Raw genomic sequence first — 57,671 nt, 5'->3', positions numbered from 1 at the left:
TCATGAAGACTGGGTTGTCAGCTAGCGAAAAAAATGAGGTAGTCAAAGCGGCCTATCGGCAAATCTTTGAGCGCGATATTACCCGTGCTTATAGCTTGTCGATATCTGATCTAGAATCCAAGGTGAAAAATGGCGACATCTCCATGAAGGAGTTTGTCCGTCGTCTAGCTAAATCTCCCCTTTACCAAAAACAGTTTTACCAGCCTTTTATTAACAGCCGAGTCATCGAACTAGCTTTCCGTCACATTTTAGGACGGGGACCAAGTAGCCGAGAAGAAGTACAAAAATACTTCTCGATTATTTCTAACGGTGGTCTACGAGCCTTAGTAGATGCCTTAGTAGATTCTGCTGAATACGGCGACTATTTTGGCGAAGAAACAGTACCCTACCTCCGGGGTCTGGGTCAAGAAGCCCAAGAATGTCGCAACTGGGGGCCGCAGCAAGACCTGTTTAACTACAGTGCGCCTTTCCGCAAGATACCTCAGTTCATAACTACATTTGCTGCTTACGAACAACCGCTACCAGACCAACATCCTTACGGTTCTGGTAATGACCCCTTGGAAATTCAATTTGGGGCGATTTTCCCGAAAGAAACTCGCAACCCCAGCACCCGTCCGGCTCCTTTTGGCAAGGATACCAAACGCATCCTGATTCACCAAGGGGCAGGGATTAATAACCAAAATAGTAATCCCAAAGCGCGGGGTGAAGCTCCTGGTACCCTTGGGCCCAAGGTGTTCAAGTTAGATCAGCTGCCTGGTACTAGAGGTAAAAAGGCTGCCAAAAATTCTAGCGTCAGATTCTCTGAAAGCTCTACGCAAGCAGTGATTAAAGCTGCTTACCTGCAAGTTTTCGGTCGCGATCTTTACGAAGGTCAGCGCCCGAAGGTATTGGAAATCAAGCTGGAAAACGGCGACATCTCTGTGCGAGAGTTTATCCGTGCTTTGGCTAAGTCGGATGTATTCCGCAATCTATACTGGTCATCGCTGTATGTCTGTAAAGCGATTGAGTATATTCACCGCCGCTTGTTGGGTCGTCCGACTTATGGTCGTCAAGAAATCAATAAGTACTTTGATATCGCTGCTAAACAGGGCTTTTACGCGGTGGTTGATGCCATTATTAACAGCGTAGAATACAGCGAAGCATTTGGTGAAGATACAATTCCTTACGAACGGTATTTGACTCCTGGTGGTGTATCAGGGCGACAATTGCGCGTTGGTAGCATTCGTGAAGATGTTGCCGCGAAAGTTCAGAAGGAAGTAACGCCGAGCTTTGTGACACTGGGTACAGTTACAGAAAAGCGGTCAGAGCCAGATATTCAGTTCCGCATTAACCAAGGTGTCAGCAAGCAACGCGAACAAACCAAAATCTTCAAACTGGTGGCCAATACCAGTGACAAAGTTGCTGTAAAAACTTTGATTAGCGCTGCCTATCGTCAGATTTTTGAGCGCGATATTGCACCTTATATCGCCAAAAATGAATTTACGGCGTGGGAAAGCAAGCTGGGAAATGGCGAAATTAGTGTGAAGGAATTTATTGAAGGTTTGGGTTACTCTAACCTTTACCTGAAGGAGTTCTACACACCCTACCCCAACACCAAAGTGATTGAGTTGGGAACCAAACACTTCTTAGGGCGTGCGCCACTAGATCAAGCAGAAATCCGCAAGTATAACCAGATTTTGGCTACTCAAGGTATTCGTGCTTTTATTGGTGCTTTGGTAGATAGTGTTGAATATAACCAGGTATTTGGTGAAGATACGGTGCCTTACCGTCGCTTCCCGACCCTACCTGCGGCAAACTTCCCGAATACCGAGAAGCTGTATAACCAGCTTACCAAGCAAAACGATGACGTAGTTGTACCGAGCTTTAAGCCAGTGCAAGCCCGCGTCGGAGCTAGCGATACGCCGCTTTTGGCACAAGCGATCGCAGATATAGCAGCGCAAACAAATGGTATAAACCAGAGCAAGCCTTCATTTGCTGAACTGGGTCGTTCCTACAACGATGGTAGCGGACAATCTGTGGAACTAAATGTGCGTAAACATGCACGCATTTACCGTCTGACAGAAAGTACCAACCAAGCCGAAAAACAACAAGCTATCAACGCCATTTACCGTCAAGTGCTCGATGTATTTAGCGGTGAAGTGCCTGATAATTTCCGCCGTACTGACCTAGAGGGCAAACTCCAGAATGGTGAAATTTCCGTCCGGGAGTTTGTGCGTGAACTAGCCAGTTCCCAAATCTATCGCCAGCGCTTCTTGTCACCTTATCCTCATGCCAAGGTGATTGAGTTCCTCTTCCGTCACCTGTTGGGGCGTACACCCGCAACTCAGGAAGAAATTCGCCAGTATAACAAGCTGCTAGCCGATAGCGGTTTGTCAACTGCTGTAGAAGCAATAGTCGAAAGTCCAGAATATAGCCGCTACTTCGGTGAAGATGTTGTGCCTTACAACCGCTTCCCATCTCTGCCAGCAGGTAACTACCTCGGCAGTGTTCAGGCGGTTGACTAGGGAGTAGGGAATAGGGAATAGGGTACAGATTGTTACCTGTAACCCTTCCCCTGTCCCCTTCGTAACCTTTCGTAATACCGCTCTCAGATTGCAGTTTGAACAGTAAATTCTGAAAAGCAATATTACAAAGTGTTAAGAGCAGTCATAAATGCTCAACAGAATGCCGGAAAATGTTTTGCGGAAGGTAGCTGAGTTTGAAAGCTTGTGTACTTATGTTGACTCAAGCAAACTCGTAATTTATTAGCCGTAGCAGTTATTAAACTGTTGTGTCTAAAAGAATGAGAAAACAAACTCAGTCAACCAAATTTAAAGTCGCACCAGTTTAATCAAATCCTGGTTTCATTCGTATTGGAGGAATCCATTAATGAGTATCGTCACGAAAGCTATCGTGAATGCAGATGCAGAAGCTCGCTATCTCAGCCCTGGTGAGTTAGATCGGATCAAATCCTTTGTTGCAAGTGGTGAGCGCCGTGTACGGATTGCTCAAGTTTTGACAGAAAATCGCGAACGCCTCGTTAAGCAAGCTGGCGATCAACTGTTCCAAAAGCGTCCTGATGTTGTGTCTCCTGGTGGGAACGCTTACGGTCAAGAACTGACTGCTACTTGTCTGCGTGACCTAGATTACTACCTCCGCCTCGTTACCTACGGTATCGTTGCTGGTGATGTTACCCCCATCGAAGAAATTGGTGTTATCGGTGCCCGTGAACTGTACAAGTCCTTGGGAACCCCTATCGATGGTGTTGCTGAAGGTATCCGTGGGCTAAAGAATGTAGCTAGTACATTACTCTCTGGTGATGACGCTGCTGAAGCTGGTGGCTACTTCGACTACTTAGTTGGCGCCCTGCTATAGGGTGATGCTGTTTCCCTGCCGAAACAGAAGTATTGCAATACGGTTGGAAATAAGGAATTAACAACATGGCTCAAGACGCAATTACCGCTGTCATTAACTCCGCAGACGTTCAAGGTAAATACCTAGACTCTTCTGCTTTAGAGAAGCTAAAAGGCTACTTCTCCACTGGCGAACTGCGGGTACGTGCTGCTAGCACCATCAGCGCTAACGCTGCTGCGATCGTCAAAGAAGCTGTAGCAAAATCTTTGCTGTACTCTGACATCACCCGTCCCGGCGGCAACATGTACACCACCCGCCGCTATGCTGCTTGCATCCGTGATTTAGACTACTACCTCCGCTATGCCACCTACGCTATGTTGGCTGGCGATCCTTCCATCCTTGATGAGCGTGTACTAAATGGCTTGAAAGAAACCTATAACTCTTTAGGTGTTCCCGTCGGTGCTACCGTACAAGCTATCCAAGCAATCAAGGAAGTAACCGCCAGTTTGGTAGGTTCTGACGCCGGTAAGGAAATGGGCGTTTACTTAGACTATATCTCCTCTGGCTTAAGCTAAGAACTAGTTTGCGCTTAAGAATTTAGGTGCGGCTTTATTAAGGTCTGGAAATCAATCGTGAGTGCTAGAACGTTATATTGCTTATCTTGGTAAATTATCATTGATGAGTGTTGGTGGTCTAGTATTGATGTTTGATTTCCAGCCTTTGAATGATTAAAAGATTTGCACTCAAGATTTTGAGATAAAAAAAGTTTTCACAAACTATACAGGAGATTTTCAAAACATGGCCCGTTTGTTTAAAATTACTGCTCTAGTTCCCAGCCAAACCCGAGTTCGTACTCAACGCGAGCTGCAAAATACTTACTTCACTAAGCTAGTTCCATACGAAAACTGGTTCCGCGAACAGCAACGTATTCAAAAAGCAGGCGGCAAAATTATCAAGGTGGAACTGGCAACTGGTAAGCAAGGTGCTAATGCTGGTTTGTCGTAATTCTGTAAATAGAAGATTATTTTAGGGAATTGGTAAGAGGTCAAAAAAGACCTCTTTTTTATGGCTTGGTTTTTTGCAAATCAAAAGTTAAACATATTTAAAAGGCGATAACCTCGAGTATAAAGTGGAACTGGAGCGTCAGCATTCTGCCTATTATTAGCCTGTTCAACAGTTTCATCAAACACAATTAGGGTTTCTTTACCAACCTTCAGCCAGTCTTCATAAGGCACACTCATATCTTCTTCAACACCACCAATATTAGGTGCTACCATTGCCCGGTAAGCTTCATTAAATTTCCTGCGGAACCGGAAATCTACTGAAATTCTCAGACCTTCAGCTTTCCTTCTTACTGTTTGGTGCAATCCACGGGCATCATTAAAGTACATTGTGCCGTGTTGTAGTTGTGCTTCCGTGTAGGAGACAACCATTGGAATATCCCGACCGTCGTCGAAGTCTGACATCACCCGCATAGCTTGTAGTTCCATCTCACGTGGCATTTCACCCGCTTCGATAGTTATATTATCGATGTCACCAAATAGTGGCAGAACTACTACAGTCGCATCAGCAGCAACACCTGCCCAGACATCGCTATGGCACTTTGAGCTAGCAAAGGGCAAACCCAACTTTATCGGGTCAGTCTTGCCGTAGACCATACGGAGATTTACTGGTAAATCCACTGCATCAATCAGGTCATTTGCTCCTAGTTGGTAGAAAGCCTCTGCGACGCTCTTTTGAAAAAGGTTAAATGCCAGAATGTGCTCTCGCTTGGGCATCAAAAGACCAGTGCCGGTGTAGTTAGGCAAAGTATTTCTTGCTTCCAGTAGTCGTTCAAGCATTTCAGCTTCCGAAAGAATGATGGGACTATTCAGACATGCTGAAATATAACCCGCAGCAGCAATGCGGATCTGCTGGAATAACTCAGGCTTTAATGTGTGTTCAAACAGTAGTCGGTACTGTCTCCTTGTAGCAATTTTATCCGCAAGCTCATCAAAGAGTCGATCGCCAATCTCAGAAAATGCGTTGGCGTAGCCCGTCGTAGACATCGCACGCTCATATTGCAAGCGATCGCACACCGATGATTCTGCTAACAGTTCTTCTAACATCATTTCTTCCAACGTTATTCTAAATTGGCCAAATAATTCATGTATCCAAAGCCATTTCGTTTTCAAAATGAATCTGGCTATTACAAATTAACAAGGTTATTCTCTTTACACTTCGTAAAATATACTGTTTTATTTCTCTTATCTATCTTGATTAAAATAGTTAATTTTAAGTTTATTGGTAAAGCATAGATGAAGTTGAATCTTAAAAATAAAACTAGCTATAGATGAAGTAGCTATTAACTAAGTAATATCAGAAATTCATGAAGCTAAATTATATTTTGCCGTTTATATTTGAAGAAACTAACAAGTTTATAATGTCAGGTTAATTATTACTTTGAAAAGATCGTTTTTAAAGACAAAATTACCAAGCAATGAAAATCAGTAGAATTAACATTATCAATAGAAATATTAATTGTTAAAACATATATATTATGTATTTTAGTGTTATTGGACTAAATTGATTAAAACAAAGATAACTCAAATATAGATTAATACTTAAAAATGTCAAATCTGAATCACATAAACTCAACTAAAAACTTATATAATCGCACAGCATCAGAGTGGATTAGAGGAGAACCTACTTCCCTATCAGACTTTACAGCACGCCCTTTTGTACTAGAGCTTTGTGAGCCTGTTACTGGGTTGCGAGTACTCGATATAGGTTGTGGAGAAGGTTATTGCAGTCGAGAATTACGCCGACGTGGCGCTGCACAGGTACATGGAATAGACCTTTCCCAAGGCATGATTGCAGCAGCAAACTTTCAAGAAGTCGAAGATGCGTTGGGTATTAGCTATGAAGTAGGATCTGCTACCAATCTCAAGCAGTTTGATGATGGCGAAATTGACCTAGTCGTTGCAGTGTTTTTATTTAACTATTTGACAATTGCTCAGACCCAGGAATGTATGGCAGAAGTTGCACGCATTCTTCGTCCGGGCGGTCGATTTGTATTCAGCGTTCCTCATCCATCTTTTCCATATATGCGGGAGGCAGCATATCCGTTTTATTTTCAAGTTGAGGGTGCAGGCTACTTCAGCAAGCGAGATCAGCAGTTTCCTGGTCGTATTTGGAAACGAGACGGCTCCTGGCTAAATGTGCAATTGATTCACAAAACTCTTGAGGATTACTTTAATGCTCTTAAAATTGCTGGCTTCAATACAATGCCAATCTTACAGGAATTGCATGTGACTCCAGAACATATAGCAATAGATGAATCATTTTTTAGCCCCTTACTTGACCAACCCCTCCATCTAGCCCTACAAATATCACGATGACACAGACATCTTCTTTAGTGAGAAATTCCTTCCGTGAAATAACGGTTAATCATCCTCTATGGAATCATGAGTTTCTCATCCGCTGTCGTACTGGAAATTTATTTTTACCAGATGTACAGGTACTAGCCGTCCAGATGTACAAATTCTCCAAAGAATTTAATCGTATCTTGGCTAGTATTTTGTCTTGCTGCCAAGATGAAAGTAGTCAGTTAGTCATCTTGGAAAACCTATTTGACGAGATGGGACAAGGAGATATAACTCAGTCCCACCCAGAATTGTTTCGTCAATTTACCCGCGCACTTGGTATCGATGACGAAACTCTGACAGCACTACCCACTGCACCTGAAACTCGCGCCCTTATTGAAACCTACTTGCGGATGCCACACAAGTACGGCTATTTAGCTGCACTGGGTGCTGTCTGTTATGCTTCTGAAGGGATTGTTAGTTCGCTGTACACGCAACTATACAAAGGAATTGTCGGTGCTGCTCCCTTACCCAAAGAATCGCTAATCTTTTTTGAAGTCCATATTGATGTGGATGATAGTCATGCAGCGAAGCTAGCAGCAGTGATTGAACCTCGAATCACCATGAATGAAGAGGATATCAAGATCAAGCTGGCTATTACAGAAGCTATGGATGCTCGTGTCCAATTTTTTAACGGAATTCAGCGTCAAATCTCTAAATATAGCTTGTATCCTGATTCATGGCTGCCTTCTGATTTATAGATGCAGTAGTTTGTCAAGTTAAAATTGATGGGTAAGTAAGTTCGTAGTGAGTCAGCGCGGTCTTTTCCAAACGCGAAGCAGCGTCTCCTAGAGAAGAGGCTGCGCCAACGAGTCTGCATAGCCCCACTCTTAAAGCTTGCTAGCAAGAGTGTTTCCGTTAGGAGAAGGGTAAGGACTTTAGTCTGACTACAAACCCTCAAAACTAGCTTGACAAAGTATTGGGTAAAAGGAATAAGTGAAAATACGGTTGTAACAAGGAGTATTTGTAGCATTAAAATGCAAACAGTTTTACCTATCTTTCGGTTTTTAAAGCTGTCATAAAACATTTCAAGGTTTGACTACAAAAAATTTTGTCATTTAAATAACCCTTTTAAGGAATTTAGTTCTCGAGTCTTGGGCAAATTCATAAAACAAAATTAGGTGCAGCAAGAGGAGCTTCCATGTACGGATTAGTGAATAAGGCGATTCAAGACATGGTGTGCAGTCGCTTTGGCGAAGAGACTTGGAAAGAAATTAAGCACAAAGCAGAGGTAGAGGTAGATGTTTTCCTCAGTATGGAAGGCTATCCCGATGACATCACCCACAAGCTGGTAAAAGCTGCTAGTGTCGTTCTGAGTTTATCTCCCTCAGAGATTATGCAAGCCTTTGGTGAATTCTGGGTTCAGTACACAGCTCAAGAAGGCTATGGCGAAATGATGGATATGAGTGGAGATGAACTCCCTGAGTTTTTAGAAAACCTCGACAATCTTCATGCTCGTGTGGGAGTTAGTTTTCCCAAACTTCAGCCCCCATCATTTGAATGTACTGATATGGAAGAAAATTCTCTGAGCTTACACTATCGTTCTGATAGAGAAGGGCTAACACCAATGATTCTTGGACTAGTCAAAGGATTAGGAACCAGGTTTGATACAGAAGTTCATATTACCCAAACCCAAAATCGAGATGAGGGTGCTGAACATGATGAATTTTTAGTGATTTATAAACCAAATTGAGTGCAGTAGCATGGCTCCTCCTCACCTTACGCTTTCGCCAGAGTTGCTGGCGAAAGCTTTTCCCTTCCACTTTGCCTTTAGCCGTAATCGGGAAATTGTACAAGCTGGTGATGTCTTAGGGCGCATTAGTCCTGAACCATTAGTCGGTAAATTGATTGAGCAGTATTTCAAGATCAATCGTCCAAAAATTTTGGTTGATTTTGATGCTATTAGTAAACAATCTCGTGCGCTGTTTATTTTAGAGTTTCTCCATAATGGAATGCAGCTCAAGGGTCAGATGATGTATCAACCAGAGCAGGAGGTGATATTTTTTTTAGGTTCTCCCTGGATTACAGATACAACTAGCCTGGCTCCTCTGGGTATCAAACTCAAAGACTTTGCGATTCACGACCCAATTGTTGATTTCCTATTTCTACTGCAAGCTCAGAATACTGCTTTGGCTGATGCCAAAAAGTTAACAAGTGAACTGAAACAGCAAAGGGCACAACTACGCAGTGCGCTACAAATTAAAGAGAATTTAGCGGAAATTGCTGAAGCTCAGGCTAAAAAATTGGAACAATCTCTCCGCGAACTACAGCAGACTCAAGCCCAATTAGTCCAAGCTGAGAAAATGTCCAGTTTGGGGCAGTTAGTTGCAGGAGTCGCTCACGAAATTAACAACCCGGTTAATTTTATTTACGGAAATTTGAAATATGCAAAAGATTATACGCAGTCTTTGCTAAAGCTTGTGTATCTTTACCAGCAATTTTATGCCAATCCTGTATCAGAAATTCAAGAATACATCAAGGAAATTGAGTTAGATTTTTTACTGGATGATTTGCCCAAAATTCTAACTTCGATGCAAGTAGGAGCCGAACGAATTTCGGAAATTGTGTTGTCTCTCCGGAACTTCTCTCGTCTTGATGAAGCTGAGATGAAAAAGGTTGATATTCATCAAGGACTGGATAGTACTTTGCTGATTTTACAGAATCGGTTTAAAAATAGCATTGAGCATCCTGGTGTTAGAGTAGTTAAAAATTATGGAAATTTGCCTTTAGTTGATTGCTACGCTGGTCAACTAAATCAAGTATTCATGAATATTATCAGTAATGCAATCGATGCGCTCGAAAACTATAACAGTAAGCGCGTGATCGCAGAAATTCATACTAATCCTAATACAATTACAATTACTACAGAAGTCATAAAAACAAACTGTGTTATCCGAATTGCTGATAATGGTTCAGGGATGACAGAAGTAGTTAAGGAACGATTGTTTAATCCATTTTTCACAACTAAGCCTGTAGGTAAGGGTACAGGATTAGGTTTATCAATTAGCTATCAGATTATAGTGGAAAAACATAGGGGAACACTGAGATGTATATCAGAACCTGGTCAAGGAACTGAGTTCTGGATTGAAATTCCCCTGTCTATAGACAAACAAGCAGTTAATTGCATTAAATCGTTGAGTTTTATTAATTGTTAGAATTCAGAAATGCTTGCAGTGGGGGATTAGGACTCAACACTTTCTTATTTTGACTCTCCGAATTTCTGAGCTAAGGAAGCCTGAGATCAGATTTCTCTCTAAATTATTTTTTAACCTCCCGATGTAGTGTATACAAAATACTTATATTTGTGCGTAAAAAGGCAATTTATCAGAAATACTGTATTAGGGGTGTATTAAAGTTTACAACTCTAAGATTTATGCTTGTAAAGCCTACTTATGAGTTATAAGTTATGATTTATGAGTTTTATTGCTAACTCCTAATTCCTAACTTTTTACCTGTACTGCTCGTGAATCTACGCCGCCTGATTCCAATTTTTGATAGTTCAGTGTCCAACTGGGCATTAGAAGCGCGGTTGTTGCGCTGGTTAACGTTGATTTGGCTGTTCGTCGGCTTGATTATGCTATTTTCAGCATCCTATCCTGTTGCTGACGCCCGTCATGATGATGGGTTGTACTACTTTAAGCGTCAACTGCTTTGGGTGTTAGTTTCCTTAATCGGATTCAATATTATTGTTAATTTACCATTGCAGAAAATTTTGGGGCTAGCCCATTGGTTTCTGTTGCTGTTTTTGGCGTTAATTTTCGTTACATTAGTCCCAGGATTGGGAAAAAAGGCTTTTGATGCAGCGCGTTGGATTGCGATCGGGCCGATTCCGATTCAACCTTCAGAATTAATTAAACCCTTTTTGGTGCTCCAAAGTGCGCGGCTTTTTGGTCAGTGGGAACGAATCAGTTGGCGAGTTCGCTTGGCTTGGTTGGGTATTTTTGGTCTGGTACTTTTAGGAATTCTTGCCCAGCCTAACTTGAGTACAACAGCACTTTGCGGCATGACTATCTGGCTAATAGCTTTAGCCGCTGGATTACCTTACAAGTACCTGGGAGGGACAGCAATTGGTGGAGTGATGTTGGCAGTACTCAGTATTAGTATTAAAGAGTATCAGCGTAAGCGGGTGATGTCATTCCTCAATCCTTGGGCGGACGCGACAGGAGATGGCTACCAGTTAGTGCAAAGTCTACTAGCCGTAGGTTCTGGTAGAACTTGGGGTTCTGGATTTGGGCTTTCTCAACAAAAGCTGTTTTATTTACCAATTCAGGACACCGATTTTATTTTTGCCGTGTTCGCCGAAGAGTTTGGCTTTGTTGGCAGTATGGTGTTGTTGGCACTTTTAGCGACATTCGCCACTCTTGGATTAATCGTGGCGCTGAAAGCTAAAAATACAGTACATCGATTGGTAGCGATCGGTGTGACGATTTTAATGGTAGGACAATCATTGCTTCACATTGGTGTTGCTACAGGTTCTCTACCAACTACTGGCTTACCTTTGCCTATGTTTAGTTATGGTGGTAATTCCATGATTGCTAGCTTAATAGCTGCTGGGTTGTTGATTCGGGTAGCACGCGAAAGTAGTGAAGCTGAGGTAGTCCCGTTGCGAAAACCCTTGTTTCAAAATGGACACAGACGCCGAGCTTTTCATAAAACCAGGAATTGATCTATCAAGAGACAGAACGGCAACTTTTTACGGTTTCCTTATACCATTTCCCAAAAGCACTTAATCGGAAATCTGTTTGGCGATCGAGGATATACTAGGACTTTTTAAAGAGTGTTGAGCAGGATCAAGTCTTAACCTGAGCATATTTATCGATAAGCTTGTGTAACAATTTAGGTACTGGATATTGACAAAAAAAAATCTTAAGGTAGTAGAATAATTTTAGATAAATCGTGCATAAATATTTTTTTTTGAATAAGGCAAAAGTGGCAATTAAAAAAACTTTTACCAACGAATTAACAATAGGCGAAATCGATTTATGCGGTAGAACTTTCACCGAGTTTAGAGGAATTAATTTTATTTTTAGTAGCTGATAAACAATATGGGCTGCTTGTAGCTTGCTAGAGTCGATGGGCGGTATTATCCGCCACACCTCTCTGTATTTATAAAATAGCCTTCGATAAACCTTACCTCAGAGGTAAAGGAGTCTTAAATGGGCTATTAGTAGGTGGAAGAGTAGGTGGAATTGGGTTAATGCTAGGTATAGGAGTAGGCTCTATTTTTTTGAGCACTGTGATTGCAAATCCTCTTTGCTGGGGTTGTTGTTTACCAGATATATCATTCACTAGCAGTCCGATTTGAGGCGGGAAGGCTTGATTGACTGGAAGCTTTATTGAGTCAACTGGTTTAACGTCATTGCCGTATGGCAGAAGTTTAACCTGAATATTTTCTCCTTCTACTCTCCAACTCAAAGTAGCAGATTCCCCTTCGTTGAGAACCAGATTTGGTTGCTCACTACCGTTGATTCTAAAAGAGACAATTTTAAATGGTTTCGGTAATATTCCAATTTTTGATTCAGTTTTTTTAGAACTAATTTTATTACTCCCATTGTTAGGAAAAGCTTTGATTTCAAATGCAAAGTTTCCGGCTTTAGTTGCTGATAGAGGAATATTTGTACATCGCAGTTGTTGATTTTGTTGTGCACATAACTTTTGAAGTTTAGGGTCTGCAAGATTACCTTGATTAAATTTATAAGTAATTGGTTCACTATATGATGTACCATCATCTGCACTGCCAGAAATCTGAACTTGTGCCAACAGTAATGGACGGGCGATTGTCCAGTTCAAAAGAATATTTTGACCTTTTGTATACTGTGGTTTATCTGCTTGGAAACTAACTACTTCAGCAATTTGTTTTTCAGCTATTTCTACTTGAGTTATTTGGCTGGTTACTTGGTTATTTGGAGAAAACAATTGTATACCATTACGATAAAAGGCTTGCAACTCAAAAGTGTAATTCCCTTTTGTTTTCACTCCAGTTTTAACATTGCTACAAATTAACTCTTGTTTTTCTTGCACTTGACAAGGAGGTATTTCATTAGCGCTTCCTTTGCCAAGTGTTTCAGGAATGCCATTGCTAAAGTCGTAGGTAATAGGCTGAATGGGTTGCGAACCTTTGGCTGTCAAAATCAGCTTTTGCAACTGTTGGTAATTGTGAATGTCCCACTTCAAAGCTACCTCATCCTCCTCTTCAGTAATTCGAGGGTTATTGGCACTAAAATTTTCTAATCTCAAAGGATCAGGATTTAAAATTCGCCAAATGATGAATCCTATACCTCCTAGTAAGCCCAAAACTGCCAAAATTAATAGAAGAAATTGCCACCAAGGACGGGGTTTCCACACCAAAGTTCCCTGAGGCAATGTGTTCGGTAAGGGTAAATTTTGTTGGTCTTTGATATCAAGTTGAAAGTTGACCACTAGCCCTGCACCAAACCACGGTCGTCGCCACCAAGGTCTGGGTTTAACCGTCAAATTGGCCACAGCGCTTCTATTGGGTAATAATCTTACTTCAGTAGGATCAAATTTGTAAGTATATAGTTCTTCTTCGTCTCGACTTTTTAAACTTAATAGCAGTTCGCGGACAATATTACCCTGGTTAGCTAGTGATAATTCATACTTGCCAAGACTACGGCTAACTTGTCCCAAGATGGTATGAAGTTCTATATCTAAGCGATAATTTGTCGGAATTTGGATGTATACCAAATCCAACAGTACTAAGTCTGGAGAGTTTTCCGAATACAAGCGGATTGTTGGAGAATAGCTTCCTGCAAGGGTATCTCCAGGTGGGTGAAATTTCAACAATATTTGACCTTGAGTACCAGGGTTGAGTTCTAGTGCAGTCACGTCAGAAACTAACCCTGGGCCCTCAAATCCAGTTGCCGGATAATTGATTGTGAACCAGTCCTCGTCTAAATCTGGGCAACTCAAGCGGAACCTATCTACGAGATAAGAACGATTATCTACTATTACCTCCACTTGCAGAGGCTCACCAGGATTGAAAATTAGTGGCTTGTTGGGGTTGGTGTTCGGTCTAATGGAAAATGTCGGGTCATTCACCCGAATTGCAGTCTGTTCTGTTAGCAGAACCTTAATTTGATTTGGGAAGGTTATGGGAGTATCTTGTGGATAATGTAGAGGAGAATCTACGACTAGTGTATAGTCATAGGTTCCGGGGAGAGCATTTGCGGCGATTTGAAACTCAAATCTTACTTCGTCGCTATTCTGTTGGGGAGCTAATGCTAAACTTTCTCTGGGAGAACTAGACCAACCAGTTAAATTTTGAAATACTTCGTCAAAAACAAAATATAAGTCAATAACCGCACTCTGGTCTCCCTGATTAATCACAACAACATAGAGTTCAATGGTATCTCCTGGCATTCCAAATTGAATTCCAGGTGGGTTGATAATAACTTGCAGTGGATTGAATTTAGCTTGCATGTCATTGACTCCCTTATTTGATGCGGTGTAGTTTGACCTGAAAATCTTCACTACCACTCACAATCATGGTTCCTTGATTAGTTTTCAAGTCGATACTATTGATTTTTTTAGAGCTTTGGTAAATTGTTTTACCTTCTGCTGCCTTTGTTTTGTCGAGCTTATGTTCGGAGGTTAAGTACCAAACCATTACTCGTCCATCATCGCCACCACTTACTAACAGACCACCATCATCACTAAATGCCAGACTACGCACAGATGTTTTTGATGCTGGCCAACGGTCTAGTGGCGAGCAATTGAGGTCTTTTACTTTTTCGAGGGGATTCGGATTTTTGACAGTTTGGCACTGATTCAAATTCCAAATCGTAATGAATCCCGCAGAATCGGAGGTTGCGAGGATTTTTTCTGCTGAGTTAGGAACAAAAGCCAATCCCCAAATATAGTCTTCACGCCCAACTAATGGATCTAGTTTTTCTAGATTTTGCACTGATAAACCTGGGAATTGTTTATCAGATTGAGTTGGATTCCACTGCCACAAAATGAAACGCTTGAAGTTTCCGGCAATTACTACAGTTTTTGCATCTGGACTGAGATTTAATGCCCGGACTTGGAAACCTGATAGTTTCAAGGTACTTTGTACGTCGATAACTTGCGGTTCTGGCAGAAAATCGCTGTTAGGCGCTGGTCTTGACCACACTCTAACTTTACCACTGCCATAACCACTGAATAAGTTAAGTGAGTTTGAGGTGAAAGCTAGGTCAAAAACGCGATCGCCTTTTGCCTTAGGATCTTTAAGGTCTTGAAGTTGGCTGATCTTTGCACCTGAAGGGACATCTCTGAGTTCAATTACACCATTATCTAGACCAACAGCCGCGCGATCGTTTTGTAACGGCATGAAGCGTAAGACTTGGACTGCGTCATCGGTAATCGCCATCAATCCTTTGGGCTGTTGTGGTTGATCGCAAGCAACGGGTTGCCCAGCATATTTTACTGTGTCGTCGGGGTTTAAGCTATCAGCACCGATTCTCCAAAGTCTTAAGGTGCAATCATCTGAGCCACTGACCACAGATAAACCAATGCCACTAAAACGGACTGAGTTAACAGAACGTGTATGCATTACACCTCTTGGTTGCACTATTAATGCTAGAAGTGCGGCTAAAAGTGCGATCGCAGCCAGCTGTAGCCATAAAGGTATAATTGGCAGAGTCTCCACTTCCAATGTCTGCGTTGCGGGGTCTGTACTCCCTAAACGTTGGTCGGATAATTCTGATTTGGCCTCCAGCAACAAAGTTTTGCCGATTCCTATCCAAGGACGTTTTGTTTTAACATCCAGGATGATCTTACTTGTCTCTCCTAGATGAAGATTGGCAATTTCGGGAAGCTTTTTGAAACTACATTTTCGCCAGTCTCTACCTTGCACCTGTACATTAATTTGCTGATTAAGGTTGCTAGAATTTTTAAATAGTAATTCAAAGGAAGCTGTATCAGACTTCCAGTCAGGCAACCATGCTGATTTACTAGGAATTTTGAGGTGTTTTTGTGTGGTAGTAAAGTCTATAAAACCTACAGGTAAAACTTCAATCTTGCCTTCGGCATTAGTTGGATAACCATTATTGCTAACAGCTTCAATAGTAAAAGGGTAATTTTGACTGGGCGCTTGGACTACAGAAGGTGGTTGGCATTGAAATGTGGCTTCTGCTAAACCACCTGGATCTAGATATAATCGGCGTTCTGCACTACCAGTCAGCCAAGACGGATCAACACCTGTAAAACGTAGCACCACATCAGTCGGTTGTTGCCCCAAGTTTCGCACTCGTACTGGTATATCTACAGAATTGCGGGGATAAACTTGGAACTCTCGCACAGGCAATTCTACACTTAAATGTGTTGGTCTGTTGTCTCGCTCGATTTTCAGGCGCAGCACAAGTCTGGACTGTTGTGCTAATTGCGGTGAAAAAATCTTCACCATCAGGTTGACAGTACCGACAAATCCTGGGATGGGTGTATTGAATACGAAGACTTGGAATATGGTACTACTGCCTGGTGGCTTGGCTGCTGCCACCTCTGGTTCGAGTCGATACCAGCGATATCCTGTGTTCCGGGTTTCTCCCGCTGCGGCAATTTCTATCTGAAAATTGACAAAGCGATCGCTGTCATTATTGACAGTTACCTCAAAGGAGACAGGAGTATCACCTGGACGAAAGGTTAGATTCTGAGTAGAAAGGCTGGCATTAATAACACTTTTTTCCATACTATTACTTGTAATATTTTTTTATATACTGCATGATTAGCACTATTAAAAAATTAATGTCTGCGAAAACGTGACAATAGTTCTTTGCGTTTGATTATTTAAATGTATATATTATTAAATATTGTGTAATAAATTTGTCAATTTATAAAAGTTATTTTTAGAAGCGATCGCTAACAGAGATATGAGTGAAAAAAATGTAGAGACATAGCACTACTACGTCTCTACAAGGTTCTGGATAATGTATATTTAATTTCTGGATATAACTTCTCAGCAACGCCTGAACTCAGATTAAAATCGTTGACCAATACCTAAATGCACTTTGCTTTCTCCCTGGTCATTAATACCATAGTCAGCCCGGATTAAGCCTAGTGGTGAATTTAATCGCACTCCAGCCCCATAACCAAAACCATAGCCTTGTTTGTCTCGTACACCCGCAGGATCTCCCAATACAGTATCACCAGAGCCTAAGTCTGAGGCAAAGTCGGCAAATAATACACCACCCACGATTGGTAAGACCGGGAAGCGATATTCTGCAGAAGCTAACACATAACTCCGACCACTGCCAACATCTCCAGAATCGTAGCCGCGCACTGAGTTGGAACCACCCAAGTTAAAGCTTTCGTAGGGCGGTAAATTACCAATTACGGTACCAGCTTGCACATTCACTGCAAATACTTGTGGCTGTTTACTGTTAAATAACTGCACTGGTAAGTACTGGCTGTAGTTGGCTTTGAGGCGATTAAGGGAAATATTACCTTGACCGATGGGCACAGATTGTTCTGTACTCAAACTCAGAACGGAACCTTGAGTTGGATTGATGGGGTTATCTCGTTGGTCTTTGGTGGCGGTGAAGGATACGGTAGTTAAGTCGTCAATTCCAGTTCCACTGGCAGATAGGGGATTACCTTGAGCATCAGTTGGAGTAATATTACCTTGGCGATCGCGAATGCTAGTTCGGGTATAGTTTAATCCTAAAGAGGTATTCCAGTCGTCAATTGGTCGCTGCAAGCTGACACCACCACCAATTTGACCTTCCCGCACTTTGTCACCGTTAGCTAACGTAATCTTGTCATCAAAGGTTTCCGAAAGTTCCTGACTACGAAAACCATTTACAGTGTAGCCCAAGCGATCGGGGTTAGTTGTCCGATAGGGACTGGTAAATTTGGTATTAAACTGCAAGTCTCGGCTACTTACACCAAGATTCACACCTAAAGTATCATTAACACCGCCGACATTCTGATCTTGATAGCTGATTGTGCCTACTAATCCCTGATCGGCATTGTAACTACCACCCAAGTTAACACCACGTGCCCCAGTTTCTTTGAGTTGGTAGACTAAATCAAGTTTTGTCGCATCCCCTTCTAAGGCAACATTCACACTCTCAAATAAACCAGTACGATATAGCTGCTGTATGTCTTGTTTAACGACATTTTCTTGGAAAATTTGACCGGGTTTCAACTTGAGTTGTTGTTGTAAGAAATCTGCTTTGGTGCGTCCTCCAACGGGATTACCCTTGCTATCAACGGTTTTACCCTCATCGTTGACAAAGCGAAACTTGATATCACTCACCAAACCTTCAGCAACATTCACAGTCAGAATGCCTTGAGAACTGGGTTTAATTGATAGCACTCGTGCTAAGTTATAACCATTATCGGCGTACCACTTGTTAATTTGTGCTACTGCTTGCTGGAGTCCAGCGGGACTGATGGTGGTTCCAATTTGAGATTGCAAACGTTGTTGAGCTACTTGGTAAGTAAGTACTTTAGCACCAGATAATTGCAGCGATGCCTGCGGCGGGCTGCGCCTACGCACAATCACTGGCTGCACTTGATAAACTACATTCAATCCAGCCTGGGTGCTAAAGCTATTCACACTGACATTGCTAAATAAACCTGTATCTAAAATTGCTGCTACATCTTTTTGTAGCTGGCTTTGACAGGTTTCTCCACCCGCCTGAGTTTTAATTACTTTACGAATAATATCTTGCAATTCTTGATTGGCTCCCACCACCTGTACATCTGTAGCTGTGACTACTAAATCACTTCCAGTAGTAGGGGTTTTGGGCGATGAGGGGAGAGGGCGAGTGGGAGATGAGGAAGCAGCGGAAATAGGGAGGACGACTTGGGAATTTAACTCTTGGGCTGATTTTAAGACTAGTGTGGAATTTTTGTTTGCACCTGTTTGCACGGCGACGGGATTTTGGGAAAATTGTTGTGCAACTATAGTTTCTGGGGAAGCAATTGTCTCTACCCGTGCGGGAGTGTCTTCAATAATCGGCACCACCAAGTTACCAGCTTTTGCAGTTGGAGTAACGGTTTTAGCAGGTGCAGCCGTTGCTTGCTGAGTGGCATTGGCAGCAGCTAAAGTAGCTAAAGTAAAAATTGCAGTAGCAGAAACTCGCATAATATTTAACCTAATTAACTGGGAATTAGTTGTAGAGAGGCTAGCGAATAGGGATAATACTAACTTCCAGCTTCTTCGCCGATTTGCCTATTTATACCTCTTACCCAAACAGACAGTTAATTTTGATCTTTTGTTTCTTATGAGTAATGTATCTCGGTCATCCCTAGCTTCTAACTCTCAAGCTGCAACTTCTCCTTTGCGGTTACTTGTATTAAGTAATGGTCATGGGGAAGATGTCATTGCAGTCCGGATTTTGCAAGAACTCCAACGACAATCAAACCCACCAGAGATATTTGCTTTACCTTTGGTGGGTGAAGGACGTGCTTATGAACAGTTGGATATCCCCTTTATCGGTTCAGTACTGACTATGCCTTCTGGCGGATTTATTTATATGGATGGCCGCCAATTAGCGCGGGATGTACGCGGTGGTTTGTTGAAACTTACCCTCAACCAAATTAAAGCTATCCGCCGTTGGGTGAGTTCTCAAAAAAAATTAGGTAATAAAAGAGCGATTTTAGCAGTGGGAGATATTGTGCCGCTGTTGTTTGCAACTTTCAGTGGCGCTAATTATGCTTTTGTGGGTACGGCGAAATCTGAATATTATGTGCAGGATGAAGCTGGATTATTACCACGCAAATCTAAAGATGCGCGTTGGGAAAACTTTTCCGGTTCAGTTTACCATCCTTGGGAACGTTGGTTAATGAGTCGTCGCCGTTGTAAGGCGGTGTTCCCTAGAGATGGGCTGACGACGGAAACATTAAAACAATGGCCAATTCCAGCTTTTAATTTGGGTAATCCGATGATGGATGGTCTAGAACCAACCTTTTCACGCAAACAATTTTATAGTCAGGATAGCCAACAGCAAGAGATAGTTCGACCTTTTGTGGTAACTCTTCTTCCAGGTTCCCGTCCACCAGAGGCATACAACAACTGGGAAACAATTATGATTGCCGTATCTGCGTTAATGGCAAGTTTCCAGGAGCGAGATTCTATCTTCTATACTTCTGGAACAGTGGTGTTTTTAGGTGCGATCGCACCGGGTTTAGACTCTAATATTCTATCCCAAAGTGTGCGATCTCAAGGCTGGCGCACTGAATCAACATCTCCTATCCCACTTGCCGATCCAAATATATTGACATTTAAACAAAGAAATGCATATCTACTGCTGACACAACTAGCCTATAATGATTGCTTGCATTTGGGAGATATAGCGATTGCAATGGCAGGTACAGCCACAGAACAGTTTATCGGTTTAGGGAAACCTGCGATCGCGATTCCCGGTAATGGCCCCCAATATAACCCTACCTTTGCTGAAGCTCAAAGTCGTCATTTAGGCTCATCTTTGATTTTAGTCGAGCAGCCAGCAGAAGTTGCCCAAATCGTACAGTCCCTATTCAAAAATCCTGATATTTTGCAAATTATTGCCGAAAATGGTTTACGACGTATGGGTAAACCGGGAGCCGCACTACGCATTGCGGAATGTTTACAGGAACGATTGGGTTGAAGAGGTATTGGTATAAGGTCAACAATCAATAGTTCTTCTTCCCCTGCTTCCCTGCTTTCCCTGCTTCCCCTGCTCCCTAATCCCTCACGCCACCAACCCAGAACGTAAGGCCCTTACAGCAGCTTGGGTACGGTCATCGGCACATAGTTTATTTAGAATATTGCGAACATGAGTTTTCACAGTACCAACTGTAATATAGAGTTTTTCGGCAATTTGCCCATTGCTACACCCAGCTACAATCAACTCCAGGATTTCCAGTTCCCGTTGAGTCAGGGGGTATGTTTCCAAAACTTGCTCGTATTCTGACGCCAGCGCCTCAATTTTCACAGTCTTCGGCTTGTCAGAGCTTTGGCTTTCTCCTGGAATACCTTGCCGCATCTTCCGCAATACCACGTTGGCAATTGCCGGATCAATCCAAGAATTACCGCCGTGAGTTGCTTGGATCGCGTCAGTTAATTTGCTGATACTTGTTTCTTTCATATAATAAGAATCAGCACCTGCCGCAAAAGCTGCAAGTACAGCATCCTCTGTATGATCCATTGTCAGGATGAGAATCTTCGTTGAGCTTTGCCCAGTTTCAGCTTGGTGGCGTTTAAATTTACGGGTGAGTTCGATGCCATCCATGTCAGGCAAGCCGATATCTACAACAGCTACATCTGGCTTTGCCGCTTCTAAAAGTTTTAATCCTTGGGTAGCATTTGCCGCTTCACCAATTACTTTCAATGCACTATGAGACTGTAATGCCGCTCGTAGCCCCATTCGCGTTAAGTCATGATCTTCAATTAAAATAATACTAATTTCATTCATCGCTACACTCACTCTTGCGCTGTTTGCATCTTTCAAAATATTACCTTTTGTAAGCGATACCTCTTATTTTCCCAAACTAAAGATAGATGATATTTCAACCAGCCTGCATCCACCGATAGAAATAATAAATACCCGATTTTTTAATATTTCGATAGAGGACAAATCTAGCTGGAGATATATGGATACTTGCACAAAAAGTATGAAATATTGAGACGAATGCTAAATTGCTCCGTCTTGCTTAGAATTCAGCCTTGAGTTATCATGCTCCATTCGTTAATTACTATTACGTAGTATGAAGCTTTGAAAAAAGCTTACGAAAATGGACAAATTACAAAGGGCCGAAGTTACTTTACGAGAAAGTAAACTATGGTTTCGAGCAATTTTTAACCGAACCTTTGGATTCATCGGATTGATGGAGCCAATAAGAATCCTTATTGAAGGAAATCAAATGGCGTTAAAATTTAGTGAAATCACCAACAGCAAAGTAATTCATCGTCCGTTGTGGCGAGCTTGTTGGTCTGACTTTTCACGGGATATGGAAGCCCTCTCTCTAAACCTCTTTCCTTTTAGGGGAGAGGCTTTGAATTTTCGCCTAACTTTTGTAGGGAAGTTTGCTCAGGGGTTAGGTCTTTTGGTGAATTTTCCACATACCGTGAAAAGTCAGGCTCAATGGTGGACAATCCCAAAAAGAATTCAAGCACAACGACGAAGGGTAATCATCCGTGCGTCCAGATAGTGGGCGTTTGGAAACACTTAGTATTCTTCCTAAAGCTTATGGAAAATGTTGGTAATTTTCCGAACAGTGAGAGTCCGCGATTTCTAGTAAAACACTCACGCAGGTCTGGCGATCGTTAAGAAAATTGTCGAGGTTCTAGGAGGTAAGATTACTTCAGATTCACAAATCGGTATAGACAGTACTTTTTTATTTACCTGGTCTAACTAATCTGATAAGTAAAACTGTTCAAGCTTATGGTACACGATAATGGTATGCAACTCTCACCAATGGCTGACGACGGTCGCTTCCTTACTCATTTACAATTGTTTTAAGCTTAGTAAAGTATTTTATTTTACTTTATATTAGCTCTGTTTACAGTCTTCAGATGAATAGTTTTCGGTTTGGAAATTGCTAATTTTTTGAGAGCCATTGGTCATTTGCTAGGAGTTAAATTCCCAAATCCTGTTAAATTAACTAGATTGCGGATAAAACAGACTAAATTCAATCCAAGGAAATGCCCAAACTGGATATATCCTGAAGCCTTTAATTTTACCTAACGTTGTTGAGATAATGGCAACGCTCAACATTGGATATTATGCAAAATGTCTTAGTCAATCAAGTTACAGATTTTAGATGTCCGAAATCTTATATTCTTTAGTTGGATAATCTGAAAAGAGAAATGTTATACATCAACCTATGTTTGGCGGCAAAAATAAAAACCGATGGAAGAGACGCTGAAAATTTTGGTTGTAGACGATGACGAAGTAGACCGGATGGCAGTCCGTCGTGCCTTGACTCAAGCAGGTGTTCAGATGGAACTGTCTGAAGTAGGCAATGGTAATGATGCGTTTTCTGCCTTAACCACTACTGCCTATGATTGTGTTTTACTCAACTATCGCTTACCAGACCAGGATGGACTAGCCTTAATCCAACAGCTACGTTCTTCGGAAATCAAAGTTCCTTTAGTAGTCCTAACTGGTCAAGGAGATGAAAAAATTGCTGTTCAATTAATGAAAGCTGGTGCTACAGACTATCTCTCTAAGTCTAGACTATCTCCAGAAAGCTTGGCACAGGTTTTGCGGAGTGCGATTCGGGTTTATCGGGCTGAAATGCAGGTAGCTTTGGCAAACCAGCAACTCAGAGAAAGTCGTGAACAACTCATTCGTAAGAACCAAGAATTGGAGAGACAACAGCAACAGATTCAAATGCAAAACTTTAAGCTATCGGAGGCATCACTGCTAAAATCACATTTTTTAGCAACTATGTCTCATGAACTCAGAACGCCGATGAATGCGATTATTGGTTTTTCGCAAATACTATTGCGTCCTAAGTTCGGTCAACTAACGCACCAGCAAGCAGATATGGTTGAGCGCATCTTAAATAATGGCAAGCATTTGCTGATGCTACTTAATGAAGTTCTCGACTTTTCTAAGCTGGAGGCAGGACGATTAGACTTAAAAACCGAAATATTTGATGTATCAAAGGTAATAAATCTAGCTGTAAGTGAAATGCGTTCGCTAGCTGACGCTAAAAATCTCTCATTGTTAGTGCAAAGCGATTTGCAAAATCCTTTAGTATTTAACGATCCAGTTCGGATTAAACAGATTTTAATTAACCTGCTATCTAATGCCATTAAGTTCACAGAGTCTGGCGAAATTTGGGTTGAAGTTAAGGAACTACCTGCAAATCGAGTGGCAATTATTGTTCAGGATACAGGTATTGGCATAGCACCCAGAGATTTTAAACGTATTTTTGAAGCATTTCGGCAAGTTGATCAAACTATCACTCGCAAATATCCAGGCACAGGTCTGGGTTTAGCAATTATAGATTCGCTGGTGCGAATGATGGGCGGCAAAATATTTCTGGAGAGCAAATTGGGAATCGGTTCAATGTTTAAAATTGAATTGCCCCGTCAAATCACGTTAGCAACTGTAGGAGGCGAGACTCCACCTCTAGAGGTAGATGGTGATGGAGCTTTTTACTCTGCTAAAAATCCGCATCAATCATCTTCTCAAGCCAGAAAAGCATCGATAGGATATCCTAAATTTAAACTATAAATTAAATTACTTCCAAAAACTGATAAAAGTTGATAAATCATGTCTGTAGTTGAAAATAATAAAATTTATCGTATCCTCGCAGTTGACGACACTCGAGATAATCTCATTTTAGTTCAAACAATTTTAGAAAGTGAGGGGTATAAAATTGATTTGGCTTCAGATGGAATAAAGGCTTTGCGGCAAATTGACCAATCTCCACCCGATCTGATTTTGTTAGATGTGATGATGCCAGGGATGGATGGTTATGAAGTCACACGTCGGATTCGGAAGAATCCTGCGATCTCTTATATTCCAATTCTGTTGATTACTGCCTTTCACGAATCCAGCGTTGTCGAAGGTTTGGATGCTGGTGCTGACGATTTTATTCGTAAACCATTTGATACTGATGAACTACTGGCACGAGTGCGATCGCTGTTGCGTCTCAAGCACAGTCTGGACGAACAACAAAAAATGGCCCGCCAACGGGAAGACTTTGTTTCCCGTCTGACTCATGATTTGCGAACTCCCTTAGTAGCCGCCGATCGGATGTTGAGTTTGTTTGAAATGGAAACATTCTGCAAAATTTCGCCAGAAATGAAACAGGCGATCGCAGTTATGATTCGCAGTAATCAAAATTTAATGGAAATGGTGAACACCCTGTTAGAAGTCTACCGCTTTGAGGCAGGTAAAAAAACGTTAAATTGGGAGGAATGCGATTTACGTGAGATATCTCAAGAAGTAATAAGCGAACTAAGTCCTCTAACTAGTGAAAAAGGGTTGACTCTGAAAATAGACACCCGTGAATTAGATCCACTGGGTAAAAACGCTACTGTTATAATGGGCGATCGCTTGGAACTACGGCGGGTGATAAACAACTTGATCGCAAATGCCATCAAATTTACAGATACAGGAGGCATAACAATCCGCATTTTTGAAACACCACCTCATCCAGGAAATCCAGATTCCGTAACAATTGAGATACAAGATACAGGATATGGCATTGCGCCAGAAGACCAGGCAACAATTTTCGAGCGGTTTCGCCAAGGTAAAAATAAACGCTCAGGTAGTGGCTTAGGACTACATCTATCCCACCGGATTGTAGAAGCTCATGCAGGAACCATCCAGGTTGCCTCTGAACTAGGTAAAGGTAGTCTGTTCACTGTGCAACTACCTAAAAACATTTAAGTTCCTTTACTTCACCTTCATATTTCTCTGCTGGTCTGCTAATCCTGACAAAGCTCAAAAGCTGAGTGAATACCCAATCTTCTGCCAATCCCACGGCTAATTATAGCCTCTAATTCCTCGATCATATAGGGTTTGCTGATGTAATCATTAAATCCCGCCTTTAGGATACGTTCACGATCCTCCGTGCTAGCTAAAGCTGTGACTGCGACCACTGGAATCGTGCAAGTTAGGGGTTCTTGCTTCAGATGACGTACAACATCAATACCGCTGAGTCCTGGTAACAAAATATCCAACAAGATTAAGTCTGGTTGATACTCTTTAGCTACCAGCACCGTTGCAGAACAATCTGTTTGACAAATAAATCTACAACCCATTGACTCAAGGGCGTAACTAATTAGCAGGAGACTATCATCATGGTCTTCCACTGCCAAAATCAAAGGCTGGTGAGAGTTTTGCTTTTTTTCATCACTCATGAATGAATTTGCCAAATACATCTCTTCTCCAGAAGATTTTATTAGAATTCATCGTCTTTATTGAAATATCAAGACGATGAACCCTGCGAACAATAAAATAGCGCTCAGTCGAGATTGGTTTGTGTTTTGGTTTTGCCTAGTTGATAATCCTTACCCACACAAATATCGCTGAGGCTAGAAAACCTCAAGCTGAAAGGTTTAGCAGATACTTTTCGATTATACGCAAAATTACAGAATATTTTCTGAATGAGTTCATCATAATTTTATATAGAATGATCGGATGATTATTTATAAGTGATTATTTATAACAGTATCGCTTGATCTGTGTATGCTTTTAGATTTTAAAGATACTGGATACAACAAGTAATCCAAGCTCTTAACTATTAAATTTTGTGCTGGCGTTTGCCTACTGAATAGAATTTGAACACAATCTTCATTTATTGTACAGACGTGATTGAATAGGTTTTTACAAGTAAGGAAACCAAAAGATTAATTTTGATCGGTTCCTGAAAGGAAGCGGCTAATCATCAGATATTACTTCTCTTTTAACAATCATTGTTGTTTACTACTTAACCATAGCGCAATGTCTACAACGAGCTACGCCTACACAGAAATTTGTGAGATTTTATTTAGTATTGTATGCTACAAAAACATTAATAAACAGAATAATCAAACCTTATCGTCATAGGTAAAGGGGACGGCGACAGTCAGAAGTTCAATAAATTGCAACCTCATAGAGAATTAGTAGATAGATCAACACAATGAAACGTAAAATACGAACCCTAGTTAGTAGTAAGTATTTTAGTATTCAGGGTAACTACAGAATGTTAAACACTGATACGCAAGGTTACATACTTATTTAAAGTAACTCTGAAAAACCTAAGTTATTCAACATAACAAAATTTTTTAAAACCAATGAACATAACTAAATTTTTGATACATAAAAGATTGGAAATAGCGGAATTTATCTAATAGTGTATGTCTTGACTGTTAAGTTATCAAGTTAATATAAATTTGTATGGTGATAGCATTGATAATTTTTGGTAATTAATTTGTCAAGTGTTAACTGTTTCTTTGAAAATTTACATAATAATTAAACACAAGAGCGTAATCGAGAAATGTCTCTGATTTCATCATTAGTAAATGCTGCGTCTCCATCCGCAGGTAAATTAGTCACCAACTAAAACTCACTTTTTATTAATTAACTATTTATCTATCTAAAGGGGGTTGAATTACTTGTTATATTATTTATATCTACCTCTATCAGATTTGAGAATTATTGTACACATCCTAGAGGAAGATGACCAGAAGTAAGAGTAGCTCTAAATTAATTCTGGTGTGTCGAATAACTGCTTTCTATGGAGGTTTAGCTGAGTGCTAAACCTTTTTCATGGCTACCATTATCATCTCGTAACAATTTTGATAATATTTGTCTACTTCCTAAAGGCAGATGTACTGATAGACTAAAATAACTAAATTCTGCTGATAGACTCTACTCTTATTAAAGGCTTGGTAATAAACTAAGCCTTTCTTTTTTAAGTGACTGATTAGACATTTGGGAAATTTTCAGACAGAATTACACACAGTAATTGTTGTTATCTAACTAGCTTCGCTGGCAATATGTCTTTTTCCCAGTCCCTAGATTTGTTCACAGTTTATACTTCTAACTTCATTTTTTAATTGATGTGCGTTACCATACAGTATAATTTCTATGAAATTATATAAAGCACTGGTATTAGTTTAAGATTTAGTTTAATGCAAGCTTTTTTTAGCTCAATAAATTATTAATTTACCAACACCTTGTAGAAGTTTTGTAAACCAACTAGAGACAGATGAACTGAAATCAAACTAATTCTAAATTAGCTAGGTATGGTAAACACTTGGTATATATAGGGCGTGGCTTTTAGCCATGCCTTTTTTGTGAGTAACCGCAAGTAAGTAAAACGTAGAATTAATCATTAAACTACTTACTCTATAATTTCTGACTCTAACTTCCTGTAAACAAGAGATTAATATCAGATTACAGAAGGTTTTACCTGCCACTAAAGGAATAGGAAATATTGTCAAAGCTGACGATTTAGTGTTAGAAAATACCATCTATAAATATACCAAGCAACAAAAAACATCAATACCATATATAGCTCAATATTTGTATCATTCTATGGATAGTAGAAATAACTATTTTACAGAGTTATTATTCAGCCTGTTAATGCCTGAAAAACGTGTATGCACCCTGGAATAATACCCAGGGTCTTTTTTTATAAAAACTTAGATAAGCGGAAGCTAGACTCTCATCAGGGTAAAGGTAAATTGCTCGTCGATATTGTTATGCACAAGATTTATTAGAAAAAAGAATGGAGGATTGGCTTGAATCCTTATCCTTTTTCATACTTTAGGTAGATGACCTGTATATTTTTATCTCTTTGTTAAATAACCCAGTTAATATTTTTACCAAGTGATCTACTACCAGATTTCCGAATATTTATACACATCCTCTAGGATGATGATCTGTAAACAGAGTAGAACTAAATTAATTTAGTACGTTGTTAAGCACAGCAATTATTGAGGTTTGGTTCACAGCCAAACCTTTTTTTTAACAAGTAACCAGGGAATGTTGTATCAGATTTTAGAATATTTAGATACAGCCTATAGGAAGATGAACTAAAGTAAGAGTCAGTCTAAATTAATCTTGGTGTAGTAAATGCTTGGTATATATAGAGGCTTGGTTTAACCAAGCCTTTTATTATGACTTATCAGGTAATGCTATATCAGTCTTCAGGATATCTGGATACAGTCTATAGGAAGATGAACTGCTATTAAAGTAAGTCTAAATTAATCTGGGATGTCTCCTTAAGCACTAAATAAATATATAAAGGTTTAGCACTCAGCTAAACCTTTTTTGTAATCGAGTGAAGAGAAAGAAGCGACGCCGATAGCATTCGCGTAGCGTCTCGTAGAGAAGCGTTAGCAAGTCTTCTCCCAAAGGGAGACGCCAAGGGCGAACGAGCGTCATAGCCCGTCGTAGACATCGCTCTCATCCATAACGCTGGGCAAATTCTTATCTAACTAGCTGATTGCAAAATAATCATCAATCTTATGCGGTAATTGCATTAATACCGATTTACAATAGCTCCACAGATGCGATTCTAATATCAGGGAATAAAGATGGATACCCCTGGTGTTGACCAGGGGCTTTTTATTGGCAGCTACGCCTTAAAGGTCAACACCGGACTCAATCGCGCTACAACGTCCACCATTTCTGCTTTAACCTGTACATCAATCACAGACTGAATCGGTTTGTAAGCGGCGGGTGCTTCTTCAATTCGGCGTTCTTGACGTAGGGTGATACAGTCTACCCCGGTTAATCCCAGTTCTGCCTCACTTTGAGATGCACCTCTGCGGTTGAGGTCGAAGCGAGAATGAATTCTTCCGGCCCCATGTGAGGCAGAATTACAAAATGCTGGATTGCCTCTACCCACCATCAGATAAGAATAAGCTCCCATAGAACCAGGGATAATCACTGGTTGCCCTGCATGGGCGGGACAAGCGCCCTTGCGTGTTACCCATCCCTGACCTTCTGGCAAGGTGATGTTATGCGGCAAGTCATAAACTAGAGGTGCTTCCACATCTTTGTATACTTCCCGCAAACGCAGACGTAGCAGTTCTGCTAACAGTAGGCGATTGACAAACCCATAGTTAGCAGCAGTGGCCTCAGCTTGCAGGTAACTGGCGACTAGTTCGGGGTGAGAATGGGTAGAGAGAGGAAAAATCTGAGAATCAGGGTACTTCAGACCTTTTTGCCAAGTCGCCTTAGCTTTATCTCGCCACATTCCCCCAATATACTTACCCACGTTTCGAGAACCAGAGTGAATCATAAAAGCCAGTTGTCCCTCGCGCACTCCCCAGGCGTGGGCAAGTGGGCGATTTTCGACTTTATCAACCCGTTGCACTTCGACAAAATGATTACCGCCGCCAATGGTTGCCAGTCCGCCATCGCGCACTAGTCCAGCATCGGGAACCAATTCTTCAGGCGCAAGTTTCCAGTCACCGTTCATTGAACCACCTAAGAAGATGCGTTCGCCCCTGGCGTTGGCGGAGCCATCGCTCTCTTGGGCAAGTTGTTGCAAATCAGATTTAACTACACTCCCGGTAGGTTTATCTAGCATGGCATCCAGCCAACCGAGAATTCCGTACTGAAATAGAGCTTGCATTGCCTGAGCAGTCATCGTTACATCACGCGTACCGAAGAAGTAATCCCCCTTCATCCGCTCTACGAATTGGTCGCGCTTTGCCAGAAATTCCTCGATTGTCAAATCTGCAACATGGAGTCGCATCCCACAATTGATGTCAGAACCGACAGCACCAGGGATAACTTGACCCACTGTTTCTACGACTGAACCAATGGCAACACCCGCATCACCTGGGTGAAAGTCAGGCGTAGCACAGGCACGACAAACGCATCCACCTGACGGGTGGCGGACGCTTGCCAAATTCGCTAACTGCTTCAGTGCCTTAGCTTCTACGGGAAAGTCTTTTGGTAGTAGCACTTCTGCTACAGGTGCATCAGGAGAATTAACTAAACGAACTGAATAAGTGCGATTATCATAAGTTACATCCAAACCCTGCCGCTCTAAAGCACGCAAGAGACGTTTGAGATTTTTTGGCTGCATGAAAACTCCAAATAGAGCCTTAAAAAAGACTCTTGGTTGTGAAGAGAGTAGGAGACTTGGGTTCAGCAGCCGCGTCTCAAGTGGTGCGGAGGGTTATTTTCCCGGAATTTTGGGGAAAACAACAGATTATATAGCTTTGATAACACATACTTGTATCGGAAGACAAGTGTTTTGTAGTATTTTGTATTTTTAGCGAGTTGTATACTACATCTGTAAAGAAATTTGAACTTTAGCTAAAAACTTTTAAAATTCTCTAGACTCTCCAGCCGGCTAGAGAGTCTAGTATGAATTCAAGGGGACTCTCAACCAGAAATTTCTGACTGTTGACGGTTATCCCTCAGTCATCCAGCTTGGTTTGGCTAGGTTGTTCATTTTTATCCCGTAAATCTATGACTCTCCAACTCACAGTTCCCAATATGTCTTGTTCTGTTTGTGCAAGCACCATCACTAAAGCACTTCAGGCAGTCGATGCTAATGCTAGCGTTCAGGCTGATCCAACAACCAAGCTTGTCAGCGTAGAAACTCATGCATCAGAAACAGCAATTAAGGAAGCGTTGGCTGCTGCTGGCTATCCAGTTGCTTAATCTTTAAAGATCCTCCCACATCAATCACAGGGGTTCGGTTCATCTAGCTATGGATACTCTCACACTCAAACTTCGAGGTATGAGTTGCGCTGGTTGCGCCAACAACATCGAAAAGGCAATTCGCTCTGTTTCTGGGGTAATTGACTGCAACGTTAACTTTGGAGCAGAACAAGCCGCCATCAAGTACGATCGCTCTCTAGCAAATTTAGAGAAAATCCAAACTGCGATCGCTGCTGCGGGATACTCTTCTTACTCACTCCAGGAAGAATTGCTCACTGAAGAAGATGATACCGAAAAAGCGAGTAGACAAGCATTACAACGCGAACTTTTCCTCAAGGTAATTGTGGGAGGTGTAATCAGCATTTTCCTCTTTTTGGGGTCGTTGCCCATGATGACTGGGCTGAACTTCCCCTTAATTCCCAGCTTCTTGCAAAATCCTTGGGTACAATTACTGCTGACAACACCCGTCGTCTTTTGGTGTGGTGGATCTTTTTATCGGAATGGCTGGAAATCCCTCAAGCGCCATACGGCGACGATGGACACGCTGATTGCTTTGGGTACAAGTGCAGCCTATCTATATTCTTTGTTTGTGACTGTTTTCCCGAAATTTTTTATTGCCCAGGGCTTGATACCTCATATTTATTATGAAGTTGCCGCCATTGTCATTACCTTAATTTTGCTGGGGCGGTTGTTAGAAAATCGCGCTAGGGGACAAACTTCTGAAGCCATCCGCAAACTCATTGGATTGCAAGCTAGAGATGCCAGAGTTATCCGTGATGGTAGAGAAATTGATGTTCCCATCGCTGAAGTCAGAATCAACGATGTAATTTTGGTGCGTCCTGGTGAAAAGATTCCGGTAGATGGCGAAGTGATTACAGGCGCTTCGACGGTAGATGAAGCGATGGTGACGGGTGAAAGTTTGCCAGTCAAAAAGCAGCCAGGAGATGAGGTAATTGGGGCAACGATTAACGGTGCAGGTGCATTTCAGTTTCGGGTGACACGAGTCGGAAATGATACGTTTTTGGCTCAAATCGTCAAACTAGTGCAACAAGCACAAGGTTCTAAAGCACCAATTCAGCGCTTGGCAGATCGAGTTACAGGATGGTTTGTACCAGCTGTGATTGCGATCGCGATCGCCACTTTCATCATTTGGTTTAATTTCACTGGCAACCTCACCCTGGCAACAATGACAACGGTAGGTGTACTAATTATCGCTTGTCCCTGTGCTTTGGGTTTAGCTACCCCTACTTCTGTCATGGTAGGGACGGGCAAAGGTGCAGAAAATGGCATTTTGATTAAGGGTGCTGACAGTTTAGAACTAGCGCACAAAATTCAAACCATCGTTCTAGATAAAACCGGCACCTTGACTCAGGGGAAACCAACAGTTACAGACTTTGTGACTGTCAACGGCACAGCTAATGGTAATGAAATCAAGCTTTTACAGTTAGCAGCAACGGTGGAATGGAATTCTGAGCATCCTTTAGCTGAAGCGGTGGTGAAATACGCCCAGTCTCAAGAAGTGAGTTTAATAGAGGTAAAGAATTTTCAGGCTAATGCAGGTAGTGGTGTCCAAGGAGTTGTTTTAAATCAGCTTGTGCAAATTGGTACACAACGCTGGTTAACCGAACTTGGAATTAACACCATGAGTCTCCAACAGTATAAAGATGCTTGGGAAGCGGTTGGTAAAACAGTCATTTTGATTGCTGTGGATGGCGAACTACAAGGAATAATGGGTATTGCCGATGCCCTAAAACCTTCATCAACAGCAGTAGTGAAAGCTTTACAGAAGTTAGGTTTAGAAGTAGTAATGCTCACCGGAGATAATCGTAAAACTGCTGATGCGATCGCAAGACAAGTTGGCATTCAGCGAATCTTTGCCGAAGTCCGTCCAGATCAAAAGGCAGCGATTATCCAATCTCTACAAGGGGAGATAGAGAAATCCCCCAATTCAAAATCTAAAATTGTCGCAATGGTAGGTGATGGTATAAATGATGCTCCAGCCTTAGCACAAGCTGATGTGGGAATTGCCATTGGGACGGGAACAGATGTAGCGATCGCAGCTAGCGATATCACCCTAATTTCTGGAGATTTGCAAGGAATTGTCACAGCAATTCAACTTAGCCGTGCCACCATCAACAATATCAGGCAAAATCTCTTCTTTGCCTTTATTTACAACGTTATTGGTATTCCCATTGCGGCAGGAATTTTGTTCCCCATTTTTGGTTGGTTACTCAATCCAATTATCGCTGGCGCTGCGATGGCTCTTTCTTCGCTCTCTGTTGTTAGCAATGCCCTCAGATTGCGTAACTTTCAACCAAAAACTACCTCATAATTGCAGGGTAATTTAGGAAATGTTCAGAAAAAAAATACTTTGCGGAAGCCTGATAGCTTTAGTGCTGCTCACTGGAACATCAGGTGTAGCATTCGCAGAAATGCCAGCCCATTCATCAGAGCAAACCAGCCAATTTGAACGCATTGAGCAACCTTTGGGCTTGAAGGTTGGTGTTGCGATCGCAGGCTTCGCCTTAATTGGATTAGAGTTGTGGTGGTTTCTTCTTTATAAAAGTCCTGAGTCCTAAGTTCTGAGTGAAGAATGAAGAAATTGCTTAAACTTCATTTCTTGCTTTTTCTATCTCAGCCCGGGCTAAACGCCCCGCTACCGCTAACAGCACTAAAGAGTATTTTGAATTATCGGACAAATTGTGTCCTCATGGTGATCGCTGATATTCTTCCATCCTGAAAGTAATCCCTTTATTTCAGAGCGTAAAGTTAACAACTGCTCAATTTTGCGATCAATCTGCAAGACCTTATCTTCGAGCTTTTCTTTGATTTCACCACAGGGAGCTTGTCCTTGATCGTAAACCTGAAGAATATTTCCAATTTCTTCTAGGCTGAGACCAAGATTTTGTGCCATTTTAATGAATGCTAGACGAGTTAGCACATCCAATGAAAACTGGCGAAACCCTCCCTCTGTTCGTCTTGATGATTTAATTAAGCCTAAACTCTCATAATAACGAATTGTCCTGATAGGGATTCCGCTTATATCTGTTACCTGACCAATTAAAAGCAGTTTTTTATCTTGAGTTAACACGGTAAATTTTCCTAACTCTTGTAATTATTATTACATGTTTTGCTAATTATTAAGTCGTTTGAGAGTTTAGAGCTAATTTGTAAACTAAAGTAAACTACTTGTCTAGTAAGGGTTTTAGGCATTTAAGTTAATAAAGCGCTTATTCGCTGAAACTCAGACCTAGTAATGAGTTAAGTACCCTTAAGATTTTCTTTACGAATCAGCTCTTAGCAAAATATCAGTAACAGTAGCTAAAATTTTTATCTTATTAGAGATTTTACTAAGTTTGAATTTTTCAAATACCTATTAATAATAGGTGTCAGCTTAGTTTAGCTAATATTTAATTGGCATAATTTTGACAAATTTAATAATATTTATCCAAGATTTTACCTTTTGAAATTTATCCATTTATTCCGTAGCTGTTTCTCATGGTACTGAAAGTAACTGTTTTTTTTTAGTTCCCATGTTACTTCTAGATTAACAGCTTCACTTCAAGTGAAACCATAAAAATGAATCTCAACTCGCAGACTTTTAGCTCAAACCGTAAACCTAAAAATTTTAATAATCCTGAGCGTTTTATTGAGGGATGGTATTGGGTAATACCCTCTCAAAATCTGCGGGTAGGTGAAGTAAAACCTGTCACGATTTTGGGTAGAGAATTAGTGATTTACCGTGGGAAAGACAAAAGAGTAGTTACCTTTGATGCCTACTGTCCACACATGGGTGCTCACCTTGCTGAAGGCAAAGTTGAGGGCAATGCACTACGTTGTTTTTTCCACCATTGGAAATTTGATGCTGAAGGGATGTGTATTGATATCCCATGTTTAGATACGCCGCTTTCCCTGAAGTTACAAACTTGGCCCACTGCTGAAAAGTACGGGATGATTTGGGTTTGGACTGGAGAAATACCACAACAACCCCTACCTTTTGTTCCAGAGTTGGAACAAAAAGAGTGTGATGTCGCCATCCATTCTCACTTCGTGATGAACTGTCACCCCAATGTGGTGATGATTAATGCCATCGATGCTCAACACCTCAATACAGTTCACCAACTCCCAATAGAAATTGTTTTTGAAAGACAGGAACTGAACGAGAATGCGGTTATTTTTAGTAACATTACACCTATCAAAGACAATTCCTTTTTCATTAAGCTCATCCGTCTTTTCTACAAAAATGCCATAACTTACAGTATTTGCTATTGGTACGGTAGTATTGGCATTGTGACACTTGGCCCTGATTTCTTCCATGTCCACACGATGTTTGCAGTTCGACTCCACGAAGGAGGAAAAGCTGAAGGTCAAATCCTGTTGCTCGCTAAGAAACGTAAAGGAATTTTTGGTTTGTTATGCAATCGAGTTGTGCTATGGCTGACTAAGATTGCAGGTAAGTATTTTCTCATGGGTGATATCAAGGTTGTCCAAACAATAAAGTTTGATTTGAAAACTCCGATCAAAGCAGATCATTCAATTATGCAGTTTATTAACCATGTTGAAAAACAGCAATCCCTAATGTGGGGGACTTGGCAAGAAGCGCGATCGCGCGATGTGGAGAGCAAGCCCAAACGTGAGAGATGGCAAGATACAATGAGTAATGACTAATATCATGTCTATATAATCAGAATTCCGTCAGACTGCTTGGTTAATTAAACAGACACGAATCATCCCATTGTCAAGAATCTTTGCAACAAATGAATCGGCTGTAAGGGCGTATAGACCTATGCCCTTACCGATGTTTATGTAGCAGGTATTTTGTCAAGTGCTATAACAATTAATAAAGGTTAAAAGTTCAACGAAATTACTTTTAACTTTTAATTGATTTTTTACTGGGCTACCATATCAATAAAAAGAAGTGGCAAAGCCACTTCCTAATTCCCAGGTAGAACCTAAGTCATGAGTATAACGACTACAAAAATTTGAAATAGTATAAACAAACACCAATTACATGAATATCTTGATTTTCCTTATTTTCTGGGTAAGGAAATCTTGATTTCGTCTGCCAAATAACTGTATATTTACATAAGCCTTATGATTGCAATGCAGACTCAATTTTATCCAGTTCATCGTTAAGATGTGACAGCTTTGCCTCTTCATCAAGAAGCTGCTGTTCTAATTGAAAGTTAACTGCCGTACCAGCCTCAATTGCTACAGCTTTCTTCATCTGCTTAAACTTCTCGCTACGGATGTCAAATTATGCCTGAAGTGCGTCTAATTTTTGTTGCGATCGGCGCGATCGCCATCAATCAGTATAACTTCTATAGCCGTTGCATCTTTGACCGTGACTGGTAAATCAGCACCTACGCCAATGAGTAATGCATAACCGTTGGTAAAAGTTTGGTTTGTCATGCGGTGGGTGAAGAATGCGATCGCCTTTTATACTCTATAAGTTATGGACAGGTGCGATCGCATCCCCTTTGAGCGAGCTGGTCTATTTTGGTTAACGACTGATACGCTTTAAAGCAGAGTCAGCATTCTGACGAACACCTGGATCTGAATCTTTCAGTGCTTCAGTCAGAGCAGGGACAGCAGTCTTTGCTTGTGAACCTAAATTCCCCAAAGCTGAGGCAGCGGTTCGGCGAACATCTACACTAGGGTTTTTCAGGGCAGCTATGAGATTATCAACTGTTGCCCTATCCCAGAGAATTACGTCATTTCCGCTAGCACTAGCTAGTGTTTGAGCATCAGGGCTAAATGCTATGGAAAACACAGCATTTTGCAGATTTAGAGTTTGCAGTTCTTTACCATCAAGACTCCAAATTTTAATAGTATTATCATCACCGCTTGAGGCGATAGTTTGGCCATCAGGACTAAAACTTACACTGTTGACTGCACCAGTATTTTCCTTTAACGTACTGATTAATTGACCTTGAAGGTTCCAGAGACTAACTGTTCCATCCTGACTGGCTGAGGCAATTCTTTGACCATCAGGACTAAAACTTACACTATTGACTGCACCAGTATTCCCTTTTAACCTAAAGATTAATTTACCTTGAAGGCTCCAGAGACTAACTGTTCCATCCTGACTGGCTGAGGCAATTATTCGGCCATTAGGACTAAAACTTACAATGTTTACTCTACTAGTGTGACCTTTAAGAATATTACTTTGTATCCATAAAATATTTTCTTTTGAAACTTTTTGTTCCTGATTAAACAAACTATTCCATAGTTGCTGAACCCCAGTTGGGTTAATCTGTTGCCATATCAAGGCTCCGATTGCCACAACAGCTACTGTTACACTAACCCCAATGAGCCAACGATACCTTCTTGTTGTAGGAGAAACTTTAGGTAAGGGTTTAGGTTGAAGTTGGTTGGGAATTAATAAATTGACTCCAGCAACCTGAATTTTGCCTTTTAAGTCCATAATTTGATTGAGGAGATTTTTAGCCTCGCTCACATTACCTCTGGCAAAGCTTTTCATCCCACTAACGTATACTAACAGAGGTTTATAGCCTGCCAAGGGTTCTATAAGTGTTTCTACTAGCGAAGTGAGGCGTATCCATTCTGGCCCATCTTCAATATTCAAGCTTGCCAAGTTAGAAGCAATTTCACGGGCTGCTTCATGAGGTTGAGCATAAGCTAAAGCTGTCCACTTTTGAGCTTGGGCAAAGTCATGAGTGTCAGGATTTGAACTATTAAGCTGTTCTTGCATATAAGCAAGAAGAAAGTCTGAGAGTTCTAAAATTCTTTGCTCACCAAAGCACGGATTATTCTTTAGTTGGTTCAAAAGTTCATTACGGATTGCCCAATCTATCTCGTAGAGTTCGTAACCAACTTCATTACAAAGGTTAGACAGCAGCAGGTCTGCGACAGCAATCCAGGGAATATTTAGCGTATTACCGTTAACATCTTGCTGGAAATTAGCCCACAAGCGATATAGCAAATCAGGAGTTAATGCTAATGCGAAAGCAGCATGGCAAGCTAAACAAAAATGTGGTTCGCCAAAGCGTTTACTAAATGACTCAATGCGCTGTTTTGCAATTCTATACCTAGCTTCATTTGAGGATGCTACTATGCGAGTCATCTTACACCTTTTAAAAGTTCTACAAACTGCTGATGACGACCTCGCAGAGCATTAATGGCACTATCTAACCCCTCGCGGGTTGCCTCAAACATGGGAACCAATCCAGCAATTTCTCCAGCAGTTGTACCCAGCCAACGTTTTTTTGGTATAGGATTCAACCATGCAACATAACGAACGTGCTGTTTTAAGTGTTTGAGAAATGCCTCTGTCAACTCTATCCTTTCTAAATTCAGACCACCGCGGGCAGCGCCAGCATCACTGAATACAAGTGCTACTGCTCTATTCTGACGTAGGCGAGCGAGAATATTCTCAACTGGCTCTGCTTGTTGATGCAGTGGATCATGGTACAGATACCCAACTGGACAATTATGAAAATAGTAGATGCCAGATGCAGCTAATTGCCCACCCCGCGAAGCAGTGTGACCCAAACGAACTGACAGAGAATGAAAAGGAACCATTGATCCGTCTTGGTCGATCAGCAACAGCAGTTCTGTCCGATTCACCCGGACTGGTGACAACACAGGCTCGAGCATCACTCCGTAGCGTCCAATCTGATTAACTGTTGCTTCTATATCCAATTCTGTAGCAATTCCCTCTTTAGTCAAACGGCGGAGGTGTCGCCACATCTGTTTCATTTGCCTTTGAGTTACAGGCAAATAGTCCGTAGACAAGAGAAAGCGATCGCCTAACATCTCCCCTCCAGTAGTCACCTGACGTATCGCTTGGGCAACTTGTACTTCATCTTCAATATTACGAAACGATTCTGAAGCTAGCGTAGCAGTAGGTATGGGCTTAGATGGTTCTGTCTGTAAGTGATTATTTTGATCGCGACGCTTCATCAACAACCTTAGCAACCACAAACACCCTGAACTTAGTGCCAAAATGAGCAACAAAATCAACCAAACTGGCCAATTTATTTGACTTTTATTTTGAGTAATTTGTGCAGTTGGGGTCGGTGCAACTGGTTGCTGCACTGGTGAGGGTAATTCCTTTGGCACTGATGTTGGCAAAGATACCGTAGGAGAAGGTACACTCACTTGATTTTTTGGGCGTGTAATCCATAGCGCTAACCCTACACCTAAAACCAACACTCCCGCTAAAGTTGCAAACCTAATAAGTTGAGTAGCTTGACTTTGGTTTATATCTAAAGCTTGAGTTTGGGGAACAGTCTCACTACCAATTAACTGTTCAAAGTGATAATCAAATATATATTTTTCTTCAGCTGATTTAACCCAAAGTAACCGACATAATCGAGCTAAAGCAGCTCTATCTGGAAGACCATAACCAGCTTGCAAAGCCTGCAACATCGACTGATAATCATCCACACCCAAAGGTAATCCTGCCTGTCGCAGTCGAGTAAACAATTCCAGTAGGGGTAAATCATCCATTATTTTTCAACTTTAGATAACGGATGTGATCTTCCCAACTCTTTAACAACACACCAGGGTAAGGCAACTTACCATTCAGTTTTGCCAAAGCCTCATCTTCTGGGTAGCGACGCAAAGCCTTGAACCAGTCAATCAACTCACTAGTGCTGATTTTCTTGCTTGCTCCACCTTGGTTTTTTTTCATTTCTTCCCGCAGATCCCAAAATCGCTCTACAGCTTGGTTTATCAAAACCTCTGATGCTTTTGGAAACAAAGCATTCATAATTTGGATCAGTCTTTCACGGCTAGGGAATTCAACATAGTGAAACAAGCACCTTCGCAAAAAGGCATCCGGTAAATCTTTCTCATCATTGCTGGTGATTAAAACAATCGGTGCTGCCTTGGCTTCAATTTCTTGACCTGTTTCCTCAACAATAAACCGCCGCTCATCTAATTCCAGCAGCAGGTCGTTGGGAAAGTCAATGTCAGCTTTATCAATTTCGTCAATCAGTACGACAGTGCGATTTTCTTGTTGAAATGATCTTCCCAGAGGCCCCCAACGTACATAGGTAATTGGGTCATCAATTCGCTGGATTTGTTCTACTGTGAGGCGATTGGAAGCCGCTAGCTGGGCATCCCGCAACCTTCCAACGGCATCGTAGTTATACAACCCATCCCTTGCCCGACTAGTGGATTTGACATACCAAGCTTCCAAGTTCAAACCTAGCTCGTAGGCAACTGCACTTGCAAGTTGAGTCTTACCGCATCCCGGTTCACCTTTCAGGAGTAAAGGACGTTCTAAGTAAATCGCTAAGTTGACTGCTTCTACCAGTTCAGAATTAGGCAAATAGGGATATAACAACTGTCCATTCGCCCCTCTTTCTCCTAGCTGGGGCTGCACTTTACCTGTATATTCCAAGAGTTTTCCGCCTACAGCCTTAACCATTTTTCCTCTTCGTCATACCAATTACAGCCAGACAGTTGACAAATTTCGCCCAATGCGGGTTCTGGAATGCCATTATCACTGTTTTTCAGTATTGTTTTTACTGTTTCATCTAGCTGATCTATCAGTTTAGTAGGCAATTCATCTGCTGCATACTCTAGCCAGTTAGTCAGTTCATCGTCAGAAAATTGGTTAATCTGAGGCAGTTTTACAGGGTTATCTGGCTTCCAAGTAGAGTCGAGTCGTTCTACAAAAGGAATATTCCAACTACCTACGCAGCCATCATAATCTACCAAGAACATTAATAATTTGAATTGACTCGCTTGCGGGCTAGCTGTCTTAACTTTAGTCGCTAATAGTAACCAGAAATCTCGGATCAGATCGTGCAAAAGAGTTTCTGAAAGACAATCGACATCATAAAAAATTAGTAGAACATTCTGAGTTAGCCACCATTGATAAACTCGTTCGGCAATTTCAGGAATTGAGCTTTGTCTGCCCAGACCAACTCTACCACCAAGTTCACGCCACAATGCGGCACTGTCACTTTTCCGAGCAATGCGACTGAGTTCAATTCGCACAACCTTTCCCGTCATAATATTGGGGACATTTTGTCGCATTAACCGATTTAACAACCAACGTTGACCATAGTAAAGGGAACCGTGGATTAGAAAGGCTCCTACTGAATTAGTCTCAATAAATCTCCGAAATGCTCGCGTCTGCTCTCGATAGCCCAATTTCAATAAAGCACGATACACTTTTCCACTAGATAAAGCTTGCTCCATATCATCAAGCTGCCGATCCAATTCTTTTAGTTCAGCTTCTGTTTGTTCAATTTGCTTTTCTAATTGGAAGCGAATGAGAGTATCTGTTGCGATCGCATAATCGTGACGCAACCTTTTTAACTTCTCGGCTACTAGGCAATCTTGCTCTTGTAATGCATCAATTTCGTGTTGTAGATGCTGCTCGGAGGACATGCAGGTACTTTTTGAGTTAACAATATTTACTCAATACAACTAGCCAGATTATCGATCTAGAAATCTGGTTTACTGTGTTTGGTTTCAATCACGGAAACATCATTGCGACATGAGATGTCACTGTATGTAATTTCTTCTGTCAGTAATTTACCAGTTTCAGACTTAGTATAAAAAGGTCGTCTCGATAGTTCCTCTACGCCCTAGCAAGCAAACTGATGTTTAGCATACCACTAGTCACTTGGATTCAATACAACAATAATTTCTGCTAGCCTAATCCCCAAAGGTTTCCAGTGGCGATCGCTGGAAGAAAAAGTACCATCCCCAGAAACTGCTTGGTAGTCATTGGGGAACTTTTCAGAAGCATTGGGAGCAGCGTCTACTCGTAAAATAAGTTTGCCTTGATAACGGGATAATTTACTACTATCCAACAAAATCGTGCCGCCGTAATCCCACTCCAATCCATAGAGTTTAAAGTTACCTAACTTCTTACGTAATTCGCTTAATGGGGTTCCAACACCAATACCTTCGCGGGTTTTCCAAGCTGAACCCAGATTACGCACATCTAGAGGTTTAGTACGAGTATTATCACTCCAGACTACCAAGAGCGATCGCCCCTGATTTAGATTTAACTGAGTAGCTGCAAAACTACCAATTCCTTCAGCACCAGAGATAGTTTTATCAACCAGATGGGATGCACCAAATAGCTTCACTAAATCTTGCCTGGTGGTTGTGCGTGTTATCGGCCCTACGCTTTCCCCAGGAACAATCAAGATATCTTTTGAGGGTTGCGATTTAGCAATAGTAACTGGATGATTGATTTTCTGCGGTAGTGCAAAGGCTGGATTTGCTGAATAGTTTAGCAGTAAAGCTAAAGTAGCTGTAGCAATGCCTTTGATTGATGAATTCATGGGTTCTATTTAGGGTACCAGAGTATGAGTGAGAAGCATTAAAGAAACAAATCCTTGCTCTTCAATTTTAACTACTACAATTTCCCAATTATGGATTCCCGATTTTCCAAAAATTTTATTTCATCGCTCTAGTTGCGTTGAAAATTGCAAGTATTGCTACTCCCACATCAGCAAAGACAGCTTCCCACATTGTTGCTATACCAAAAATACCCAACCCAATAAATACACCTTTAATTGCTAATGCAAACCCAATATTTTGCCAAACAATTCTGCGGGTTTTTCTGGCGATTTGTATTGCTTCTGCCACTTTTGAAGGGGCATCTGTCATGATCACAATATCAGCAGTTTCTATCGCTGCATCTGAACCTAATCCACCCATTGCCATGCCAACATCTGCTCTAGCAATCACTGGTGCATCATTAATTCCGTCCCCAACAAAGGCAACTTTACCATGCTTGCCAGCGGTACTGAGTAACTTCTCAATGGCATTAACTTTTTCTTCAGGTAATAACTCTGCTTCGTAATTATCTATGCCAAGCTGTTGAGCAATTCGGGAGGCGATTGCTTGATTATCTCCTGTCAACATTACTGTTCTCTCTACACCCATTCGCTTGAGTGCTTGAATAGCTTGTCTAGCATCCTCTTTAAGTTCATCAGCAATGACAATATATCCAGCGTAAATATTATCTACTGCTAGATGAATAACTGTTCCCTCTAACTGGCAATTATCATGAGCAATATTCTCTCTATACAATAGGCGATCGCTGCCTGCTATCACTACCCTATTTTCAACCTTGGCTCTAATTCCATAGCCTGCTATCTCTTCATAATCTCTCACCTCAAATTCATCGATTTTTCCACCATAAGCCTTGCAGATAGATTTAGCAATGGGATGATTTGAGTGTGATTCTACTTTGGCAGCTAATTGCAGTAATTCTTGTTCATTCCAGCCATTTAATGGTACTATTTTGGCTACTTTAAATACCCCTTTAGTTAACGTTCCAGTTTTATCAAAAACAACTGTATTGACTGCATTTAAAGTATCTAAGAAAGTGGAGCCTTTAACCAAAATCCCACGTCTAGCTGCACCTCCTACACCTCCAAAGTAACCTAATGGAATACTGATAACGAGTCCACACGGACAGGAGATAACTAATAAAATTAGGGCACGATAAACCCATTCGGAAGAAGTTGTACCAGAAATGAATAAAGGAGGTAATATTGCAACTGCTAGAGATGTAAAAACTACTATTGGCGTATAATATCGGGCAAATTTAGTAATAAATTTTTCTGTTTCTGCTTTTTTACTTTTGGCATTTTGCACTAAATCTAAAATCTTAGCAATGGAAGATTCATCAAATAGTTTTGTTACTCTAATGCTGAGAACACCTATTTTATTGATCATCCCAGCCAAAACTGTCTCTCCCAGCCTTACTGTTCGCGGTACAGATTCTCCAGTTAGTGCCGATGTATCAACTTGCGAATTACCATCTATAATTTCGCCATCTAAGGGAATCTTTTCTCCAGGCTTAACAACGATAATATCCCCAATATTTACTGTTTCTGGAGATATTTGCTTGAGTTTTCCCTCTATTTGAATATTTGCATAGTCTGGTCGTACTTCTAATAATGCTTTGATGGAATTACGTGAACGACTTACGGCAATATCTTGGAACAATTCCCCAATTTTATAAAATAACATGACTCCGACAGCTTCGGGTAACTTATGAATTGCGATCGCCCCTAATGTCGCGACTGTCATCAAAAATGTTTCGTCAAATACTCTACCTCTGAGAATATTGCGCCCAGCAGTTTTTAAAACACTCCATCCACTTAATAAATAGGCAGGGATGAAAAGCAGATATTCCCCTATCGAATAGAATGTATTGTGTAATTGATCTTCAAAAATTACACCAGGTGCATATAAACATAAAATCACAACCAAAGGCAATAGCTCATTTTTCAGATTGAATTCTCCGCCGTGGTCATGATTATGGTCATGGTTATGATTCTCATGATGATTGTGATCGTGGTGATGATTCTCGTGATGGTCATGTTCACAGTTGGAACAACCTGAAGATTCTGAATGTAGTTTCCGCTTCATTTTTGCTGTTGAGGCTAGTAAATTACTTGATATATGAGCCTGTTTCCAAATGTAATGAAAAAAATAAGTTTTTACAAGTTGATAATTTAAGAACGAGAATCTATATCAAATTTATTGCTAAATATTTATACTATGTTTTGGTTAGAATTAAGATTTATAACCTTGTCAAGATAGCTATAGCAGTTGTCAATTGTATGAAATAATTTAAGATAAAAATTTTGTTCGCAGTGAGCGATTTATCGCTCTGCATCAGATTTTAAAGGGCTAGAGCCACTGACCACGAGGTTTAATTTAATTAAAGTCTTATACTTACATCAAGCAAACAATCACTATCTTGAGAATATACAGCGGATTTCAATTTGCTGAAGTAGACAACTTAGGCTTGGTAGCCAGACATCAAGTCTATTTGACTGCTGAATTCTGCTGTAGCCACTAAATTTGCAATTAAACTCGGTAGATATGGAACTTTCTTGGGTAACACGTGTCAGGCTAGCTATTCTTAGGGGAAATTCACTTGAAGTTTGAAAGTGAATCGAATACCCTAAACTATGTAGACAATTTTCTCAAGGAAATCTATGAACAAAAAAATTCTTTTGAATTTGCTTTCCACTTCCTCAATCTTTGTGTCGATGATGTCTACCCTGGCGGTATTTCATCCTGCCCATGCTAGTACTAGTATTACACAACGATTACTGCATACAGAAGACGGTCGTACCTGTATAACCAACCCACATGGTGGAAAAGATTTTGTGTGCATTCGAGATTCAGAGAGAAAGCAACCGTATACCTCTACACGTTCCGCAACCATTGTCACATCAGTATCAGATCAGAATGTTGCCATGTTGAATTTTACTGATGAAGAAAGCGATGCTGCAATTAAGACATTTGGCTGCGACTGTCCATTATGTATAAATTCTTTGCGTCAGTTGCGCGGTACCGGAAACTTGGTGTACTAAGATTGAATAGCGCTTGTAGCGACTATAACTTCTGTTAGATACATTTGATTAATTACGTATAGAAGATATACGAAACCAAAAAAGCATTTTTAACTACGTACCACTACTATTATTTGGTCAAATCTAAATTCATTGTTGGGGGGTTTTTATTATTACTCCAAACCCCTCAAATTAATGTTGACGAAGAGGATGTACAGAGAGAAAAAGACGCAAAGATGGATAGACGCTCTTAGGCACAGAAATTATTAAATACTCTCTCTGGGTAAGAGCGTCCTATTTATTCAACCACCTCATTCACAGGGAATCTATCAATCAGCTGCATCGCCCGATAGGCATTACGCTGGAAAGAGTCTGGCAAATGGGGAACGTGGGGTATCTGCGATAATAAATCCAACGTCCGGCGTAAAATTCTCACCACGTCCCCTTCATCCAAGGTGGTGTTCTCGCAGAGTTCTATCCACTCCATTCCCAGCGCCCATTGTTCCACTATGGCAATTAACTCAAATTCCAACCATATAGGCAGCGCTACGTTATACCGCCGTTGTAGTTGGAACATTTGGCGGCGAATTCCCCGCAATTTTGCTAAGGCTTCTGCGACTTCATTACTGAGGTCAAAGTTCACCTTACTATCTGGACGGGGGGTTTCCATTACCAAAGCCGCTGCGGCGGCTGCTAAATGGTGTGGGTCTAAGTTGTCCAATTCACCACTAGCAAATACTAAACCCAACCACAATTCATTCTCCCCTCGAATGGCGGCAGCAATTTGCCCTAATTGCGTTGGGACTAAGTTATCTAAAGCGCCAAAGTGTTGCAGAATTGCGATTAAATTCAGAAACTCTTCCCAATGACGTTGTGACTGTTGCTCTACTTGCCCTTGCAACTGTTCGAGTTCGGCTTCTAGTTCGACATAGCGGGCCCGGCGCTTGAAAAGCGTTGCAGCATTGCCTGATTGATGTAGGGGATGAGCTTCTAATTGCTCTTGGACGGCAGCAGTGCGACTGAGTTGTTCTGCTACTTCTGGTGCCAGATGCAAAGATTCTATCGGATCGGGAATACGCACAGCGATCGCAAAGCTTTCTTCGTTACCACGACGCGACTGTCCTGGTTTTAAAGGCATCTCTGGCGGTGGTAGCACATCAGGTGGCACCTCAATTCGCGGTAGTTCGGCATACAAATCGACTACATCCCCTGTGGTTGCAACATACCAGCGGTTATCGTGCCCCAAGCATACCAAGTAAGGAGCTTGACCAGAACCAGGCGATTTTCCCACTAACACTGCGGTTACGGGTGAAGACACTGTGATATTTTTGCCCTTAAGACTCAACAGAGTTCCTGACACTGCAAAGCCCAACATCATCACCAATTCTTCTTGTCGGTCTTCTTGCGCTTGCTCTTGCAAGGTTTTCAATATCTGGCGTTCCACTTTCAGGCGTTGCCGCAATTTCTCATAAATAGCCAGTTCATTTTCATCAACTGCGGCGATTTGCTCATGAAGTTGAGCTAATTGTGTTTGCAGTTCGGCAATCTCATCATATTCTGGCCGTAAATGCAAAGTCGCCATGTACTGCCCAAAACTGCGCTCTATCAGCTCTCTAGTTTGCTCTAGGGTGTGGGTTTGCAGTAAGTTGAGTACCATGCCATAACTAGGCGTAAACTGGCTTACTAGGGGGTCTGGCTTAGATGTTCCCAAATACGCCGCTTCTTTGGCTCCTTCAAAGGGAGTTTGGACTGTCACCACATGACCTTGTTTATCCATCCCCCGACGGCCTGCTCGTCCCGCCATTTGCAGGAATTCAGAAGCGTTCAACAAGCGGTGTCCAGTGTCAGTCCGCTTGGAAAGGGTAGAAATTACCGTTGTCCGGGCGGGCATATTAATTCCCGCTGCTAGCGTTTCAGTGGCGAATACTACTTTAATCAGCCCCTGCTGAAATAGTTCTTCAACCAGTGCTTTCCAAGCAGGCAAAATTCCGGCATGGTGGGCAGCAATTCCCCGGTACAGGGGTGCAATTTGTCCAGAACGCCCGGCTTCAGGATTGCGGGCTAAAAAGTCATCAATCTGTTGCCGTAAAATCTGGGACTCTTCATTATTTACCAGCCATAAATCACCTACTTCCGCCACTGCTTTATCACATCCCCGGCGGCTGAAGATAAAGTAAATTGCTGGTAGCATATCCCGTTGCTCTAACTGGCTAAGGGTAAAAATTATACCAGGAGCTTCAGGTCTACCACTTCTGCCTCTATCCCTTTCTCCCCCTTTCCCCTTCTTTTTCTGAAGGCGGGGGTTAATTTTGGTTTTGCTATCATTCAACAGGGGAAATAACCCCTTAGGATTGCAAAAGTGAAATTCCAGCGGGACTGGGCGAAAATCGGAGTAAATCAGGTCAGTTGGCCCGTGAACGCGATTTAGCCAATCGGTGAGTTGATCGCTGTTGGCAACCGTTGCTGAGAGGGCTGCCAATTGAACTTCACGGGGACAATAGATGATTGATTCTTCCCAAACTGTGCCGCGCTGGCGATCGTTCATGTAGTGGCATTCATCAAGGATCACCGCTTCAACGTCTACTAATGAGATGCCAACTTGCCCAATGGGTGTGCCATAGAGCATATTTCGGAAAATTTCTGTGGTCATCACCAAAATCGGTGCATCTCTGTTAATGGAAGCATCTCCAGTTAACAGTCCGACTTGCTCAAACCCGAATTTTTCTCGAAAGTCACGTAATTTTTGATTCGACAGCGCCTTCAGGGGAGTAGTGTAAAATACACGTTTTCCTCGCGACAGGGCGCGATAAATGGCGTATTCTCCTACTAATGTTTTGCCCGAACCTGTAGGGGCACATACGACTACCGAGCGTCCGGCGTTTAGGGACGCGATCGCTTCTTTTTGAAACTGATCCAGTTCAAAGGGAAATATAGTCCCTAAGTCAAGTTCTGGAGACGGCGCAGGATAATTCACTCAATCACATTTGCAACCAGATTGTTTACTATACTAACGAGTCTTTTGTCAACTTCGTTAATAGTCATTTGTCATTTGTCATTAGTCATTAGTTTTTCACAAATGACCAATGACCCTTACGGGTTCGCCAGTCACTCATGGGGGAAACCCCCAAGACCGCGCTGGCTCACTAATGACTAATGACTCTTTATTATTTTCCCAGCTCTTGCGATCGCTCTGTGGCAGCTTTTACTGCTTCTATTAAAGCTGAACGAAATCCTGCCTGTTCTAGCTTGGCAATCCCCGCAATGGTTGTACCACCGGGACTGGTCACACGATCTTTGAGTTCTGCTGGGTGCATTTTGGTTTCCTGCAACAGTTTCGCTGTTCCCAGTACGGTTTGCAAGGCTAGTTGATTGGCAATTGCTCTAGGTAAACCTGCGGCTACTCCGCCATCAGCAAGTGCTTCTACTAACAGTGCTACGTAAGCCGGGCCGCTACCAGATAACCCTGTGACTGCATCCATCAAGGCTTCTGACACTTCCACCACTTCGCCCACAGCAGAAAAAACTTGCTGTGCTATTTGGTGATGCTTCGGGCTGGTGTATGCACCTGAACAAATCGCGGTAACTCCTGCTCCCACAGTTGCTGGGGTGTTGGGCATTGCTCTAATTACTGGCAATTGCACAAATGCAGCTTCAAGCTGATTTAAAGGCACACCCGCTAAGATGGAAATGATTAGAGGTGAATGTTCTCTATTAAAAATATCAATATCTGCTAATTCTTGAGCGATCGCGCTAAACACCTGCGGCTTTACTGCCAAAAAGACAACTTCTTTGGCTTCGGTGAAAACCTGGCTATTATCTGTCGTCACAGCAACATCGTATTGCTGTTTTAAAAAATCTAGGCGTGAAGATAGCGGTTCGCTAACGATGACTTCTGATGATTGATAAATTCCAAGCGCGATAAGGCGGGATAAGAGTGCTTCTCCCATTACCCCACCACCAATTAAACCAAATTTTATAGTCATTGATCACTTAGTCATTAGGCATTAATCATTAGTCGTTTGTCATTTGTCACTATCATTAAAACCCTGGACAAATGACAAAGGACAAAGGACTAACAACCAATTTAACTTTATTGTGCCATCCGGTTAGTTTCGTTGCCCCAGGTTTGATTTGGAGAACCGGTAGGACGAGAGGGACGTGCTGGTGGTTGTGGTACTTCATGAAGAACGCCACCTTGGGTGCTAACTTGGACACAACTTGGCGTAAACAAAAAGATGCTCTCACCGATGCGCTCTTGATGTCCATCTAGTGCGTAGGTACCACCTGCAACAAAATCTACTGCTCGTTGAGCTTGATCGGGGTCCATGATTGTCAGATTTAATACCACTGACTTGCGTTCTCGCAACGCTTGAATTGCCTGAGGCATTTCTTCAAAGGTGCGTGGTTCGAGTACTAAAACTTCCGAAATTCCGTTAATTGCTCCTGGCATACCAATCACATTCCCCATTGGCTTTGAACCTGCTGCGATATCATCTCCCATTGTAGGCAATGGTTCCCGCCAGCGTCGATTTTGAGCGGCTGTGCTCTCTTGTGGTGCTGGTTGGGGATTTTCTTGCTGATAGAGATTTTGGTAATTATTATCTGTTTCTGGTTCTTCTTCGTAATACTCGTATTCCACTTGCTCATTTAGACCCACAAAGTCTCTGAGTTTGGAAAATATGTTGTTCATTGTGTGTGTACTCTCCTGGTGCGAATAGCCTGTATTGACTTGGCTGAGGATTAATTAAGCTAGGAGCGAATCGCTACATCGGTGGATACTTCAGCAAGTCTCTTGCTATTTGTAACCGATACTACTGGTTTTGGCGATGAACTGACACTTATTGGAAAGGTCTGTGCATCGCCTAAACATAATAATGAGTCAAGATTATATCCTAAGGTTTGTCCGAAGGAAAGTTCTTTACACCCCATTTTCCCTTGGCGATTGCTCTTGTCAATACTATATCCTTTGTTTCCAATTGCACCAGTCTGTTACAAAATTCTTGTCAACAAATCCTGATCTCTATTAATACCGACCTCCAAGGCTAATGATTAATCGGCTAAGAGCGATCGCCAAACAATATGGTTATTAATCGCACCCTCATTGCGCCTACTTGCACTTGATACTCAACTAGAAGAGGGATGTGTAATATGCTTAAGAGCGATCGCCAAACAATATGGTTCCTAATCGTACCATCGTTGCGCCTGCTTGCACAGCCAGTTCGTAGTCGCCTGACATACCCATAGACAAGTGCTGCATTTTAATATGCGACCAGTTTTGCTCCTGGATTTCTTTTGCTAGTTCACGATTGAGATTAAACACATTAAGAATTTCGGAATCATTTAATCCTGAAGGCGGAATTGTCATCAAACCTTGAATTTGTAAACTTTTGTATTGGTTGAGTGTGGGTAAATCAGCCAAAATATCTCGCATACTCCAACCAGACTTGGTGGGATCGGGGAGAATTTTCACTTGCAGGCAAACCTGGGGACTCACTCCTAGCTGTTGCGCCAATTGATCTAAGCGCTGTGCCAGCTTCAAGTTATCGACGGAGTGAATCCAATGGAATTGCTCGATGGCTTTTTTGGCTTTATTGCTTTGCAAATGTCCAATAAAGTGCCAGGTAATATCCGGTAAGTCTTGCAACTCGGCTTGTTTGCTGGCGGCTTCTTGGATACGACTCTCCCCAAAATCACGAATTCCTGCGGCATAGGCAGACCGAATGGCCTGGACAGAAACTTGCTTGCTAACAGCAATCAATTTGACTGAAGTTGGCAGTGAGGAACGAATGGTAACAATACGTTCGGAAATCGAACTATTCATTGGAAGGTGCGTTGGAAAACACTCTGAAGCTGATCGTACTCCTGAGATTGCCCACTGCGCCGCAGGGTACGTAAGCGATTTTCCAACATCATTCTAGCCTCAGTACGTCCTAGAGACTGGAATTTAACACCTTTAACGTCATTTGCGACCAAAAAAAATAAGCGCTGGGCATAAAGTGTGGTGAACAAATCCTGGTTCTCATCAACCATACAGATTTTGTAGAGTAAACCCCAAGTTGGATGGTTTATGTAAGTTTCTGCGTTTTCTGGATTCATTTAAGAGTCAAGGTGTAGTCAAGGTGGGAGTATGTATATCTTTTCGCAGTGAATTCCAAACATTCAGACGATAATACCAACATTCGTCAGAATATTTGCTTAAAATGCGAAACTGCGGTTACGAAGACCTTGATCTAGTTCCTAATGGGCAGATGAAGCTAGTGGTAGTGAAGCGAAATGGTACAACAAAAGCCGCGAAGCGTTGATTCAGAGAGTAGAGGCTGGTCGATAAACTTCACCATCTGCTTTGGTGACTTCGATTTCCCAATCTGTAAGGACAACGCACAAAATAGTCCTGATCCTCTTGTTAAAAGTTCGGCGTGGCAAGGAAAAACACCCTTTTGAAGTTTCCAACGGCAATAGCGAACTTTTTAACTTCTTTCTATACTGCCACAACTGTCGCCCAATGGCGCAAAATCGTAATTGGGGAGTGGGGGGATAAGGGAGCAGGGGGAGCAGAGGGAGCAGGGGGGGCAGGGGAGACAAGGTGACTTGAGTGAGAACTTGTAACAAGTCTTTCCCCATGTCCAATGCCCAATGCCCTATTCCCTATTCCCTGATTGAGGATCTAGCATTTTTAGGGCTACAAGTTGTGCCTGAGCTTTGTGCAGAGATTCATACCATTCTCTCTCAGGATTGCTGTCTGCCACAATTCCTGCGCCAACTTGTCCCCAGACGATGTTATGTGCTGAGTGCTGGGAGATGATTCTTGAGTGGGGAGACGAGGAAGATGAAAAAGAATTTACTTCCCCTGCTCCCCCTGCCTCCCCTGCTCTCCCTGCCTCCCCTACTCCTCCACCTTCTTGAGACGCGGGAGCTAGTAACAGGGTGCGGATTAAAATATTTAAATCCAAATGACCACGCCAATCTAAATAGCCACAGGAACCGTAGAATAAGCTGCGCCGCATAGGTTCTAATTCTTCAATAATTTCCATGCAACGAACTTTGGGACAACCTGTGATTGTGCCGCCTGGGAACGTGGCGCGAATCAAATCAATGGTAGTGTATTCGCCTTTTAAAATACCTTTGATGTTGCTGACAAGATGCATCACATGGCTATACCGCTCAATTGTTAGCAATTCGTCAACAGTAACCGTTCCCCATTCACAAACTCGCCCTAAATCATTGCGTTCCAAATCTACTAGCATGATGTGTTCTGCACGTTCTTTGGTGTTGCTGAGTAAATCTTGTGCCAGTTGCATATCTTGTTCTGGTGTAGCACCACGCGATCGCGTTCCGGCGATCGGTCTGGTTTGGGCTTGCCGATTTTGCAACAGTACCAATCGTTCCGGCGAACAACTGATCACTTCCCCCCAAGGCGTCTGCCAATAGCTGGCAAAAGGAGAAGGATTGATTTTTTGCAAGGCTTGGTAAATTTCCCAGCCAGAAGCCGATGTAGATGCTTGAAATCGCAATGAAAGATTTGCCTGAAAGATGTCTCCAGCTTGAATATATTTTTTCGCCTGGTTTACAGCTGTTTCATAATCTGATTGCGATGTCAAAAACAGAGGAGGCGAAGAAGACACGGGGACGTGGAGACAGGGAGACACGGATAATTTTTTCCTCGCGTCTTCGTTTGTTAATTTCTCCTCTAACTCATCGAGTCCACTTGCATGACTGGCGGCTAGCCAAAGAAGTTGTTGCGCGTGATCCAAGACTGCAAAATAATCTGGCTCATACCAAAAAGCTACAGGAAATGGCAAGGGATCAATTTTCTGACGGGGTAACTGTTCAATTTCCCATGCGACATCGTAGCCTAGCCAACCCAACCAACCGCCGATGAAGGGGAGATGGGGAGGTGGGGGAGATGGGGAAGTAGGGGAAGCAAATGCTATCTCATCCCCCTCATGTCCCACTACCCCTTGCTGTAATAACTTTTCTAGAAAGGGGAAAACCTCCCCTACTTCTGGTGTCCACATCTGGGGAATGCCATCGACGATGCGAGGAGCGCCTGCACAGATAGAATATCGGCTGAGTTGGGGATGATCGATTGGCGTTGGGTAGGGACTTTCCAGTAAGGTAGCAATTCCCGGTGCGGCGGTGGGGCGAAAAAGAGCAGCAAAAACTTCCGAACCTGTGCGCTTTTCTAAGGGTAGCGATCGCCAATACCAAGCCTTGGTCATACTGTTTAAAAGCTTTGTCAATAGTTAGTTGACAGTTTTCAGCAGTGAGTACAAATAACTACGACTACTGACCACTGACAAAATGCAATTACCTTTTACCTCTTACCATTTTCTCAATGCAAAATTAGACCTGAGTTCCTATAGCTAGCCGTATTCCCCAGAATAAGATTAAAGTTGCAATAGCAAGCCAGTCACGCCCTTTTAATCTTAAGTCGTGCCACTGCACTCGATGCTCATTGGGACTGGTAAAACCCCGCACCATCATTGCATTCGCCATTTGATCGGCTCGTAAGAGCAGATTTTCTAACAATCTCTCTGCGACTGTCATCCAAACCTTGAATGCTCCTTTCAATCCCAGCTTTTTCCAATTAATTGCCCTCGTCATCACGGAGCGAAATAAATTTTGCACTTCTTCTAAAACTAGGGGGATAAAGCGCAAGGACAAGGTTAAAGTTAAAGCAATTTCTGTGACAGGCAACTTGAAGCGTCGCAAGGGTTGCATTAAGCTTTCTATTCCAGATGTAATTTCTTCTGGTGCGGTTGTCAGCAGATACAGGTTGGTGCTGTAAATCACGGTAAATATAATTGTACTCAAGCGTACTGCCAAGTCCAAGGAGCGGCGAGTCACTTTGACTGGGCCTTTGTGAAATAGCACGTAGCTGTATTTTTTGTTTTCAACTACTTGCTCTTGAACAAGATTATTAGAGTTTGCTGGCTGGGTTAATATTTGTTCATTAGCTGGCAGGCGTGGCTGATAATCTACACCCATTCCATCAGGACTGATAGCTGCGATCGCTAACACAAAAAACGATAGCATTAACAGCCAACCCATTTGCTGCTGCCATACTCGTCGGGGAATTCTAGCAATCAAGGTGGCAAGAATCAATGCCACCACTAGCAATACACGCCAAAAGTTGTTAGCCAAAACATAGCTTGTTAGAAAACTCATCAACCAGGCGAACTTGACTCGTGGATCGATTTTATGCAGCCAAGTTTGGGGTTGTTCTAAATAAAGTCCAAGTGGCAGCGATCGCAATAAATCCATTTTAGAGTTAAGAGTTAATAATTAATAGTTAGAAGTTTTGACTTTAACTCATAACTCCTGTATAGACGCGATTAATCGCGTCTCTTTTAACTCAATTTGACGCGAGTTGCTCTATTAACGTTACCACTTTCGGCATCACGAACTTTTTTGCTCCGCCATAGTAAAATAATTGGCGTGCCCTTGAATCCTAGCTGTTGCCGGAATTGGCGTTCAATGTAGCGGCGGTAGTTGTCGTTGAAGCGTTTGGAATCATTGACAAATAGAGCGATCGTTGGTGGTTGGCTACTTACTTGTGTACCATAGTAAATCTTGCCTTGACGCCCACCACGGGATGCTGGCGGTGAATGCCAACTGACGGCATCTGTTAAGACTTCGTTAATAACTGATGTGCTGACACGGCGTTTGTGTGATTCAGCCGCTGTTTTCACCAATTCGAGAATTTTTTCTACCCGTTGTCCTGACAAGGCACTCACAAAGATTGTTTCTGCCCATTCAGTAAAATGTAACCGTGATTGCAGAGTTTTTTCGTAGTCGTAGATTGTGTAAGAGTCTTTTTCGACGGCATCCCACTTATTCACGACGATGATGCAGGCTCGACCTTCTTCGATAATCCGCCCAGCTAATTTTTGGTCTTGCTCAGTGACTCCATCTACGGCATCTATTACTAATAAAACCACGTCAGCACGGCGAATAGCTTTGAAAGCACGGTTAATACTAAAGAATTCTGTGCCGTATTCTATGTGTTTCTTTTTGCGAATACCGGCGGTGTCAATCAAACGGTAGGTTTGTCCATCTCGTTCGATTACGGTATCAATAGCATCACGGGTTGTGCCGGAAATTGGGCTGACAATTGCCCTTTCTTCCCCAACAAAAGAATTGAGTAAGCTGGATTTGCCCACATTCGGACGTCCCACAATTGCTACTTTGATTTCATTAGTTTCTGGGATGTCTTCAATAGCAGGTATATGATTTATTAACTCGTCGAGTAACTCTCCTGTACCACTGCCATGAATCGCGGAGATGGGGTAAGGTTCGCCCAATCCCAATTCCCAAAATTCGGCTGCTTGCATTAAGCCTTGTTCTGGAGATTCACATTTATTTACAGTTAGTAGCACAGGTACACGTTGTTGACGCATCCATTCGGCGATTTCTAAATCTGCCGATGTGGGGCCTGTTTGACCATCTACTACAAAAATAGCGGCACACGCTTCTGCAAGCGCTGTCATTGCCTGTTGGCGAATCAGTGGTAAAAATTCGGTATCATCATTAAAAACTAAACCACCAGTGTCTACCACTAAAAATTCGCGACCATTCCAGAAAGCTGGCATATAAGTGCGATCGCGTGTCACTCCTGGTTCATCATGGACAATCGCCGTTTGTTCCCCGGCGAGTCGATTAACCAGGGTGGATTTGCCCACATTTGGGCGTCCGATAATTGCAACAATTGGCAGTGCCATAAAACCAGGGTAAGTGAGAGACGTAGTATATCACGTACTTACATTTTACTCACTTTAAACTTTAAGTTTTAATAATTTCCCAATTATTCTGAAGCGATCGCCAGCCTTGGGCAATTAGTGGAGATTTGGTAACTAAAAATTCGCCGTCAGTAATCCCTACTCTCAAGTTGGACTTAGATAAATTTGCTCCAAATAATTCGTAATTCCCCAATCTCAGAGCGGCAAGCTACATTCTTAGAAATAAAAAAAGGTAGGAAATCCTACCTTTTACCCAAAAAAAGCATTTTGTAACCAAATACCAAATTAAATATCACACATGCTTTTGACGTGTCTATTGCAAACCTATGACGAAGGTGTGACGCTTAATTTGTAGTTGATTTCGCAATTACTCCCAGTTGCAACCCAGGTGGATAACTTCCTTCTTCCTTAATGCGCTTAATTTCAGTATCGGTTATCCGCAAATTTAACTTTTGTGCCAATGTCCGCACGATATCTCCTCGATCAATTACACCAGCGACAGCACCAGCGGGAGAAAGCACGGTAATTCGAGGTAACTGCTCATTTTCTAGCTTATTAATTACCTCAGCTATTGATGTTGATTCCCCAACAGTAGGTATTTCTGTAAGCGGATGCACAATGTTGTGTAAAGTTTGGGTTTCCCATTCACTCCTTTGGGTTAAACGGAAATCGTCAATGGAAACTAGACCCCGGTAACGTCCATCAGATGCAGCAAAATAAACCTGTGAGGGAGCGGTTTCTAAGAGGTATAAATCGGCAAAGGAACGTAATGTCTGGTCAGCATCAACAACGCGGAAGTCACGAGTCATCGCATCGGTTGCCACCACTTTGAGTAGGCTTTCTTGCAATGTAGTCACATTGTCATAGGTGTTGGCGTTGCGGACAGCAAACCAACCTAATAGCGCAATCCACAAACCAAGTACTAACTCTCTAGTCAAAAAATCTACAACAAATCCTAAAGCGATCGCAGCATAACCCAATATTTGCCCAGCCTTTGCAGCCCAGTGTACAGCTTGAAAACGATTACCTGTTATTTGCCATAGTGCTGCTTTTAACACTTGCCCCCCATCTAAAGGTAAACCGGGAATCAGGTTAAATAGAGCCACCACCAAGTTAATTCTCGCTAAATCTCCGACCATTACACTGAGTGGACTAGTATCAGGGATCACGATAACTATCAGCCGGAGCAGAAAAAATAGTATGATACTCACCAATGGGCCAGCGATCGCTACTTGAAAGGCTTTGAAAGGAGTTTTAGATTCTTCTTCAATCGCAGCAATCCCGCCAAACATAAATAGGGTAATTGAATTAACTCTAATGCCTTGCGATCGGGCTACTAAGCTATGACCCAACTCATGTAGCAACACCGAAGCAAATAGCAACAGTGCCATGACTATTCCAGCACTCCAAGCTATAACAGTTCCCCATTCCTGATAAGCTACCCCAAAGTTGAGAGTTGCCAACGCTAAAATTACAAACCATAACGGGTCTAAAAACAAGGGAATTCCAAATAAATACCCAATTTTCCAATTTGTTTGCATTACATTGTCCTAAAACTAGATATCGCCAGTAGTTCCTCTACTGCAATATTTGCGTATAAACTTATACATATATTTCTGAACATCAATTCGGTAGTGCCGAGTTATGAAATGCTCTTATTTCTAGAATAGACAATTAATGCTTGTGAGCAAAACTCTAGAGTGGGGAATGGGGCACTTGTACTGAGCGGCTCGTGCCGAGCGTATCGCTAAAGCGAAAGCTCCGCTAACGCGTAGCGTCTCGCAGAGAAGCCGAGGTAAGCCGTAAAGCCTC

At 42.0% G+C, this 57,671-nt stretch carries 43 protein-coding genes and 2 pseudogenes (1 of these 45 only partly in view); 18 read left to right on the top strand and 27 right to left on the bottom strand.

Translation table 11 applies throughout. The annotated features are described in order from the left end of the window. The 4 genes and pseudogenes from RM347_RS10340 to RM347_RS10325 form a co-directional block, all read left to right on the top strand. Positions 1 to 2,495, top strand: a pseudogene (locus RM347_RS10340) (phycobilisome rod-core linker polypeptide); its annotated part reaches 814 nt to the left of the window's first position; the annotation flags it as partial. 373 nt (positions 2,496 to 2,868) lie between these two features. Continuing rightward, positions 2,869 to 3,354, top strand: a complete 486-nt coding sequence (gene apcA / locus RM347_RS10335) for an allophycocyanin subunit alpha (protein ID WP_322716339.1) — start codon at positions 2,869 to 2,871, stop codon at positions 3,352 to 3,354. A 65-nt stretch (positions 3,355 to 3,419) separates the two neighbouring features. Further along, positions 3,420 to 3,908, top strand: a complete 489-nt coding sequence (gene apcB, locus RM347_RS10330; RefSeq protein WP_104908010.1) for an allophycocyanin subunit beta — start codon at positions 3,420 to 3,422, stop codon at positions 3,906 to 3,908. 223 nt (positions 3,909 to 4,131) lie between these two features. Continuing rightward, the gene (locus RM347_RS10325) at positions 4,132 to 4,338 is read left to right on the top strand and encodes a phycobilisome linker polypeptide (protein ID WP_322716338.1); all 207 of its coding nucleotides are present in this window, start codon (positions 4,132 to 4,134) and stop codon (positions 4,336 to 4,338) included. Between the two features lie 80 nt (positions 4,339 to 4,418). Here the strand turns inward: RM347_RS10325 and RM347_RS10320 are convergent, their stop codons facing one another. Continuing rightward, positions 4,419 to 5,444, bottom strand: coding sequence for a hypothetical protein (locus tag RM347_RS10320; protein WP_322716337.1), 1,026 nt, complete (start codon positions 5,442 to 5,444; stop codon positions 4,419 to 4,421). Positions 5,445 to 5,942: 498 nt separating this feature from the next. Here RM347_RS10320 and RM347_RS10315 point away from each other — a divergent pair, with 498 nt between their 5' ends. The 5 genes from RM347_RS10315 (at position 5,943) to RM347_RS10295 (ending at position 11,403) form a co-directional block, all read left to right on the top strand. Continuing rightward, a complete protein-coding gene (locus RM347_RS10315; protein WP_322716336.1) occupies positions 5,943 to 6,713 on the top strand; it encodes a class I SAM-dependent methyltransferase in 771 nt (256 codons plus the stop codon). After that, on the top strand, positions 6,710 to 7,438 hold the full coding sequence (locus RM347_RS10310; protein ID WP_322716335.1) for a TenA family transcriptional regulator: 729 nt from the start codon (positions 6,710 to 6,712) through the stop codon (positions 7,436 to 7,438). Before RM347_RS10315 ends, RM347_RS10310 begins: the two co-directional genes overlap by 4 nt. 440 nt (positions 7,439 to 7,878) lie before the next feature. Further along, positions 7,879 to 8,430: a heme NO-binding domain-containing protein gene (locus RM347_RS10305; RefSeq protein WP_322716334.1), complete on the top strand. Its 552-nt coding sequence runs from the start codon at positions 7,879 to 7,881 to the stop codon at positions 8,428 to 8,430. A gap of 10 nt (positions 8,431 to 8,440) precedes the next feature. Next, a complete protein-coding gene (locus tag RM347_RS10300; RefSeq protein WP_322716333.1) occupies positions 8,441 to 9,892 on the top strand; it encodes a sensor histidine kinase in 1,452 nt (483 codons plus the stop codon). Between the two features lie 308 nt (positions 9,893 to 10,200). Then, positions 10,201 to 11,403, top strand: a complete 1,203-nt coding sequence (locus tag RM347_RS10295) for an FtsW/RodA/SpoVE family cell cycle protein (RefSeq protein ID WP_322716332.1) — start codon at positions 10,201 to 10,203, stop codon at positions 11,401 to 11,403. A 464-nt stretch (positions 11,404 to 11,867) separates the two neighbouring features. On the opposite strand, the gene RM347_RS10290 is transcribed toward RM347_RS10295, so the two are convergent. The 3 genes from RM347_RS10290 to RM347_RS10280 form a co-directional block, all read right to left on the bottom strand. Beyond that, positions 11,868 to 14,177: a hypothetical protein gene (locus RM347_RS10290; protein WP_322716331.1), complete on the bottom strand. Its 2,310-nt coding sequence runs from the start codon at positions 14,175 to 14,177 to the stop codon at positions 11,868 to 11,870. 13 nt (positions 14,178 to 14,190) lie between these two features. Beyond that, a complete protein-coding gene (locus RM347_RS10285) occupies positions 14,191 to 16,425 on the bottom strand; it encodes a hypothetical protein (protein WP_322716330.1) in 2,235 nt (744 codons plus the stop codon). Positions 16,426 to 16,713: 288 nt separating this feature from the next. Continuing rightward, positions 16,714 to 18,828, bottom strand: coding sequence for an outer membrane protein assembly factor (locus tag RM347_RS10280; protein ID WP_322716329.1), 2,115 nt, complete (start codon positions 18,826 to 18,828; stop codon positions 16,714 to 16,716). 139 nt (positions 18,829 to 18,967) lie between these two features. Here RM347_RS10280 and RM347_RS10275 point away from each other — a divergent pair, with 139 nt between their 5' ends. Further along, positions 18,968 to 20,332 carry a lipid-A-disaccharide synthase-related protein gene (locus tag RM347_RS10275; RefSeq protein ID WP_322716328.1) on the top strand — a complete coding sequence of 455 codons (1,365 nt, stop codon included), beginning with the start codon at positions 18,968 to 18,970 and terminating at the stop codon, positions 20,330 to 20,332. An 84-nt stretch (positions 20,333 to 20,416) separates the two neighbouring features. Here the strand turns inward: RM347_RS10275 and RM347_RS10270 are convergent, their stop codons facing one another. Then, complete coding sequence (locus RM347_RS10270) at positions 20,417 to 21,139, bottom strand: response regulator transcription factor (RefSeq protein ID WP_322716327.1); 723 nt, start codon at positions 21,137 to 21,139, stop codon at positions 20,417 to 20,419. A gap of 319 nt (positions 21,140 to 21,458) precedes the next feature. On the opposite strand from RM347_RS10270, the gene RM347_RS10265 reads away from it, so the two are divergent. The 3 genes from RM347_RS10265 to RM347_RS10255 all read left to right on the top strand — a co-directional run bounded on the left by RM347_RS10265 (position 21,459) and on the right by RM347_RS10255 (position 25,075). Then, positions 21,459 to 21,875, top strand: coding sequence for a hypothetical protein (locus tag RM347_RS10265; protein WP_428850539.1), 417 nt, complete (start codon positions 21,459 to 21,461; stop codon positions 21,873 to 21,875). A gap of 701 nt (positions 21,876 to 22,576) precedes the next feature. Continuing rightward, positions 22,577 to 23,911, top strand: coding sequence for an ATP-binding response regulator (locus tag RM347_RS10260; RefSeq protein ID WP_322716325.1), 1,335 nt, complete (start codon positions 22,577 to 22,579; stop codon positions 23,909 to 23,911). 39 nt (positions 23,912 to 23,950) lie between these two features. Then, the gene (locus tag RM347_RS10255; protein WP_322716324.1) at positions 23,951 to 25,075 is read left to right on the top strand and encodes a hybrid sensor histidine kinase/response regulator; all 1,125 of its coding nucleotides are present in this window, start codon (positions 23,951 to 23,953) and stop codon (positions 25,073 to 25,075) included. A 38-nt stretch (positions 25,076 to 25,113) separates the two neighbouring features. On the opposite strand, the gene RM347_RS10250 is transcribed toward RM347_RS10255, so the two are convergent. The 3 genes and pseudogenes from RM347_RS10250 to RM347_RS10240 form a co-directional block, all read right to left on the bottom strand. Then, entirely contained in the window at positions 25,114 to 25,569 is a 456-nt protein-coding gene (locus RM347_RS10250) for a response regulator (RefSeq protein WP_322716323.1), read from the bottom strand. An 885-nt stretch (positions 25,570 to 26,454) separates the two neighbouring features. Next, positions 26,455 to 26,728, bottom strand: a pseudogene (locus tag RM347_RS10245) (hypothetical protein); the annotation flags it as partial. Between the two features lie 2,026 nt (positions 26,729 to 28,754). After that, entirely contained in the window at positions 28,755 to 30,218 is a 1,464-nt protein-coding gene (locus RM347_RS10240; RefSeq protein ID WP_322716322.1) for an RtcB family protein, read from the bottom strand. Positions 30,219 to 30,607: 389 nt separating this feature from the next. Between RM347_RS10240 and RM347_RS10235 the strand changes: the two genes are divergently transcribed. From RM347_RS10235 to RM347_RS10225, 3 genes are read left to right on the top strand one after another with little or no spacing between them, the layout of a single operon-like run. Beyond that, positions 30,608 to 30,802 (top strand): heavy-metal-associated domain-containing protein, encoded by a 195-nt coding sequence (locus tag RM347_RS10235; protein WP_322716321.1) that lies wholly within the window; start codon positions 30,608 to 30,610, stop codon positions 30,800 to 30,802. Between the two features lie 49 nt (positions 30,803 to 30,851). Continuing rightward, positions 30,852 to 33,134, top strand: coding sequence for a heavy metal translocating P-type ATPase (locus RM347_RS10230; RefSeq protein ID WP_322716320.1), 2,283 nt, complete (start codon positions 30,852 to 30,854; stop codon positions 33,132 to 33,134). 19 nt (positions 33,135 to 33,153) lie between these two features. Continuing rightward, positions 33,154 to 33,381, top strand: coding sequence for a hypothetical protein (locus RM347_RS10225; RefSeq protein WP_322716319.1), 228 nt, complete (start codon positions 33,154 to 33,156; stop codon positions 33,379 to 33,381). Positions 33,382 to 33,473: 92 nt separating this feature from the next. Here the strand turns inward: RM347_RS10225 and RM347_RS10220 are convergent, their stop codons facing one another. Further along, on the bottom strand, positions 33,474 to 33,893 hold the full coding sequence (locus tag RM347_RS10220; protein ID WP_322716318.1) for a heavy metal-responsive transcriptional regulator: 420 nt from the start codon (positions 33,891 to 33,893) through the stop codon (positions 33,474 to 33,476). A gap of 488 nt (positions 33,894 to 34,381) precedes the next feature. On the opposite strand from RM347_RS10220, the gene RM347_RS10215 reads away from it, so the two are divergent. Then, entirely contained in the window at positions 34,382 to 35,470 is a 1,089-nt protein-coding gene (locus tag RM347_RS10215) for an aromatic ring-hydroxylating dioxygenase subunit alpha (protein WP_322716317.1), read from the top strand. A gap of 424 nt (positions 35,471 to 35,894) precedes the next feature. On the opposite strand, the gene RM347_RS10210 is transcribed toward RM347_RS10215, so the two are convergent. From RM347_RS10210 to RM347_RS10175, 8 genes are all read right to left on the bottom strand, one after another. Then, positions 35,895 to 36,029: a hypothetical protein gene (locus RM347_RS10210; RefSeq protein WP_322716316.1), complete on the bottom strand. Its 135-nt coding sequence runs from the start codon at positions 36,027 to 36,029 to the stop codon at positions 35,895 to 35,897. 47 nt (positions 36,030 to 36,076) lie between these two features. Continuing rightward, complete coding sequence (locus RM347_RS10205) at positions 36,077 to 36,214, bottom strand: hypothetical protein (RefSeq protein ID WP_322716315.1); 138 nt, start codon at positions 36,212 to 36,214, stop codon at positions 36,077 to 36,079. A gap of 91 nt (positions 36,215 to 36,305) precedes the next feature. Then, positions 36,306 to 37,889: a HEAT repeat domain-containing protein gene (locus RM347_RS10200; protein WP_322716314.1), complete on the bottom strand. Its 1,584-nt coding sequence runs from the start codon at positions 37,887 to 37,889 to the stop codon at positions 36,306 to 36,308. Beyond that, on the bottom strand, positions 37,886 to 39,277 hold the full coding sequence (locus RM347_RS10195) for a hypothetical protein (protein WP_322716313.1): 1,392 nt from the start codon (positions 39,275 to 39,277) through the stop codon (positions 37,886 to 37,888). Before RM347_RS10195 ends, RM347_RS10200 begins: the two co-directional genes overlap by 4 nt. Continuing rightward, a complete protein-coding gene (locus tag RM347_RS10190) occupies positions 39,270 to 40,202 on the bottom strand; it encodes an AAA family ATPase (protein ID WP_322716312.1) in 933 nt (310 codons plus the stop codon). The genes RM347_RS10195 and RM347_RS10190 overlap by 8 nt, the downstream gene beginning before the upstream one ends. Then, positions 40,187 to 41,173, bottom strand: a complete 987-nt coding sequence (locus RM347_RS10185; protein WP_322716311.1) for a hypothetical protein — start codon at positions 41,171 to 41,173, stop codon at positions 40,187 to 40,189. The genes RM347_RS10190 and RM347_RS10185 overlap by 16 nt, the downstream gene beginning before the upstream one ends. A gap of 230 nt (positions 41,174 to 41,403) precedes the next feature. After that, positions 41,404 to 42,081: a hypothetical protein gene (locus RM347_RS10180; RefSeq protein ID WP_322716310.1), complete on the bottom strand. Its 678-nt coding sequence runs from the start codon at positions 42,079 to 42,081 to the stop codon at positions 41,404 to 41,406. Positions 42,082 to 42,196: 115 nt separating this feature from the next. Then, positions 42,197 to 44,185 carry a heavy metal translocating P-type ATPase gene (locus RM347_RS10175; protein ID WP_322716309.1) on the bottom strand — a complete coding sequence of 663 codons (1,989 nt, stop codon included), beginning with the start codon at positions 44,183 to 44,185 and terminating at the stop codon, positions 42,197 to 42,199. 575 nt (positions 44,186 to 44,760) lie between these two features. Here RM347_RS10175 and RM347_RS10170 point away from each other — a divergent pair. Beyond that, positions 44,761 to 45,141 (top strand): hypothetical protein, encoded by a 381-nt coding sequence (locus tag RM347_RS10170; RefSeq protein WP_322716308.1) that lies wholly within the window; start codon positions 44,761 to 44,763, stop codon positions 45,139 to 45,141. Positions 45,142 to 45,418: 277 nt separating this feature from the next. Here RM347_RS10170 and RM347_RS10165 read toward each other — a convergent pair whose 3' ends face one another. The 10 genes from RM347_RS10165 to RM347_RS10120 form a co-directional block, all read right to left on the bottom strand. Beyond that, a complete protein-coding gene (locus RM347_RS10165; protein ID WP_322716307.1) occupies positions 45,419 to 48,094 on the bottom strand; it encodes a DEAD/DEAH box helicase in 2,676 nt (891 codons plus the stop codon). A 190-nt stretch (positions 48,095 to 48,284) separates the two neighbouring features. Beyond that, complete coding sequence (gene proC / locus RM347_RS10160; RefSeq protein WP_322716306.1) at positions 48,285 to 49,103, bottom strand: pyrroline-5-carboxylate reductase; 819 nt, start codon at positions 49,101 to 49,103, stop codon at positions 48,285 to 48,287. A 107-nt stretch (positions 49,104 to 49,210) separates the two neighbouring features. Continuing rightward, a complete protein-coding gene (locus RM347_RS10155) occupies positions 49,211 to 49,810 on the bottom strand; it encodes a cell division protein SepF (protein WP_322716305.1) in 600 nt (199 codons plus the stop codon). A gap of 462 nt (positions 49,811 to 50,272) precedes the next feature. Beyond that, on the bottom strand, positions 50,273 to 50,941 hold the full coding sequence (locus RM347_RS10150) for a YggS family pyridoxal phosphate-dependent enzyme (RefSeq protein WP_322716304.1): 669 nt from the start codon (positions 50,939 to 50,941) through the stop codon (positions 50,273 to 50,275). Next, positions 50,938 to 51,216 carry a transcriptional coactivator PipX gene (gene pipX, locus RM347_RS10145; protein WP_109010971.1) on the bottom strand — a complete coding sequence of 93 codons (279 nt, stop codon included), beginning with the start codon at positions 51,214 to 51,216 and terminating at the stop codon, positions 50,938 to 50,940. Before pipX ends, RM347_RS10150 begins: the two co-directional genes overlap by 4 nt. A 542-nt stretch (positions 51,217 to 51,758) precedes the next feature. Continuing rightward, positions 51,759 to 53,339: an anthranilate synthase component I gene (locus tag RM347_RS10140; protein WP_322716303.1), complete on the bottom strand. Its 1,581-nt coding sequence runs from the start codon at positions 53,337 to 53,339 to the stop codon at positions 51,759 to 51,761. Between the two features lie 124 nt (positions 53,340 to 53,463). After that, complete coding sequence (locus tag RM347_RS10135) at positions 53,464 to 54,384, bottom strand: energy-coupling factor transporter transmembrane component T family protein (protein ID WP_322716302.1); 921 nt, start codon at positions 54,382 to 54,384, stop codon at positions 53,464 to 53,466. Positions 54,385 to 54,470: 86 nt separating this feature from the next. Continuing rightward, positions 54,471 to 55,841, bottom strand: coding sequence for a ribosome biogenesis GTPase Der (gene der, locus RM347_RS10130; protein ID WP_322716301.1), 1,371 nt, complete (start codon positions 55,839 to 55,841; stop codon positions 54,471 to 54,473). A 61-nt stretch (positions 55,842 to 55,902) separates the two neighbouring features. Then, the gene (locus RM347_RS10125) at positions 55,903 to 56,052 is read right to left on the bottom strand and encodes a hypothetical protein (protein ID WP_322716300.1); all 150 of its coding nucleotides are present in this window, start codon (positions 56,050 to 56,052) and stop codon (positions 55,903 to 55,905) included. A 151-nt stretch (positions 56,053 to 56,203) separates the two neighbouring features. After that, positions 56,204 to 57,400 carry a site-2 protease family protein gene (locus RM347_RS10120; RefSeq protein WP_322716299.1) on the bottom strand — a complete coding sequence of 399 codons (1,197 nt, stop codon included), beginning with the start codon at positions 57,398 to 57,400 and terminating at the stop codon, positions 56,204 to 56,206. Between the last annotated feature and the right edge of the window lie 271 nt (positions 57,401 to 57,671).

Origin of the sequence: Nostoc sp. ChiQUE02, assembly GCF_034531305.2 — a bacterium.
Lineage (GTDB): Bacteria > Cyanobacteriota > Cyanobacteriia > Cyanobacteriales > Nostocaceae > Nostoc.
Note: the sequence above shows the minus strand (reverse complement) of the source record. Positions and strands in the feature narration are given on the sequence as shown.

Bases quoted from the DNA above. Each gene is read 5' to 3' on its own strand.
- RM347_RS10180 (WP_322716310.1), bottom strand. From the start codon at position 42,081: ATGAATTCATCAATCAAAGGCATTGCTACAGCTACTTTAGCTTTACTG.
- RM347_RS10215 (WP_322716317.1), top strand. From the start codon at position 34,382: ATGAATCTCAACTCGCAGACTTTTAGCTCAAACCGTAAACCTAAAAAT.
- RM347_RS10225 (WP_322716319.1), top strand. From the start codon at position 33,154: ATGTTCAGAAAAAAAATACTTTGCGGAAGCCTGATAGCTTTAGTGCTG.
- RM347_RS10285 (WP_322716330.1), bottom strand. From the start codon at position 16,425: ATGGAAAAAAGTGTTATTAATGCCAGCCTTTCTACTCAGAATCTAACC.
- RM347_RS10235 (WP_322716321.1), top strand. From the start codon at position 30,608: ATGACTCTCCAACTCACAGTTCCCAATATGTCTTGTTCTGTTTGTGCA.
- RM347_RS10210 (WP_322716316.1), bottom strand. From the start codon at position 36,029: ATGAAGAAAGCTGTAGCAATTGAGGCTGGTACGGCAGTTAACTTTCAA.
- RM347_RS10275 (WP_322716328.1), top strand. From the start codon at position 18,968: ATGAGTAATGTATCTCGGTCATCCCTAGCTTCTAACTCTCAAGCTGCA.
- apcA (WP_322716339.1), top strand. From the start codon at position 2,869: ATGAGTATCGTCACGAAAGCTATCGTGAATGCAGATGCAGAAGCTCGC.
- RM347_RS10200 (WP_322716314.1), bottom strand. From the start codon at position 37,889: ATGACTCGCATAGTAGCATCCTCAAATGAAGCTAGGTATAGAATTGCA.
- RM347_RS10155 (WP_322716305.1), bottom strand. From the start codon at position 49,810: ATGAACAACATATTTTCCAAACTCAGAGACTTTGTGGGTCTAAATGAG.
- apcB (WP_104908010.1), top strand. From the start codon at position 3,420: ATGGCTCAAGACGCAATTACCGCTGTCATTAACTCCGCAGACGTTCAA.
- der (WP_322716301.1), bottom strand. From the start codon at position 55,841: ATGGCACTGCCAATTGTTGCAATTATCGGACGCCCAAATGTGGGCAAA.
- RM347_RS10270 (WP_322716327.1), bottom strand. From the start codon at position 21,139: ATGAATGAAATTAGTATTATTTTAATTGAAGATCATGACTTAACGCGA.
- RM347_RS10140 (WP_322716303.1), bottom strand. From the start codon at position 53,339: ATGACCAAGGCTTGGTATTGGCGATCGCTACCCTTAGAAAAGCGCACA.
- RM347_RS10265 (WP_428850539.1), top strand. From the start codon at position 21,459: ATGGACAAATTACAAAGGGCCGAAGTTACTTTACGAGAAAGTAAACTA.
- RM347_RS10230 (WP_322716320.1), top strand. From the start codon at position 30,852: ATGGATACTCTCACACTCAAACTTCGAGGTATGAGTTGCGCTGGTTGC.
- pipX (WP_109010971.1), bottom strand. From the start codon at position 51,216: ATGAATCCAGAAAACGCAGAAACTTACATAAACCATCCAACTTGGGGT.
- RM347_RS10260 (WP_322716325.1), top strand. From the start codon at position 22,577: ATGGAAGAGACGCTGAAAATTTTGGTTGTAGACGATGACGAAGTAGAC.
- RM347_RS10310 (WP_322716335.1), top strand. From the start codon at position 6,710: ATGACACAGACATCTTCTTTAGTGAGAAATTCCTTCCGTGAAATAACG.
- RM347_RS10150 (WP_322716304.1), bottom strand. From the start codon at position 50,941: ATGAATAGTTCGATTTCCGAACGTATTGTTACCATTCGTTCCTCACTG.
- RM347_RS10175 (WP_322716309.1), bottom strand. From the start codon at position 44,185: ATGAAGCGGAAACTACATTCAGAATCTTCAGGTTGTTCCAACTGTGAA.
- RM347_RS10170 (WP_322716308.1), top strand. From the start codon at position 44,761: ATGAACAAAAAAATTCTTTTGAATTTGCTTTCCACTTCCTCAATCTTT.
- RM347_RS10300 (WP_322716333.1), top strand. From the start codon at position 8,441: ATGGCTCCTCCTCACCTTACGCTTTCGCCAGAGTTGCTGGCGAAAGCT.
- RM347_RS10190 (WP_322716312.1), bottom strand. From the start codon at position 40,202: ATGGTTAAGGCTGTAGGCGGAAAACTCTTGGAATATACAGGTAAAGTG.
- RM347_RS10320 (WP_322716337.1), bottom strand. From the start codon at position 5,444: ATGATGTTAGAAGAACTGTTAGCAGAATCATCGGTGTGCGATCGCTTG.
- RM347_RS10305 (WP_322716334.1), top strand. From the start codon at position 7,879: ATGTACGGATTAGTGAATAAGGCGATTCAAGACATGGTGTGCAGTCGC.
- RM347_RS10195 (WP_322716313.1), bottom strand. From the start codon at position 39,277: ATGGATGATTTACCCCTACTGGAATTGTTTACTCGACTGCGACAGGCA.
- RM347_RS10315 (WP_322716336.1), top strand. From the start codon at position 5,943: ATGTCAAATCTGAATCACATAAACTCAACTAAAAACTTATATAATCGC.
- proC (WP_322716306.1), bottom strand. From the start codon at position 49,103: ATGACTATAAAATTTGGTTTAATTGGTGGTGGGGTAATGGGAGAAGCA.
- RM347_RS10240 (WP_322716322.1), bottom strand. From the start codon at position 30,218: ATGCAGCCAAAAAATCTCAAACGTCTCTTGCGTGCTTTAGAGCGGCAG.
- RM347_RS10135 (WP_322716302.1), bottom strand. From the start codon at position 54,384: ATGGATTTATTGCGATCGCTGCCACTTGGACTTTATTTAGAACAACCC.
- RM347_RS10250 (WP_322716323.1), bottom strand. From the start codon at position 25,569: ATGTATTTGGCAAATTCATTCATGAGTGATGAAAAAAAGCAAAACTCT.
- RM347_RS10290 (WP_322716331.1), bottom strand. From the start codon at position 14,177: ATGCAAGCTAAATTCAATCCACTGCAAGTTATTATCAACCCACCTGGA.
- RM347_RS10120 (WP_322716299.1), bottom strand. From the start codon at position 57,400: ATGCAAACAAATTGGAAAATTGGGTATTTATTTGGAATTCCCTTGTTT.
- RM347_RS10325 (WP_322716338.1), top strand. From the start codon at position 4,132: ATGGCCCGTTTGTTTAAAATTACTGCTCTAGTTCCCAGCCAAACCCGA.
- RM347_RS10185 (WP_322716311.1), bottom strand. From the start codon at position 41,173: ATGTCCTCCGAGCAGCATCTACAACACGAAATTGATGCATTACAAGAG.
- RM347_RS10255 (WP_322716324.1), top strand. From the start codon at position 23,951: ATGTCTGTAGTTGAAAATAATAAAATTTATCGTATCCTCGCAGTTGAC.
- RM347_RS10280 (WP_322716329.1), bottom strand. From the start codon at position 18,828: ATGCGAGTTTCTGCTACTGCAATTTTTACTTTAGCTACTTTAGCTGCT.
- RM347_RS10205 (WP_322716315.1), bottom strand. From the start codon at position 36,214: ATGACAAACCAAACTTTTACCAACGGTTATGCATTACTCATTGGCGTA.